This window comes from Acidisoma sp. C75 (assembly GCF_054665095.1).
In genome coordinates this window covers 456304-501276 of record NZ_BAAFHD010000001.1, presented here as the reverse complement: position 1 = coordinate 501276, position 44973 = coordinate 456304, and the positions used below count along the sequence as shown (strand labels likewise).

General features: G+C 69.2%; 46 protein-coding genes (1 of these 46 only partly in view). 14 read left to right on the top strand and 32 right to left on the bottom strand.

Features of this window, described 5'->3' with window-relative positions:
• Positions 1-276 precede the first annotated feature (276 nt).
• The 3 genes from ACYQ7X_RS02270 to ACYQ7X_RS02260 all read right to left on the bottom strand — a co-directional run bounded on the left by ACYQ7X_RS02270 (position 277) and on the right by ACYQ7X_RS02260 (position 2279).
• A complete protein-coding gene (locus ACYQ7X_RS02270; protein WP_459695195.1) occupies positions 277-1248 on the bottom strand; it encodes an NAD-dependent epimerase/dehydratase family protein in 972 nt (323 codons plus the stop codon).
• Positions 1249-1365: 117 nt separating this feature from the next.
• A complete protein-coding gene (locus tag ACYQ7X_RS02265; RefSeq protein WP_459695194.1) occupies positions 1366-2151 on the bottom strand; it encodes a 3-hydroxybutyrate dehydrogenase in 786 nt (261 codons plus the stop codon).
• Complete coding sequence (locus ACYQ7X_RS02260) at positions 2148-2279, bottom strand: hypothetical protein (RefSeq protein WP_459695193.1); 132 nt, start codon at positions 2277-2279, stop codon at positions 2148-2150. Before ACYQ7X_RS02260 ends, ACYQ7X_RS02265 begins: the two co-directional genes overlap by 4 nt.
• A 102-nt stretch (positions 2280-2381) precedes the next feature.
• Here ACYQ7X_RS02260 and parE point away from each other — a divergent pair, with 102 nt between their 5' ends.
• The gene (parE, locus tag ACYQ7X_RS02255) at positions 2382-4352 is read left to right on the top strand and encodes a DNA topoisomerase IV subunit B (protein WP_459695192.1); all 1971 of its coding nucleotides are present in this window, start codon (positions 2382-2384) and stop codon (positions 4350-4352) included.
• A 49-nt stretch (positions 4353-4401) separates the two neighbouring features.
• Here parE and ACYQ7X_RS02250 read toward each other — a convergent pair whose 3' ends face one another.
• The 4 genes from ACYQ7X_RS02250 to ACYQ7X_RS02235 all read right to left on the bottom strand — a co-directional run bounded on the left by ACYQ7X_RS02250 (position 4402) and on the right by ACYQ7X_RS02235 (position 7536).
• Positions 4402-4839, bottom strand: a complete 438-nt coding sequence (locus ACYQ7X_RS02250) for a hypothetical protein (RefSeq protein ID WP_459695191.1) — start codon at positions 4837-4839, stop codon at positions 4402-4404.
• Positions 4836-5420: a HutD/Ves family protein gene (locus tag ACYQ7X_RS02245; RefSeq protein ID WP_459695190.1), complete on the bottom strand. Its 585-nt coding sequence runs from the start codon at positions 5418-5420 to the stop codon at positions 4836-4838. Before ACYQ7X_RS02245 ends, ACYQ7X_RS02250 begins: the two co-directional genes overlap by 4 nt.
• Positions 5417-6790, bottom strand: a complete 1374-nt coding sequence (locus ACYQ7X_RS02240) for a formimidoylglutamate deiminase (protein ID WP_459695189.1) — start codon at positions 6788-6790, stop codon at positions 5417-5419. The genes ACYQ7X_RS02245 and ACYQ7X_RS02240 overlap by 4 nt, the downstream gene beginning before the upstream one ends.
• 191 nt (positions 6791-6981) lie before the next feature.
• On the bottom strand, positions 6982-7536 hold the full coding sequence (locus ACYQ7X_RS02235) for a TetR/AcrR family transcriptional regulator (RefSeq protein ID WP_459695188.1): 555 nt from the start codon (positions 7534-7536) through the stop codon (positions 6982-6984).
• Positions 7537-7596: 60 nt separating this feature from the next.
• On the opposite strand from ACYQ7X_RS02235, the gene ACYQ7X_RS02230 reads away from it, so the two are divergent.
• The gene (locus tag ACYQ7X_RS02230; RefSeq protein ID WP_459695187.1) at positions 7597-8085 is read left to right on the top strand and encodes a monooxygenase family protein; all 489 of its coding nucleotides are present in this window, start codon (positions 7597-7599) and stop codon (positions 8083-8085) included.
• A 7-nt stretch (positions 8086-8092) separates the two neighbouring features.
• Here ACYQ7X_RS02230 and ACYQ7X_RS02225 read toward each other — a convergent pair whose 3' ends face one another.
• Positions 8093-8305, bottom strand: a complete 213-nt coding sequence (locus tag ACYQ7X_RS02225) for a hypothetical protein (protein WP_459695186.1) — start codon at positions 8303-8305, stop codon at positions 8093-8095.
• A gap of 572 nt (positions 8306-8877) precedes the next feature.
• On the opposite strand from ACYQ7X_RS02225, the gene ACYQ7X_RS02220 reads away from it, so the two are divergent.
• Positions 8878-9141: a DksA/TraR family C4-type zinc finger protein gene (locus ACYQ7X_RS02220; protein WP_459695185.1), complete on the top strand. Its 264-nt coding sequence runs from the start codon at positions 8878-8880 to the stop codon at positions 9139-9141.
• 3 nt (positions 9142-9144) lie between these two features.
• Here the strand turns inward: ACYQ7X_RS02220 and ACYQ7X_RS02215 are convergent, their stop codons facing one another.
• The gene (locus ACYQ7X_RS02215; RefSeq protein ID WP_459695184.1) at positions 9145-10125 is read right to left on the bottom strand and encodes a phosphotransferase enzyme family protein; all 981 of its coding nucleotides are present in this window, start codon (positions 10123-10125) and stop codon (positions 9145-9147) included.
• Between the two features lie 181 nt (positions 10126-10306).
• Positions 10307-10939: a histidine kinase dimerization/phosphoacceptor domain -containing protein gene (locus tag ACYQ7X_RS02210; protein WP_459695183.1), complete on the bottom strand. Its 633-nt coding sequence runs from the start codon at positions 10937-10939 to the stop codon at positions 10307-10309.
• Between the two features lie 298 nt (positions 10940-11237).
• Here ACYQ7X_RS02210 and ACYQ7X_RS02205 point away from each other — a divergent pair, with 298 nt between their 5' ends.
• Positions 11238-12068, top strand: coding sequence for a response regulator (locus ACYQ7X_RS02205; protein WP_459695182.1), 831 nt, complete (start codon positions 11238-11240; stop codon positions 12066-12068).
• Between the two features lie 34 nt (positions 12069-12102).
• On the opposite strand, the gene ACYQ7X_RS02200 is transcribed toward ACYQ7X_RS02205, so the two are convergent.
• A complete protein-coding gene (locus ACYQ7X_RS02200; protein WP_459695181.1) occupies positions 12103-13059 on the bottom strand; it encodes a LysR family transcriptional regulator in 957 nt (318 codons plus the stop codon).
• A gap of 78 nt (positions 13060-13137) precedes the next feature.
• On the opposite strand from ACYQ7X_RS02200, the gene ACYQ7X_RS02195 reads away from it, so the two are divergent.
• Together ACYQ7X_RS02195 and ACYQ7X_RS02190 are read left to right on the top strand one after the other, a co-directional pair.
• The gene (locus tag ACYQ7X_RS02195) at positions 13138-14076 is read left to right on the top strand and encodes an MBL fold metallo-hydrolase (RefSeq protein WP_459695180.1); all 939 of its coding nucleotides are present in this window, start codon (positions 13138-13140) and stop codon (positions 14074-14076) included.
• A 13-nt stretch (positions 14077-14089) separates the two neighbouring features.
• A complete protein-coding gene (locus ACYQ7X_RS02190; protein ID WP_459695179.1) occupies positions 14090-15064 on the top strand; it encodes an alpha/beta hydrolase in 975 nt (324 codons plus the stop codon).
• An 89-nt stretch (positions 15065-15153) separates the two neighbouring features.
• On the opposite strand, the gene eno is transcribed toward ACYQ7X_RS02190, so the two are convergent.
• From eno to ACYQ7X_RS02175, 3 genes are all read right to left on the bottom strand, one after another.
• A complete protein-coding gene (gene eno / locus ACYQ7X_RS02185) occupies positions 15154-16431 on the bottom strand; it encodes a phosphopyruvate hydratase (protein WP_459695178.1) in 1278 nt (425 codons plus the stop codon).
• 119 nt (positions 16432-16550) lie between these two features.
• Positions 16551-17189: a uracil phosphoribosyltransferase gene (gene upp / locus ACYQ7X_RS02180; protein WP_459695177.1), complete on the bottom strand. Its 639-nt coding sequence runs from the start codon at positions 17187-17189 to the stop codon at positions 16551-16553.
• Positions 17190-17260: 71 nt separating this feature from the next.
• Positions 17261-20686: a hypothetical protein gene (locus tag ACYQ7X_RS02175; RefSeq protein WP_459695176.1), complete on the bottom strand. Its 3426-nt coding sequence runs from the start codon at positions 20684-20686 to the stop codon at positions 17261-17263.
• A 17-nt stretch (positions 20687-20703) separates the two neighbouring features.
• Here ACYQ7X_RS02175 and ACYQ7X_RS02170 point away from each other — a divergent pair, with 17 nt between their 5' ends.
• Complete coding sequence (locus ACYQ7X_RS02170; RefSeq protein WP_459695175.1) at positions 20704-23655, top strand: bifunctional [glutamine synthetase] adenylyltransferase/[glutamine synthetase]-adenylyl-L-tyrosine phosphorylase; 2952 nt, start codon at positions 20704-20706, stop codon at positions 23653-23655.
• 19 nt (positions 23656-23674) lie between these two features.
• The gene (locus tag ACYQ7X_RS02165; protein WP_459695174.1) at positions 23675-24148 is read left to right on the top strand and encodes a peroxiredoxin; all 474 of its coding nucleotides are present in this window, start codon (positions 23675-23677) and stop codon (positions 24146-24148) included.
• 45 nt (positions 24149-24193) lie between these two features.
• Here ACYQ7X_RS02165 and ACYQ7X_RS02160 read toward each other — a convergent pair whose 3' ends face one another.
• From ACYQ7X_RS02160 to ACYQ7X_RS02110, 11 genes are all read right to left on the bottom strand, one after another.
• Positions 24194-25183, bottom strand: a complete 990-nt coding sequence (locus tag ACYQ7X_RS02160; protein WP_459695173.1) for an NAD(P)/FAD-dependent oxidoreductase — start codon at positions 25181-25183, stop codon at positions 24194-24196.
• Entirely contained in the window at positions 25180-25557 is a 378-nt protein-coding gene (locus ACYQ7X_RS02155; RefSeq protein ID WP_459695172.1) for a thiol-disulfide oxidoreductase DCC family protein, read from the bottom strand. Before ACYQ7X_RS02155 ends, ACYQ7X_RS02160 begins: the two co-directional genes overlap by 4 nt.
• A gap of 2 nt (positions 25558-25559) precedes the next feature.
• On the bottom strand, positions 25560-26189 hold the full coding sequence (locus ACYQ7X_RS02150) for a demethoxyubiquinone hydroxylase family protein (RefSeq protein WP_459695171.1): 630 nt from the start codon (positions 26187-26189) through the stop codon (positions 25560-25562).
• Positions 26182-27387: an FAD-binding domain-containing protein gene (locus ACYQ7X_RS02145; RefSeq protein WP_459695170.1), complete on the bottom strand. Its 1206-nt coding sequence runs from the start codon at positions 27385-27387 to the stop codon at positions 26182-26184. The genes ACYQ7X_RS02150 and ACYQ7X_RS02145 overlap by 8 nt, the downstream gene beginning before the upstream one ends.
• Positions 27388-27559: 172 nt before the next feature.
• Positions 27560-29176, bottom strand: coding sequence for an inorganic phosphate transporter (locus tag ACYQ7X_RS02140; RefSeq protein WP_459695169.1), 1617 nt, complete (start codon positions 29174-29176; stop codon positions 27560-27562).
• 300 nt (positions 29177-29476) lie between these two features.
• Entirely contained in the window at positions 29477-30076 is a 600-nt protein-coding gene (locus tag ACYQ7X_RS02135) for a MerR family transcriptional regulator (protein WP_459695168.1), read from the bottom strand.
• Positions 30073-30387: an integration host factor subunit alpha gene (locus tag ACYQ7X_RS02130; protein ID WP_459695167.1), complete on the bottom strand. Its 315-nt coding sequence runs from the start codon at positions 30385-30387 to the stop codon at positions 30073-30075. The genes ACYQ7X_RS02135 and ACYQ7X_RS02130 overlap by 4 nt, the downstream gene beginning before the upstream one ends.
• A 103-nt stretch (positions 30388-30490) precedes the next feature.
• Positions 30491-31528, bottom strand: coding sequence for a beta-ketoacyl-ACP synthase III (locus ACYQ7X_RS02125; RefSeq protein WP_459695166.1), 1038 nt, complete (start codon positions 31526-31528; stop codon positions 30491-30493).
• Between the two features lie 6 nt (positions 31529-31534).
• Entirely contained in the window at positions 31535-32653 is a 1119-nt protein-coding gene (gene plsX, locus ACYQ7X_RS02120; RefSeq protein ID WP_459695165.1) for a phosphate acyltransferase PlsX, read from the bottom strand.
• A gap of 18 nt (positions 32654-32671) precedes the next feature.
• The gene (gene rpmF / locus ACYQ7X_RS02115; protein ID WP_459695164.1) at positions 32672-32875 is read right to left on the bottom strand and encodes a 50S ribosomal protein L32; all 204 of its coding nucleotides are present in this window, start codon (positions 32873-32875) and stop codon (positions 32672-32674) included.
• A 208-nt stretch (positions 32876-33083) separates the two neighbouring features.
• A complete protein-coding gene (locus ACYQ7X_RS02110) occupies positions 33084-33593 on the bottom strand; it encodes a YceD family protein (protein WP_459695163.1) in 510 nt (169 codons plus the stop codon).
• A 242-nt stretch (positions 33594-33835) separates the two neighbouring features.
• Between ACYQ7X_RS02110 and ACYQ7X_RS02105 the strand changes: the two genes are divergently transcribed.
• The gene (locus ACYQ7X_RS02105) at positions 33836-34354 is read left to right on the top strand and encodes an outer membrane protein assembly factor BamE (RefSeq protein ID WP_459695162.1); all 519 of its coding nucleotides are present in this window, start codon (positions 33836-33838) and stop codon (positions 34352-34354) included.
• 69 nt (positions 34355-34423) lie between these two features.
• Here ACYQ7X_RS02105 and thiL read toward each other — a convergent pair whose 3' ends face one another.
• The 7 genes from thiL to glyA are packed head-to-tail and all read right to left on the bottom strand — an operon-like array spanning position 34424 to position 40073.
• Positions 34424-35419 (bottom strand): thiamine-phosphate kinase, encoded by a 996-nt coding sequence (gene thiL, locus ACYQ7X_RS02100; protein ID WP_459695161.1) that lies wholly within the window; start codon positions 35417-35419, stop codon positions 34424-34426.
• 6 nt (positions 35420-35425) lie between these two features.
• On the bottom strand, positions 35426-35971 hold the full coding sequence (gene nusB, locus ACYQ7X_RS02095; RefSeq protein WP_459695160.1) for a transcription antitermination factor NusB: 546 nt from the start codon (positions 35969-35971) through the stop codon (positions 35426-35428).
• On the bottom strand, positions 35971-36450 hold the full coding sequence (gene ribH / locus ACYQ7X_RS02090) for a 6,7-dimethyl-8-ribityllumazine synthase (protein WP_459695159.1): 480 nt from the start codon (positions 36448-36450) through the stop codon (positions 35971-35973). The genes nusB and ribH overlap by 1 nt, the downstream gene beginning before the upstream one ends.
• Entirely contained in the window at positions 36447-37598 is a 1152-nt protein-coding gene (ribB, locus tag ACYQ7X_RS02085; RefSeq protein ID WP_459695210.1) for a 3,4-dihydroxy-2-butanone-4-phosphate synthase, read from the bottom strand. The genes ribH and ribB overlap by 4 nt, the downstream gene beginning before the upstream one ends.
• Positions 37599-37600: 2 nt before the next feature.
• Positions 37601-38218, bottom strand: coding sequence for a riboflavin synthase (locus ACYQ7X_RS02080; protein WP_459695158.1), 618 nt, complete (start codon positions 38216-38218; stop codon positions 37601-37603).
• 28 nt (positions 38219-38246) lie between these two features.
• Positions 38247-38756: a transcriptional regulator NrdR gene (gene nrdR, locus ACYQ7X_RS02075; RefSeq protein WP_459695157.1), complete on the bottom strand. Its 510-nt coding sequence runs from the start codon at positions 38754-38756 to the stop codon at positions 38247-38249.
• A 12-nt stretch (positions 38757-38768) separates the two neighbouring features.
• Positions 38769-40073 carry a serine hydroxymethyltransferase gene (gene glyA / locus ACYQ7X_RS02070; RefSeq protein WP_459695156.1) on the bottom strand — a complete coding sequence of 435 codons (1305 nt, stop codon included), beginning with the start codon at positions 40071-40073 and terminating at the stop codon, positions 38769-38771.
• Between the two features lie 183 nt (positions 40074-40256).
• On the opposite strand from glyA, the gene hemB reads away from it, so the two are divergent.
• From hemB to ACYQ7X_RS02045, 5 genes are all read left to right on the top strand, one after another.
• Entirely contained in the window at positions 40257-41249 is a 993-nt protein-coding gene (hemB, locus tag ACYQ7X_RS02065) for a porphobilinogen synthase (RefSeq protein WP_459695155.1), read from the top strand.
• Positions 41250-41309: 60 nt separating this feature from the next.
• Positions 41310-42164, top strand: coding sequence for a RadC family protein (gene radC, locus ACYQ7X_RS02060; RefSeq protein WP_459695154.1), 855 nt, complete (start codon positions 41310-41312; stop codon positions 42162-42164).
• Between the two features lie 164 nt (positions 42165-42328).
• Positions 42329-43432, top strand: coding sequence for a BMP family ABC transporter substrate-binding protein (locus tag ACYQ7X_RS02055; protein WP_459695153.1), 1104 nt, complete (start codon positions 42329-42331; stop codon positions 43430-43432).
• Positions 43433-43480: 48 nt separating this feature from the next.
• The gene (locus ACYQ7X_RS02050; protein WP_459695152.1) at positions 43481-44425 is read left to right on the top strand and encodes a nucleoside hydrolase; all 945 of its coding nucleotides are present in this window, start codon (positions 43481-43483) and stop codon (positions 44423-44425) included.
• Between the two features lie 40 nt (positions 44426-44465).
• Positions 44466-44973, top strand: the 5' portion of a protein-coding gene (locus ACYQ7X_RS02045) for a class I SAM-dependent methyltransferase (RefSeq protein ID WP_459695151.1). 251 nt of this gene lie beyond the right edge of the window; only the first 508 of its 759 coding nucleotides appear in the window; its start codon is at positions 44466-44468; its stop codon lies beyond the right edge, outside the window.

The following is a 44973-nucleotide window of genomic DNA, read 5'->3' as shown; positions in this document are numbered from 1 at the left end:
GAGAGCCGAAGCTTCTAGCAGATCAACCCGCTAACCTCAACCCCAGCCATCCGCCGGTGACCCGCCTTCTAAGCGCACCAGGCGCCCCTGTCAACGCGGCAATGACAGCCCGATGACAGGCCACGGATTTCACCAGTTCGTTTTTTATCAAAGCGTTAGTCACGCCCACCCCGGCTTTGCCGGCGTTTCGCCGCGCCCCTCGCCCCGCATGCGCTCCATGCAAAATTATACGTTGTCAGCGAGAGCCATGCATTTCTGCGCGGAACAGCACCGCTCTCAGCCGGCGGGCGCCCAGGTTTTGAACCAGGATACGAAGCGCGGAATGCCAATATCGAGCGGCGTCTCGGGCACGAAACCCGTCAGCGCGCGGATCGCCGCGATATCGGCGAAAGTATCCGGCACATCTGCTGGCGGCCGCGGCTGATCCTCGATGATGGCACGCCGGCCGAGCCCTTCTTCCAGCAAGGCGACGAGCCGGCTGACCGCCTCGCTTCGGTTGTTGCCGATATTGAGCAGCCGGGGGGCATCGCCCGGCGGCGGCCGGTCCAGCACGCCGATGATGCCGGAGACGATATCGTCGATATAGGTGAAATCCCGGCGCAGCCGCCCGCCATCATAGAGCGTGATCGGCCGCCCGGCGCGGATTGCCTCGGCAAAGGAGAAATAGGCCATGTCCGGCCGCCCCCAGGGCCCATAGACGGTGAAGAAGCGCAAGCCCGTCTGCGGCACACCGTAGAGATGGCTATAGGAATGGCTCATCAGCTCATCGGCCCGCTTGGTCGCGCCATAGAGCGAGACCGGCAGATCCACCCGATCGCCCTCGGCGAAGGGCATCGCGGTATTGCCGCCATAGACCGAGGAGGAGCTGGCATAAACAAAGTGCTTCAGCCCCTTGCGATGCCGCGCCACCTCCAGCATCACCACATGGCCCATGAGATTGGCGGTGACATAAGCGTAAGGGTCGATCATCGAGAACCGCACCCCCGCCTGGGCGGCGAGATGGACGATCCGGTCGATCTCCGGGTGGTCGGCCATCAGCGCGGCGACGCTGTCGCGATCGGCAACCGAAAGCCGGGCGAAGCTGAAGCCCGGCTGCGCCGTCAGCTGAGCGAGGCGCGCCTGCTTCAGCGCCGGATCGTAATAGGCGTTCAACTCATCGACGCCGAGCACCGTCTCGCCCCGCGCGAGCAAGGCCTGGCAGAGGTGGAAGCCGATGAAGCCCGCGGCGCCGGTGATAAGAACGGTCATAATCAAAGCCCAACTGCAAACTGGAGGAGACGGGCGCCGCCCCTGCCGGCGGCAGAGGCCTGGCGCCCAGCGCCGATCATCCCCCTCTTTGCGGCCTTTCTATGAAACCCGCAGGGCTTATTCGGCGAGCCAGCCACCGTCGATCGAGAGCGGCGCGCCGGTGATCGTCGCCGCGCCATCCGAGCAGAGGAAGACCGCCAGCCCGCCGATCTGCTCGGGTGTCGAGAAACGCTTCATCGGCTGCTTTTCACTCACCAGCGCCACCTTCTCCTGCTCGACCGTCGTGCCATTCTTGGCCGCCCGATCCTCAAGCTGCTTTTCGACCAGCGGGGTCAGCACCCAGCCCGGGCAGATCGCGTTGCAGGTGATCCCGTCATTGGCGAGTTCGATGCCAGCGACCTTGGTAAGCCCGACCAGCCCGTGCTTGGCCGCGACATAGGCCGACTTTTGCGCGCTGCCGACGAGGCCATGGGCCGAGGCGATATTGATGATCCGTCCCCAGCCGCGCGCCTTCATCCCCGGCGCCACCGCCTTGATGCCATGGAAGGCCGAGGAGAGGTTGATCGCAATGATGGCATCCCACTTCTCTTCGGGGAAATCGACGACGTCGGCGACGAACTGGATGCCGGCGTTATTGACGAGGATATCGACGCGGCCAAAGGCGGCCTCGGCCTCCGTCACCATCTGGCGCACGCCCGCGCCCGTGCTCAGATCCGCAGCGGCATAATGCGCGCGGACGCCGAAATCACCTTCGATCGCCGCCCGCTCCCGCTCGATCTCCTCAGGCTTGCCGAAGCCGTTGATGATGATATCGGCGCCCTCGGCGGCAAGCGCGTGGGCGATGCCAAGCCCGATCCCGCTCGTCGAGCCGGTGACCAGGGCAACCTTGTCCTTCAAGCTCATCGCTCGCTCTCCTTTGCTTTCTCGATTGCTGACGCCCGACAGTCATGCAGCACGCGGCCGAAGGGCAGCGCCATGTCAGCCTTGATATGCCGAGCATAGAGGATTTTGCGCACCGGCAAATCGGCCACGCACTGCTCAGCCGCATGCCGTATGTCGCCTGCCGCCTGAGCAAGATCTTGCCCTCATCCGGCGGCCGCGCTTAACCTGCCCGCCAGGAACAGGAACAAGACATGAACGATCTCTTCGGCAAGGCTGGCGCCGAGGCGGCTTATTCCGCTGAACATATCGAGGTTCTCGAAGGCCTGGAGCCGGTGCGCCGGCGCCCGGGCATGTATATCGGCGGCACCGACGAGACGGCGCTGCACCATCTCGCCGCCGAAATCCTCGACAATGCGATGGATGAGGCGGTGGCCGGCCATGCGAGCTTCATCGAGATGACGCTGGAGCCTGGCAACCTGCTGACGATTCGGGATAACGGGCGCGGCATCCCGGTGGACCCGCATCCCAAATTCCCCAAGAAGAGCGCGCTCGAGGTCATTCTCACCACGCTTCATTCGGGCGGCAAATTCTCGGGCAAAGCCTATGCGACCTCGGGCGGGCTGCACGGGGTCGGCAGTTCCGTCGTCAATGCGCTGTCGGATCTCTTCGAGGTGGAAGTCGCGCGGGAGCGGCGGCTCTGGAAGCAATCCTTCGCGCAAGGGGCGCCGCAGACCAAGCTCATCGATGCGGGCGCGGTGCAGAACCGGCGCGGCACCAGCGTTCGCTTCCGGCCGGACCCCGCGATCTTCGGCCCTCTGCTGCAGTTCAGCCCTGCCCGGCTCTACAAGCTCTGCCGCTCCAAGGCCTATCTGTTCCGCGGCGTCGAGATCCGCTGGAGCTGCGCGCCGAGCCTCATCGCCGCAGGGTCCGAGGTGCCGGCCGAGGCGGTGCTGCACTTCCCCGGCGGGCTTCGGGACAGTCTGGAGGAGGATATCGGCAGCGCCACCCGCGTGCTGCCGACCCCCTGGTCGGGCGAAGCCGCATTTCCGCAAGCCGCCGGGCGCATGGAATGGGCCGCCCTCTGGGTGGAAGGCGGCGGCGGCTTCCTGCACAGCTACTGCAATACCGTGCCAACGCCGCTCGGCGGCACGCATGAGGCCGGGTTGCGCTCCGCCCTGCTCAAGGGCCTCCGCGCCTGGGGGGAGCATCGCAGCAACAAGCGCGCCGCCCAGCTCACCGCCGAGGATGTGCTGAGCCCGATCGCCGCCAAGCTCTCGGTTTTCATCCGCGAGCCGCAATTCCAGGGCCAGACCAAGGAGAAGCTCACCAATCCGGACGCGACGCGCCTGGTGGAGGCGGCGCTGCGCGACCGGTTCGACCATTTCCTGGCGGGAGACCCGGCATCGGCGGACAATCTCCTCGCCTTCGCGATCGAGCGGGCGGAGGAGCGTATCCGCAGGCGCGAGGAGAAGGACACGCCGCGCAAATCGGCGACCAAGCGCCTCCGCCTTCCCGGCAAGCTCACCGATTGCACGCGGGAGAATGCGGCCGAGACCGAGATCTTCCTTGTCGAGGGCGATAGCGCCGGCGGCTCGGCCAAGCAGGCGCGCAACCGGGAAACCCAGGCCGTGCTGCCGTTGCGCGGCAAGATCCTCAACGTCGCCTCCGCCTCCGCCGACAAGCTGCGGCAGAACCAGGAACTGCGCGATCTGATCGAGGCGCTGGGCTGCGGTGTCGGCGACAAGTTCGACATCAAGCGCCTGCGCTACGGCCGCATCATCATCATGACCGATGCCGATGTGGACGGCGCGCATATCGCGAGCCTGCTGATGACCTTCTTCTACCGCGAACTGCCGGAGTTGGTGCGCCAGGGGCATATCTACCTCGCCCAGCCGCCGCTCTACCGCCTCACCCAGGGGGCGAAATCGGTCTATGCGATGAACGATGCCGAGATGGCGAAGCTCGGCAAAACCGCGTTCAAGGGCTCGGGAAAGATCGAGGTCAGCCGCTTCAAGGGCCTGGGCGAGATGCCGCCGCAGACGCTCAAGGAAACGACGATGGACCCGGCGAAGCGGACCCTCATCAAGGTTGTCGCCGCGCCCGAGACGCGGGCCGAGACCAATACCATGGTGGAAAGCCTGATGGGCCGCCGCCCGGAACTCCGCTTCCAGTTCATCCAGGATCATGCGAGCCGGGTGACGGAGGCGGAGCTGGACGTTTAGAGAGCGTCAGACGTCGCTTGAATCGCCACGCGCCCGGCGCGGCAGGCGCCTATTGGCAGGGCGGCGGCTTGCCGCCGGTGCAGACGCTCTCCATCCCGCCCGGCAGGACGTAGCGCCCGTCGGACCGGATGCCGGGCTTCGGCGGCGGCGGCACGTAGCGATGTGGCGCGACGTAGTGATGCGGCGCCACATAGTGGTGCGGCGGCACGTAGTGGTGCGGCGCGACGTAGTGGTGCGGCGCGACATAGTGGTGCGGCGCTACATAGTGGTGCGGCGCTACATAGTGGTGCGGCGCTACATAGTGGTGCGGCGCTACATAGTGGTGCGGCGCTACATAGTGGTGCGGCGGCACGTAGTGGTGCGGCGCCACATAGTGGTGCGGCGGCACGTAATGGTGTGGCGTCGCGTGATAGGTGGCGGCATCCGCCTCGTGTACGAGCATCGTCACACCGCAAAGCGCGGCGATCGCCCAGGCAAGCATCTTCATCCGCGTGGCCGCTCGTCCGCATGCGGTTCCACCCGGGCCCAGATGGCCCGGCCGCTCAGCCATTCCGCGCGCAGCGGCCCATCGGCCCGCGCGGCATCCCCCGCCGCGATCCGCACCTGCCCCGTCTCAGCCTGCAAGCAAACCTCCTCGAACGCGTAAACCAGCGCCACTCCGCCAGCCGGCGCCTCCAGGGCGCGCGCTCCCCGCCCCGGCACCAGCCGCGCCACCCGCCGGTCCACCATGAGGTTGAGATCCCTGGTCGGCCCGGCAACGAGGCTGCACGCAACGGCGACCTCACCCGGAAACTCGATATCCTCTCCAGGGCCGAGGCGTCGAGGGGGCGCATCCGCAAGCGCGAGATCAATTCCCGCGCCGTCCACCACCGTCAGCAGCCGGTCGATATCGGGAAAGACCGAGAACGGCCCGTCGGAGGCGATCTCGGCGAGGCTGAAACGCCAATGCCAGGCGGCAGGCGGGCCGCCGGGCAGCTGACCGGAGGCGATCTCATGGGTGATGCCGCCGCCATTGCGCCAGGGCGCGGCGCGAAAACCCGCGCGCGGCAAAATCTGCCAGCCGCTCACAAAACCAGCCGCCGCACCGCCGCATCGAAACCGGCGCGGGCCTGTTCCTCGGCCGGATGATGGCCGTTCCGCACCCGCCAGATGCCGGCCACCATCACATCGCGCACCGGCAGGCTCGCCCCGGTGAAGATCGCGCTATCGAGGATATCATCCTCCTCCGCCGTCGGCTGGGTGAGCCGGACAGGATCAAGCACCATGAGATCGGCGCGGAAGCCTTCGGCGATCGCCCCCACCGGCTGGCCGAGGGCCGCGGCCCCGCCGCTCACCGCCGCGCGGAACAAGCTGCCACCGACCGAGCCCACGCCATCCTCCGGCAGGGAGAGGCAGCGCCGGCCATGCGTCAGCCGCTGGCCATATTCCAAGAGCCGCAGCTCTTCCCAAGGGTCGAGCGTGACGTTGCTGTCCGACCCGATGCCGAAGCGCCCGCCGGCTGTCATGAAGGCGGGCAGCGGGAAGATGCCGTCGCCCAGATTGGCTTCGGTGATCGGGCAAAGCCCCGCCACCGCCCCGCTCGCCGCGATATCGGCGATCTCATCCGGCAGCACATGCGTCGCATGGATCAGGCACCAGGAAGGGCCGACCGGCGCCTCCGCCATCAGCAGTTCCACCGGCCGCGCGCCTGAAGCGGCCAGGCAATCCTCCACCTCACGTTCCTGCTCGGCCACATGGATATGGATCGTGGTCTCTTCCGGCAGGGCGGAGGCGATCTGCCGCACCACCTCGACGGGGACCGCCCGCAGCGAATGCGGCGCGATGCCGACGCGTAGCGAAGGCGAAATCCGCTCATGCGCGCGCAGGCTTTCGAGAATGCGGATGAGCCGCTCCTCATCGGCGGCGAAGCGCCGCTGCGCGGGCTCCAGCGGCGCATCGTCGAAGCCCGCGCGCATGTAGAGCACGGGCAGGATGGTCAGCGCGAGGCCCGTCTCATCGGCTGCGTGAACCAGGCGGAGCGCCATCTCCGCAGGGTCCGCATAGGCGACGCCCTTAGGATCGTTGTGCAGATAGTGGAATTCGCCGAGGCTCGTATAGCCCGCCTTGAGCATCTCGATGAAGAGATGCCGCGCGATGGCGGAAAGCTCCTCCGGCCCCACGGAATGGGCCGCGCGATACATCGTCTCGCGCCAGGTCCAGAAACTATCCGCAGGGTCCCGCCGCTTCTCGGCAAGGCCTGCCATGGCACGCTGGAAGGTGTGGGAATGGACGTTGCCCATGCCCGGCAGCAGCGGGCCGCCGAGCCGCTCCACCCGGTCCCCGAGCGGGCTGGCGCCCGGCTCCACGGCCGTGATCGTGCCGTCTTCGGCGATGTCGATCCGCACATCCCTGGCCCAGCCGGATGGCAGAAGGGCAGTGCTGGCAAAAAGGCTCGGCATGGTCAGGCAGTCTCCCAGAGCAGATCCGGGCGGGATGGGGCGCATCCGGCCGGACGAGGATGCTCGCACGTTCAGCAAGCCGAAGGCGGCTCCGGAAAAGCGCGTCTCCCGGGCCGGGCCTTGCGGCACGAAACCCTTCCTAGAAGATTCGGGGCGTCGGCGCACCGGCCTGGATGGAGGTTTAAGGCGAGTTAATGCGCGGCGGCCACCCGCAGGCCCGAGACGAAGAGGCGAAGCATCGCGCGCGCCTCCCCCTCATCTTCCGGCAATCGGTGGTCGAGCCGCAGCAGCGCGAGCCCATGCACCAGGCTCCAGGCGGCGGTGGTCGCGGCCGCCGCTACTTGCGGCGCGAAGCCCGCGACGCGCCGGGCAAGCACGCTATAGGCGGTCTCGCCGGCCAGCTGGGCGGGATCGAAGCGGCGTTCGAGCGGGCTCGTGAACATCAGGCGGAACAGGGCCGGATGGCGGCGGGCGAAAGCGAGATAGGCGAGGCCCTGGGCGATGATGGCCTCCGTATCGTCGGGCGCGGCGGCATCCGCCTCGGTCACGGCCGCGCGGAGCAGGGCGAAGCCTTCCTTCGTCACCGCGTCGAGCAGCGCGGCCTTATCCGCAAAATGGCGATAGGGCGCCATGGCAGAAACGCCGGCCCCGCGAGCCACCGCGCGCAGGGTCAGATCCTGGGGATTTTCGGCCAGCAGGCGCATCGCCTCGGCGATCAGCCGCGCCGGCAGATCCATCTTCGTCATGCGTGTTTACACCGTAAGCAATAGCCGCTATGTTTACGATGTAAACGGAGGATAAGCGCCATGCAACCAGCCCGCGAAACCGTCGATCTCTCCGCCTATCCCGATTTCGTCATGATCCTGCTCGGCTTCCGGCTCCGCCGCCCCAGCGCGCTCGGCGCCTTCTTTCAGCTCGGCCGAGGCTTCGCCCAGATCGCGCGCCAACCGCCCGATGGGCTGCTCGCCTCGGAGAACTTCCTCTTCGGCTGGAATCACCTCGGCATCCGGCAATATTGGCGGGACATGGCCTCGCTCGAAACCTTCACCCGCGCCGAGCCGCATGCCGAGTGGTGGCGCCGCTTCGCCCGGCCGCAGGCGGCGACGGGCTTCTGGCACGAGGTCTATTCCGCCCGCGGCGGGGTGGAAGCGCTCTATCTCGGCATGCCGGAAACGGGCTTCGGCCTCGGCCGCTTCGCCCCGCGCCTCGCCCCCGCCGGGCGGCTGAAATCCGGGCGCGGCCGGCTCGAAGCCGATCGGGAAGCGCGGGCGGCAGCGGGGGCCGGGGCCGGCTGAGCGCCTGCTACAGCCGTTCGTCCTGGAACTTGAAGAAGTACCAGATGCGCTTGGGTTTGCCGGTGGCGGCGTCGAGCTTGTAGAGGAGCAGCGCGCCGTCCTCGCCCTCCCGGCCAGAGTTGAAGTGGATGTCGTGGACGCCCTTCCCCTGCGGGCCGCCATCGTCGAACATCATGCCGAAGGCCATCACGAACCGGGTGCCGTCGAGGTCCGCGGCCAACTGATTTTCGATGCGGATATAGGAGCGGCGTGAAATCCGCCTCTGTCAGACCGAGGGCGCGGTAGCTCAGCCGCGCATCGCTCTCCGCGCCGAAGCTCGGCGTGCCGAAGGGCGCTTCGGCCGTCGCGTCCGCGGCCGGGTCCAGCGGCTGCTCGGCGATGAAGACGCCGATATCGGACCCGCCGCGCGAGCGCGTATTCACATCGACCTGATAGGAGCCGCCGGCGCCGGTATCGAGATCAAATTGCAGATGGTCACCGTTGCGGCCCTGGATCGCACGGTCCGAACCGCGCGCGACCGTGCCCGTCACCGCGCCATAGGTCAGCGGGGAATTGCCATCCCGCACGAGATCCCGGTTCCACCCCGGTTGCCGGTCGCGATAGTAGGACATGGCCTGGCCTCTCCAGCTGTTGCGGTCGCACACAAGACGGCGCCCAGCGCCGCAGGCGCACCTCCAGCATGCGCGCTCATGCGGCCTGCGGCCCGCGCCGGATGGTGACAGTTCTGGATCGGCGGCCCGCCACCCCCTATCTTGTCATCTGGGTGATATGACACGAAGCGGAAGGTGCGCCATGGCGACCGGCTGGGCCCCGGACGGGGCAGTGCAGGATCAGATCGACGATACGGTGACGGATGCGGTCGCCCGCGCCCGGGCGCGCATGCCCAAGGGCGAGAGCGAAGCCTTCTGCGTGGAATGTGGCGAGCCGATCCCCGAAGCGCGCCGCCAGGCCGTGCCGGGCGTGCGCCATTGCGTCGCCTGCCAGGCGGAGCTTGATCGCCGCCCGGTGCCGGGCGGAATGAACCGCCGCGCGAGCAAGGACAGCCTGCTCAAATAAGGCTCAGCCGGCGGCGCTGAGGAAGCGCTCGGCGAGGTCGAGCGCCCCGTCCGTATAGGCCACGCCCATCTCCTGCGCGGTCGGCGCCTCGCCATGCGTCTTGACCCAGGCGAGCAGCAGCATCCGCCGCAGCAGTACGAGCGCGGGGAGGATCGCGGCATCCTCGGGGCTGAGCGGGGCGACCCGCCGGTAGCCGGCAACCCACGCCTCGGCAAGCTCCGCCACCACGGGCGCATGCTCGAAGAAGCTCACGGCGGCGGCGAAATCGTACATGAACCAGGAGAAGCCGCAGTCATCGAAATCGATCACCTGCAGGCGGTCCGCTTCCACCAGGAGATTGGCGAGCCGCAGATCCCCGTGGATGAGGCCGAAGCGCGCGGGCCCCTGGCCATAGGCGCCGAGCATCGCCGCGATCCGCGCTTCGGCCCGGCTCAGCAGCGCCCGGCCGCCGGGCGTGAGGCCGAGCGCCGCGCGCCAATCTCCCCAATGGCCCGGCGCGCCGAGGGCGGTCGCGACTGTCCAGCTTTTGCGGGTGAAGCCGGGCGGCCGGGCCCAGGCGCGGGCATGGGCGTGCAGCCGCGCGCTGATCGCGCCGAGATCCGCGAAGCGCGGCCTGAGATCCTCGCCCGGCTCGGGGGAGCGGCCGGGCAGGAAAGTGAAGGCGGAGACGAATCCCGCCGCAGCGAGCGGCAGATGCAGCAGCAAAGAGCCGTCCGCACCCGGCACCGGCGCGGCCGTTGCCACCAGCCGCTCCTGCCGCAGGGCGGCGATCCAGGCCAGCTCGCTGAGGATCTCGGCCTCGCTGTGATAGCCCGGCCGATGCGCACGGAGCATGATCCGCCGCTCCCCTTCTTCGGCGAGGAAGGTCGCGTTTTCCGAGATCGTCAGCAGGCGGAGGCGCGCGGCGGGGCCGAACCCCCAATGGCCGAGATGGTCGGCGAGCAGATGCTGCAAGCGGTCCAGAAAAGGCGCGTCGTGGATCATGCGGGGAAGGCACTCGCCGAGCAGGAGGGCTGGTGGGGCGGGGGAATCGCCCGCGGCCGGGGACGCGCAAGCCAGCCCAAAACGCCCGCGGGCGCAAGGCCCCGCCGCCTCCCCTCGCGCCCCGCAGGGCGGCGCACCGCAAGCGGGCTTGAGGTGGGCGCCTAGGGCCGGGTGCCGATCTTCAGACGAGTTCCTGCTTGGGCAGGCTGATATGCAGCTCCTCCGCCGGCACATCGGGCAGGCGGCGCGCATTCAGCTGCTTGAGGTGCCCTTCCAGCAACCGCTCCCTCAGCGAATCGAACAGCGGCGCCACCGGCACCGGCCCCCGGATGACGAGGCAGACATGGTCCGGCTCCTGCCGGGTCTGGATCCCGACCAGCGCCTGCCCATCCCTTCGAGCATCGAGCACCGGCGGCAGGGCGACGGCAAGGTAGAGGCTGAGGGTGATCGCCTGATCGAGGTTGATCATCAGCCGCGCTTCGCATTCGGCGGTTTCCACCTCATGCCCCGGCGTCGCCGATACCTCGACGAGCCCCGCCACCACCTCGCGGATCAGATCGTCGATCGAGACGCGGATCAACTCGCCCGAGCCATAGACCACCCGATAGGCGGCGGCCATCGCCTGCACATGCTCTTCCAAGAAGCGGATATCGCCGCGGCGGTCCGCCGGCAGCATGCGCTTCTGCACATTCATCAGGCTCACGATAATTTGCAGATTGTTCTTCACGCGATGGTGAAGCTCGCGCACCAGCCGGTCACGCTCGGCGATCGCCTGCTTGGAACTTCCATCGCCCGACGCTGCGTCTCCCGGCATCGTCGTCATCCACCGGCCATATCGTGCAAGGAGCTTCTCCAGTCGCGCCGCCAGGCCGCCTTTCCAAGACGGCGATGTTATCCATATCGCTATGAAGCGCCATCCTGCCAGGGGTGCCAGCTTCACCTGATCTTGACCGGAGAGCGGAACGTGCCATTGCCCGAGAGGGAGACCTCCTTGATGGATCGCGCTCATGGCGTTAGTCGGAAGGCCCGGCAGCGGCTGGCCGGGCTTCGCCACCTTACCGGGCGAGGCTCATCCGCCGCCGCCGCGATGCAGATTGTGACGGATCACGCCGATGCATAAAGCGCAAGAAATCGCCGCCCACCTCCCCTATCTGCGCCGCTTCGCGCGGGCCTTGACGGGCAGCCAGGCGGCGGGGGATGCCTATGCCGCCGCGGCACTCGAGGCGGTCTCGCTGGAACCCGACGCCCTGCCGGCGGATCTCGATCTCAATGCCGCGCTCTACAAGGTGCTGCTGACCATCTGGGGCTCGGTCCCCGCCAACCGGCGCCATCTCTCCCCGGCCTCCGAGGAGCGCGGGCCCGGCCTGCCGCGCGATATCGACGAGATAACGCCGCTCCCCCGCGTCTGCTTCCTCCTGCACACGATGGAGGGCTTCTCCTCCGATATCGTCGCCCGGCTGGTCGATCGTCCGGTCGCCGAGGCGCGCCGCCTGATCGACGAGGCCGAGCGCGAGATCGCGGCGCAGATCCATGCCGATGTGCTGATCATCGAGGACGAGACCATCATCTCGATGGATCTGGAGGCGCTGGTCGAGGATCTCGGCCATCACGTCGTCGGCATCGCGCGCACCCGCAACGAGGCGATGGCGCTGGCCCGCGCCAGCCGGCCGGGCCTCATCATGGCCGACATCCAATTGGCGGACGGCAGCTCCGGCCTCGATGCGGTGACCGATATCCTGGCCGGTGCCGAAGTGCCGGTGGTCTTCATCACCGCCTATCCGCAGCGACTGCTGACGGGGGAGCGGCCGGAACCCTCCTTCCTCATCACCAAACCCTTCCAGCATGAGGTGGTCAAAGCGGTGATCAGCCAGGCGCTTTATTTCGACCAGCGGGCGCGGCTTGGCCGCAAGCCCGGGCCGGTTCTGGGCTCCCTTCCCGCCTGACGGCGCCCGGCAGAGTGCGGAGAGGCCGCGCGCCTCAAGCCGCCACCTGCCGCGCCCTCTCCTCCTCCTCGTCCCGCAGCAAGGCCACGACCTGCCCGCGCAGCCAGGCGGAGGCGGGATCCTGGTCGAGCCGCGCCGACCACACCATCATCGCCGCCGGTAGCCGCAGCGTGATCGGCACCGGGCTCACCACGAGGCCGAAGGCCGGGCCGAAGCTGCGCGCCAGGCGCGTCGGCAAGGTCGCGATCACCGGCGCGCTGGCCGCGGTCGCCAGCACGCTCATGAATTCCGACGCGGCGGAGACGACGTTCAGCCGCGCCCCGATCTCCTCCAACGCGGCTTCCAGGCAGCCGCTGAGGCTATCCGTCAACGTCACCACCGCATGCGGCAGGGTGAGGTAATCCGCCCGCCCGACCGGCGGGGCGAGCGGCAGCAGCGCCGGGTTGAAAACGCAACTCACCGATGGCTCGAACAGCACCTCGGAGCGGTAGCGCTGCGCCATCACGGGCTCGAAGCAGCCGACTGCGAGATCGAGCACGCCATCGTCGAGCAGACGCTGCACATCCTCGCGCAGCGCCCGCTGGCTGAGCAGCCGCACCCCCGGCGCCGCACTGCGCAGTGCGGCGATCAGCCGTGGCACGAGCAGCAGTTCGATCTCCCCGGAATAGCCGAGGCGGAGGGTCCGCTCCTCTGTCGCGGGGTCGAACTGCGCGGAACTATGCAAGGCCGCCTGCATCTGCCGCAGCGCCGCCCGGATCGGCTCGGCGAGCGCCGCCGCCCGCGCCGTCGGCCGCAAGCTCTGGCCCACGCGGACGAAAAGCTCGTCCTGCAGCAGCACCCGCAGCGTCGAGAGGCTGTGGCTCATCGCCGGCTGGCCGACCTTGAGGCGCGCAGCCGCGCGCGTCACGCTGCCTTCCTGCATCAGCGCATCGAAAGCCACCAGCAGGTTGAGATCGAAGGAGCGTAGATCGAAGTGATTGATGGATGACATGAGTTGGATCGATTTGAACGATGCCCAATCTCGGCGCATCTCAGGCGGGAAAGCAACTCATTCTTCGTTGAGGACCGCATGCCCGAAGAGAGCTTCCCGACCTACCGCCTCGGCGCGGCGACGATCACCAAGATCCCCGAAATCGCCTTCGAACACCCGGATGCCACCACGCTGCTGCCGGAGAGCACGCCGGCCGAGGTGGAAGCGGCGGCGGCCGGCATCGGCCCCGGCTCGCGCGATCCGGCGAGCGGGCACCTGCGGATGAGCATTCATAGCTGGCTGGTTCGCCTGCCCGGCCGGGTCATCCTCGTCGATACCGGCACCGGCAATGCCAAGGAACGCCCGACCGTGCCGCTCTTCCATCACCGCAGCGAGCCCTTCCTCGAACGCCTGGCCGCCGCCGGGGTGCGGCCGGAGGAGGTGGATCTCGTCCTCCTCACCCATCTCCATGCCGATCATGTCGGCTGGAATACGCGCCTTGCAGCGGGGCGCTGGGTGCCGACCTTCCCACGCGCCCGCTATCTCTTCTCGGCTCGCGAACGCGCCTATAACGAGGCGCTGATCGCCGGGGATGGCTCGGATGCGGCGATGCGCGCGGCCGCAGGGCTTGGCGCCATGCACCACGCGCCGCTGCCCGGCGTCTATGAGGATAGTGTGCTGCCGGTGCTGCAAGCCGGGCGCGCCGAGGAAATCACGGTCGATGGCCAGGATGTCGCGGAAGGCTTCAGCTTCCTGCCGAGCCCGGGCCATAGCATCGACCATGCGGCGATCCGCCTCCGCTCGGAGGGCGCGGAAGCGCTCTTCTGGGGCGATGTGCTGCATCATCCGCTGCAGGTCGCCCGGCCGGACTGGAACTCCGTCTATTGCGAATTCCCCGAAGCCGCCCGCCGCTCCCGCGGCTCGGCGCTCGCCTACGCGGCGGAGAGCGGCGCGCTCGTCCTCACCACGCATTTCGGCGAAAGCTCCGCCGGGCGGGTCACCCGCGCGGGCGATCGCTTCACCTGGCACTTCGCGTAAAGGAGCCCGAAGGATGGACCGCTCAAGCCTCGATCCTGCCGCCCTCATCGCTGAACGCCGCATGATCCCGAGCGATACGCCCGGCATCATGCTGCAGCTCATCGGCCGCCGCCGGCGAGACCTGCAGACCTTCACGCCGGAGCGGACGCTGCTCCTCATGCATGGCGCGACCTTCCCTTCAGCGAGCCTGTTCGACGTACCGGCCGGCGGCTTCTCCTTCATGGATGCGCTCGCCCATGCCGGCTACGATGTCTGGGCGGTCGATGCCCGCGGCTATGGCGGCTCCACCCGCCCCGCCGAGATGACGGCTCCGCCGGAGGCGCATGCCCCGCTCGTCCCCGCCCGCCTCGCCATGCGGGATCTCGCGGCGGCGATGGATTTCCTGCGTCGGCATCGCGGCGTCGCGCGCCTCAACCTGCTCGGCATGTCCTGGGGGGCCTCGGTCGCCGGCGCCCATGCCGCGGCGGAAAGCGCGGGGATCGAGAAGCTCGTGCTCGTCACCCCGCTGTGGCTCGCGGAGGGGCCGCGCCGCATCGATCCGGGCGGGCCGCTCGGCGCCTATCGGGTCGTCAACCCTGCCGCTTTTGAGACCGCCTGGCGCGCCGCGGCGCCCGAGGAACGGCGGGCGTCGCTGATCCCTGCCGGCTGGTTCGATCTCTGGCTAGAGGCAACGCTCGCGACCGATGGGGGCGCGCCCACCCCGGGCACCATCCGCGCGCCGGCCGGCGCCGTGCAGGATACCCGCACGCATTGGACGGCGAGTAATCCGCTCTACGATCCAGCCGCCATCCGCTGCCCGGTGCTCGTCCTCACCGCCGAATGGGATATCGATACCCCCTTCGCCATGACGCATGATCTCTTCACCCGGCTCACCGGCACGCCCGCGAAACGCTTCGTCGAAATCGGCGAAGGGACGCATATGCTCCTGATGGAGAAGAACCGGGAGCAAGCCTTCGATACGGTCATCGGCTTTCTGGGCGAGGCTTAAACCGCCCGGCAGGCCTCGCGCGCCCACGGCCACCCTCCGCCGGGCGCCGATGCCAGAGAGCATCCACGCCCGGCGGGAGGCGAAGCCGCTCAGCCCTTGAGGATGGTGCGGCCGGCGTAGCGCGCCGTCTGGCCGAGCATGCTCTCGATGCGGATGAGCTGGTTGTATTTCGCCACACGATCGGTCCGCGCGAGGCTGCCGGTCTTGATCTGCCCGGCATTGGTCGCGACCGCGAGATCGGCGATGGTCGCGTCCTCGGTCTCGCCCGAGCGGTGGCTGATGATGCTGGTGAAGCCCGCGCGATGGGCGATCTCCACCGCCTCCAGCGTCTCCGTCAGCGTGCCGATCTGGTTGACCTTGACGAGGATGGAGTTGCCGGTCTTTTCCGCGATGCCGCGGCGCAGCCGATCCGGGTTCGTCACGAACAGATCGTCGCCGACGAGCTGCACGCTTTTGCCCAGCCGCTCGGTCAGCAGCTTCCAGCCCGCCCAGTCATCCTCGGCGCAGCCATCCTCGATCGAGAAGATCGGGTAGCGCGCGGCGAGATCAGCGAGGTAATCCACCATGCCGGCGGCATCGAGGGTGCGGCCCTCGCCTTCCAGCTTGTACTGGCCATCGGCGAAAAATTCGGTGGAGGCGCAATCGAGCGCGAACATGATGTCCTCGCCGGGGCGGTAGCCCGCCTTCTCGCAAGCCTTGGCGATGAAATCGAGCGCTTCGGTGGCCGAGCCGATATTGGGCGCGAAGCCGCCCTCGTCTCCCACGTTGGTATTGTGCCCGGCATCGTGCAGGGCCTTCTTCAGCGTGTGGAAGATTTCCGAGCCGATGCGCACCGCCTCCGCGATGCTCGCCGCGCCCACGGGCGCGATCATGAATTCCTGGATGTCGATCGGGTTATCGGCATGCTTGCCGCCGTTGATGATGTTCATCATCGGCACCGGCAGCGTGCGGGCATCGACGCCGCCGAGATAGCGGTAGAGCGGCAGGTCGAAATCGACCGCCGCCGCCTTGGCGACCGCGAGGGAAACCGCCAGCATGGCGTTGGCGCCGAGGCGGCCCTTGTTGGGCGTGCCGTCAAGGTCGATCAGCAGATTGTCGATCGCAACCTGCTCGGAAGCGTCGAGCCCGCCGAGCGCCTCGAAGATCTCGCCCTCGACATTGGCGACCGCCTGGGAGACGCCCTTGCCCTGGAAGCGCGCCTTGTCGCCATCGCGCAGTTCCACCGCTTCATGCGCGCCGGTGGAGGCGCCGGAGGGGACCGCGGCCCGGCCCATGGCACCCGTTTCGAGGATCACATCGACCTCGACGGTCGGGTTGCCGCGGCTGTCGAGGATCTGGCGGGCGACGATGTCGGCGATGGCGGACATGGCTCTTCCTTCCGGGGTGGCGTTTCGCGTTTCGCGTCTCGCCTAAGCCGGCGGCGGGCGGAAGGCAAGGGCCAGCCTTCCGCACAAACCGCTATCGGCGAAACTTTTGCGCAACAGCCTTATTTGGTGCCGAACAGCCGATCCCCGGCATCGCCGAGGCCGGGGCGGATATAGGCATGCTCGTCGAGTTCCCGATCGAGCCCGGCGGTGAAGACCGGCACGTCCGGGTGCTTTTCCAGCATCACGGCGACACCTTCCGGGGCGGCGAGGAGGGAGACGAAGCGGATTTGGCTGGCGCCTGCGCGCTTGATGACCTCGACGGCGGCCGCCGCCGAATGCCCCGTCGCGAGCATGGGATCGACCGCGATCACCAGCCGCTCGTCGATATCCTCGGGCAGTTTGGTGAAATATTCCACCGGCCGCTTGCTCACCGGATCACGGAAGAGACCGATATGGCCGACGCGGGCAGAGGGGACGAGATCCAAAAGCCCTTCCAGGAGCCCGTCGCCCGCGCGCAGCACGGAGACAAAGCAGAGCTTCTTGCCGGCGAGCAGCGGCGCCATCATCGGCTCCAGCGGCGTCTCGATCGGCACCATCTGAAGCGGCAGATCCCGCATCACCTCATAGCCGAGCAGCAGGCTCGTCTCCCGCAACAACTGGCGAAAGGCGTTGGTGGACTTCTCCCGCCGCCGCAACAGGGTGAGCTTGTGCTGCACCAGGGGATGCTCGACGATGGTCAGGTTCGGAAAGGCGGTCATCGCGCCGGGGCCTCGCTGCTTCACACTTCAGTCCTGCGCATGATGCCGGGCGGGGCGGCATGGGGCAACGCTCATCGGGCGGGGGCTGCCGCCGGCGGCTTGGCCGCCCCCGGCTTCTGGAACAGGTTGCGCAGAATGCCCGGCGCCACCATCGACAGCGCATTGACGTGGACGGAGGGATTGTCGATCGGCCCGAGCACGCGGAAATCCGCCGCGAACAGCCCGCCGCCCTTCTCCGGGCTGAAGAGCCGGCCGATCACCGGAATATGGCCGAGCAGCGCATTGAAGAAATAGGCCGGCACCACCGTGCCCTTGAGGTCGAAGCTATTGGCCGGCAGGTCCACGGTGCCATCCGCGGTCAGCCCGAGGGAGGCGCTATAGGCCCGCGCCTCGGTCAGCGTCAGGGTGCGGCTTTCCAGGCGGAAGGGCATGATGAGCTTGCTGAAAAACAGGCCCGAGCCGTGCAGCAGATCGACCAGGCCATAGAGCGTCATCGCCTGCAGGATCTTGCCGATGGTCGGCGCGTCGCCCAGCGTGAACTTGTCCATCTCCGCAATGCCGGTGAGCGGATGGGTGGCGAGCTGATCATTATAGGCGGCGTCGATGCGCAGCACCCCGCCATCCACGAGATCGTAGATATTGGTTGCCTTGAGAAAGCCGCCGAGATCGCCGCTCGTCAGCGTCACCTGCCGGCCGCCACGGCCGTTCTGCACCACGAGCAAGCGCGTCGGCGCGCCGGAGGGGGCGACGGTCAGCGCGAGATCCGCACTCTGCACGATACGCCCGTTGTTGACCGCCTGGCCGCGCACCGCATCAAGCTCGCGCGGGCGGCCGCCGGCCATGGTGCCGAAGAGGATGCGGCCGAGGGATACCGAGATCCGCCAAGGCGGATGGGGCGCGAATTCGGACCGCGCGGAGATCTGCGAGAGCGCCTGGTTGGTTGGAGCGACGGAGGGTTGCGCCTTGCGCCCGAAGAGCCCGGCGAGATCGAGCGTGCGGCCGCCCAGCCGGATATCGTATGGCGCACCGGGGCCAGCGGGCAGGCCGATCCGGCCGTTGATATCGGTGCGGCCGAGGATGAACCGCGGAATGTCGAGCGCGCTCAGCCGCCCGGCAGTGAAAGCCGGCTGCACCTGCACGTCGATCCCCGGCCCCTTGAGCGCCACCGGATCGAAGCCGGCGATCCGGCTCCCTTGCAGGACGATATGCGCCGTCGCCGTCGCCTGACCGGCGCCGCCCGCCCAGCCGATCTGGCTGATCCGCAGATGCGACGCCGGCAGGTTCACCGTCGCGTCGATATCCGTCCGCCCATTCTGCGCAGCGGCGAGGTCAAGCCGCGCCGCGAGGCTGCCGTGCAACAGCCCGCCCGTCGGCACGCCGGCCGCGGCCAGCTGCGCGGGCGTCGCGGTCGCCTCCGCATGCACCATCGCTACTGCCTGGTCGGCCGTTTTGGGGGCGAAGAGAGCATCGAGCGAAAGGCGCAGCGGGATCGTCGCCAGCCGGCACGGCCCGGAGAGGTGCAGCATCGCCATGGAGGCGCTGATCGCGAATTGCCCATCCGTCAGATCCCGGCCGAGCAGGAGCCCTCCAAGGGCGAGGCCCGTGACATCGGCCTTGGCATCGAGGGTGATCTGCCCTGTCGTCACCTTGGCGAGCAGCGGCAGGCTGAGCTTGACCGCGGCCTTGACGGTTCCGGCCGTCACCTTCAGCGGCAGCGGCACGCTCTTGAGCAGGCCGAGCCGGGGCTGATTGAGGAGAGCTACGACAGCCGCCACCGGCCCGGCGAAATTGACCGCGATGGTGCCGGTCTGGACCTGCCCCGTGAGGCCCGAGATCACCATGCTGCTCGGGCTGAGGGCGAGCGCCCCCTGCCGCGCCTTATCGACCTTGATCAAGACCTTATCCATGCCCTGCAGGATAACCGCCCCCTGCCCCACGGTGAGCGGCGGCAGGCCCGGCAACCAGGTGACGGCGAGCCCCTCGGCCGGAATGCCCCCGGCTACCGAGACGAGGGCGAGATCGCCGGGCCCGGCATCGCTTTTGAAGCCGAAGGCGAAGGTGCCGTTGTCGAGCGAGCCACCCCGCACCTGCGCCTTGATCCAGGCGCGCGCCCCATCGGCGAAGCCGGGCGGCCAATAGGCGGGCACATCGTCGCTCGCCACGTGATCGAGGCCGAGGCCGAGGGTTGCGGTAAAGCCACCGGCGGCGAGCGGCTGGGCCGAGCCGCTGAAGCTCAGCGTGGGCGCTGGCGCCTCGCTCACCGCGCCGAAGACGATGCGGGAGGCAGGGTCGATCCGGATCGCGCTCTCATCCCCCGTCAGGTGGAGGTTGAGGGAAGCAACCGGGATATGCGCGCCATTGATGCGCATCTCGCCGGCGCCGGCGGAAAGCGCGGCGGTGAGCGCGGTGATGCGCGCGGCGGGCGAGAGGGTGAGGCTCGCGTTGGCCTGGAGCGGCATCGCCGGCACCGGCAGGCTGGCCGGCATGCCGAGCGCGGCGAACATTCCGGCCGGATCATCGAGCATGGCGGAGGCGCTGAGGCTCAGCACCCCCTGCCGCGTCACCAGGCCGCGGAGCGCGAGGCTCGGCCGCTCGCCCGCGGTCGCGGCAGGCAGCGCGCCGCCGCGGGAGGCGAGGACGCCCGCGAGCTGCAGGGCGATGCCGCCCTGGTCGGCCCGCGCGGCGGTGAGCGAGAATTCACCGAGTTGCAGCACCCGGCGCGTGAGGTCCGGCTCGCCGGCAGCCGGTGATGCCGGCGGAGGCGCGGCCGGCGGAGGCGCGGCCGGCGGAGGCGCGGCCGGCGGAGGCGCGGCCGGTCGAGGCGCCGGTTCCAGCACCAGGCTGCTTCCCGTGACCGTCACGCGCTGCAATTCGGAAAGGCCGGCGAAGCGGACGGGCACGAGATGCCGATCGGTCTGCGGCGGCTGGCGCAGCACGGCGATCGCATCGCGCAGGCGCGCCCGCAGATCAGGCACCGGGTGCCGGCGGGCAGGCCGCGGCCCAGCCGCTGCCGCCGCCGGCCGGCGCAGCGTGACATGCAGGCCATCGAGCGTGATCACCCGGGGGGCGAACACCCCGCGCACCGCCCAGGCAGCTGAAAGATCGAGCGCCAGATGGTCGAGCGTGAGGCTTTGGTGCCGTGCCGGATTGGCGACCGCGATGCCATCGGCGGCGATCTGCACCGGCTGGTCCGGCCCGCGGGAAAAGCCGCGCCAGTTGAAGGCGAGATGGGCGACCGAGATGCGATACTGCGGCTCCGCCATCGCCGCCACGCGGCCGAGGCGCGGCAAGAGCCAGGAAACGTCCACCGGCCCCTGTGCCGCCCGCCAGGCGAGCATGCTGCCGCCGAGGATCAGGATGAGCAGGATGCTTTCGATCAGCAGCACCAGTGCCGAGAGCGGCCAGCGCCACCAGCGGCCGGGGCGATGCCGGGGCTTACCGGCCCCGGTCTCCAAGACGGGGCCGCCCGGCGGCTCTTGACCGTCCACGCCGCTCATGCCCAGCCTCGCGCGCCATGCCCGAGACCCCGCCCGCCCCGACCTACCGCCCACCGACCCGCCCCACACCGGCCTGGCCCGCGCCCGCCGATCCGGCCGCCGCTCGCGATTTCGTGGAGCGCTTTCGCGCCGAGGCGGCCGCCCGCGGCCTCGCGACGCCGATCCCGCCAGCGCTGCTTGCAGCGATCGGCGGCAACAGCCCCTATCTCGCCGGCCTCGCCCTGCGCGAGGTGCGAACGGTCGGCCGGCTGGTCGCGGAAGGCGCCGCGGCGGCCGTCGCCGATGCCATGCGAAGCCTCGCCGCCATCAGCCCCGCCGCGCCACGCCCGGCCGTTTCGGCGGCGCTCCGCCAGGCCAAGCGGCAGGTGGCGCTGGCGGTGGCGCTTGCCGATATCGGCGGTCTCTGGCAGCTCGATCAGGTCACCGGCGCGCTGTCCGACCTCGCCGAGGCGACGCTCGGCCTCGCCCTCCGCCACCTGCTCCTGGCCGAGCATGGCGCCGGCCGCATCCGCCTTGCCGCGCCGGCCGAAGATCCCACCCGTGGCAGCGGGCTCTTCATCCTGGCGCTCGGCAAGCTCGGTGGCCACGAACTGAACTATTCGAGCGATATCGACCTCATCGTCCTCTATGAGCCTGCGGCGATGGACCCGCCGCCTGAGAGTATAGGCGGCATTTATACCCGCCTAGCCCGTGATCTCGTGAAACTGATGGAAGCGCGGGAGGCGGAGGGCTACGTCTTCCGCGTCGATCTGCGGTTGCGGCCCGATCCCTCGGCCATGCCGCTCGCCATCTCCGTCCCTTCGGCGATTACCTATTACGAAACCATGGGCCGCAACTGGGAGCGCACCGCCTTCATCAAGGCGCGGCCGGTGGCGGGCGAGATTGCCCTCGGCGAGGCCTTCCTCGATAGCCTCCGCCCCTTCGTCTGGCGGCGGCATCTCGATTTCGCGGCGATCGCCGATATCCATGCCATGAAGCGGCTGATGGACGCGCATCGCGGCGGCCCCATCCCGCCGGGGGAAGACCCGGTGGCCCGCCTGCTCGGGCATGATCTCAAGGTCGGGCGGGGTGGCATTCGCGAAATCGAATTCCTCGCCCAGTCCCAGCAGCTAGTCTGGGGCGGCCGGGCGCCGGTGCTTCGCGTCGGCGCCACCGTCACCGCGCTCGGCCTCCTCACCCGCCTCGGCCATATGCGGGCGGAAACCGCGGAGGCGCTCATCGCCGCCTACCGCTTCCTGCGCCAGGTGGAGCATCGCCTGCAGATGATCGCGGATCGGCAGACCCACGCCCTGCCCGAGAAGCGGGAGGGCTTCGCCCATCTCGCCACCTTCATGGGCTGCGAGACGGCGGAGGATTTCGCCGCACACCTGCTCGGCCATCTGCTGACCGTCCAGGGCTTCTACGATTCCTTCTTCGAGAGCGAGGAGATGGAGGAGACGATCAGCCTCGGCCCGGGGGACAGCCCGCCGCCCGAGGCGGCGCTCGCGCGGCTCCGCCAGCTGGGCTTTGCCGATCCACCGCGGATCGTCGAGGCGGTGCGGCGCTGGCTCTCCGGCCGGCCGCGCGCGCTCCGCTCCGAACGCGCCCGCGCCCTCCTCGATCCGCTGCTGCCGCATATTCTGCGGTCGCTCGCTGCCCAACCGCAGCCCGATCAGGCCTTCGCCCATTTCGATGCTTTCGTAACCGGCCTGCCCGCGGGCGTGCAGCTGCTCTCCCTCTTCAGCCGCAACCCGGCGCTGATCGATCGGATCGCCCTGCTCTTCGGCGCCGCACCCGGGCTCGCCCATCACCTCGCCAACCACCCCGGCTCGCTCGAAGGGCTGCTCGGCTCGGAAGAGGCGCGGGCCGATCCGATGCGGGCGTTGGCGGCGGAACTCGTCGATGCCCGCAGCCTCGAGGATGTCATCGCCGTCACCCGCCATGTGGTGAACGAGGAGAGCTTCCGCATCAACCTCGCCTCCCTTGAAGGGCGGATGGATGTGGACCATGCCGGCCTTGCCCGCACCGCGCTCGCCGATGCAGCGATCACCGTCATTCTGGAAGCGGTGGTGGCGCAGCACCGCGCGCGCTACGGCTGGTTGGAACAGGCAGCCTTCGCGGTGCTGCTGCTCGGCAAGGGCGGCAGCCAGGAGATGATGCCGGGCTCGGATCTCGATCTCATGGTGATCTACGACCGGCCGGAGGAGGCCGAGGCGAGCGACGGGCCGAAGCCGCTCGCCGCCAGCCAGTGGTTCGCCCGGCTCGTCACCGCCTTCACCACGGCGCTGACCGCGCGCGGCGCGGAAGGGGCGCTCTACACGGTCGATATGCGGCTGCGCCCCTCGGGCAATCAGGGCCCGGTGGCGGTCAGCCTCGCCGCCTTCCGCAAATACCATGCCGAACAGGCCTGGACCTGGGAGCAGATGGCGCTGACGCGCGCCCGCATCGTCACCGCCTCGGCGGGCTTCGGCCCGATTGTGGAAGAGGCGCTCGCCGCCGCCCTCCGCCCCCGGCATGACGCGGCGCGCATCCGCGCCGATGCGCTCGACATGCGCCGCCGCCTGCTGCGCGATCTGCCGGCCCAGGGCCCCTGGGATGTCAAGCTCATCCCCGGCGGCACCATGGAGGTGGAGTTCATCGCCCAGGTGCTGCAACTCATCCACGGCGCCCATCGCCGCGAGCGGCACGACACGACGACCGCGACCGCCCTTGCCCAGCTTGCCGCCGCCGGCTGCCTCGCAGATAGCGCGGCGGCGCTGCTGATCGAGGCGGACCGCCTGTGGCGGACGATCCAGAGCGCGCTCCGCCTCACCCTCGGCCATTCGCGCGGGCCGGATCTGCCGGAGGCGCCGGCGCGTATCCTCTGCGGCCTGACGGGGGAGCCGAGCCTTGCGGCGCTGCGGGCAAGGATGGGCAGGACCGCCGAGCTGGTCCGCGCCGCGTTCATCCACCATATCGGCGATCCGGCGATCCCCGCTGGCAAGCCCTGAGGACGAGAAGGAGAGTTCCATGAGCCTGACCGAAGGCGATGCCGCCCCGGATTTCACCCTGCCCGCAACCGGCGGCCGCACGCTGCGCCGCGCCGATTACGCCGGGCGGCCCTTCGTGCTGTATTTCTACCCGAAGGCCGATACCTCGGGCTGCACCAAGGAAGCCTGCGCCTTCCAGGAAGCCCTGCCACAGCTCGGCGGCCTCGGCCTCGATGTCATCGGCGTTTCGCGCGATCCGATGAAGGCGCTCGAGAAATTCGCCGCCAAATACAGCCTCACCTTCCCCCTCGCCTCCGACGAAGAGGGCAGCGTGACGGAAGCCTACGGCGTCTGGGTGGAGAAAAGCATGTACGGCAAGAAGTATATGGGCATCGAACGCGCGACCTTCCTGATCGGCGCCGATGGGCGCATCGCCCGCGCCTGGCGCAAGGTCTCCGTGCCCGGCCATGCGGCGGAGGTGCTGAAGGCCGCGCAGGCCCTCGGCAAGGCCTGATCCCGGCTCTCCAGGCTCGGCTGCCCGGGCGATGGCGCGCGGCGCTCACGCGGCGGCGGCGATCGCCTCGGCGGTTTCAAGCCCGGAGAGAAAGGCCGCCTCCACCCGGCCGTGGCGCGTCCAATCCCCGCAGAGGGCGAGGCCGCGCGGCGCATCGATCAGCAGCGCAGGCTCGGCCTGGGATGGGCAATTGGCATAGCGCCAGCGGTGCAGATCCTGGTGGACCGGCCGCGGCAGCCGGCCCAGGATCGCCGTCAGCGCCTGCATCATCGCCGCCTGCACCATCTCTGGCGCATCCTCCATATGCGCATCCGCCCAATCGTTGCGGGTGAGCGCCAGCAGGCCAGGCCCGCCCTCATGGCCGGGGCGGGCCTTGCTCATGGAAAGCCAGCTCAAGACCCCGCCCTTGATCAGCGCCGCATCGAAACCGGCATCGGGCAGCGCCTCGAAGCCGAGCATGAGGGCGAAGCAGCCCTGCATCTGTGCCGCGGCCGCCCGCGCCTGAAGCGGGCTCTCGGGCGGCAGCAGGGCCGCTGCCTGCGGCGCCGGCAGGGCGAGGAGCACCCGGTCGAAGGGGCCGAAGGCAGCGCCATCCTCCGCCATCAGGCGCCAACTGCCATCAGCCTCCCGGCGGAGTGCGGTGATGCGGGTGGCGCGGTGGAGCGTGAGCCCCTCGGCCCAGGCGGCGGCCAGGGCCGTCATGCGCCCGATGCCGACGAAATGCGCCGGGCTCTCCCCCCATTCCCGCCAGTGGGAGACGGTGCCGCGCTCGATCTCGGCGAAGCGGCAATGCCAGGGCCGGATCGCCCCGGCCGCCGTCAGCCGCGCCGTTTCGGCGAGGAAGCGCGGATCGCGCGCGGTGAAGAACTGGGCGCCGAAATCGAAGGCGAAGCCGGCCCGGCGACGGTTGGCGAGCCGCCCGCCCGGGCTGCGCCCCTTGTCGAACAGGGTGACGCGATGGGCGCCAGCGAGGTGGCGGGCGGCAGCGAGGCCAGAGACGCCGGCGCCGATGATCGCGATGCGGAGGCCGCTCATGAGCACGCATCCCGCGCGCATGCGCGCGGTTTCCGCCAAAGCGGGCGGAGGCGCAGGAAGACCCGGTAGCCGCCTTCGGCCAGCCAGAGCAGCGGCGGCTGGCCGATGAGCCGCCCGGCGAGGGCAAAACCCGGCAGGGCGCGCCAGATCGCCGCGAAGCCAGCGGCACCGCTCACCATCCGGCCATCGGCACGGCGCACGTGCAGGCGGGCGAGCGCGGCTTCCCGCGTCAGCCCCGCGGGCAGTCCGCTCCCCGCGCTTGCCGCAACATCGGTCCAGACGATGCGCGCCCCCGCATCCCGCCGCTGGTAGAAGGCGATCTCCCGCCGGCAGAGCGGGCAGCCGCCGTCATAAAACACTTCGACGCGCGCCACGCTCAAACCCTCCGCGCCGCGGCAACCGCGAGCGCGCTGCCGCGCCCGACGGCGCGGGCCCAGGCGCCGAGCATCAGCCGCGCGAGCGCCGGGCCGGCCGGCCCGCTGCCGAAAGGCCCCGAGCCCGGAGGCGCGAGGCCGGCGGCACGCGCCTCGTCTCGATGCTCGACCTCGTCAGCCTGGCATTCCCGCAGCAGATCGAGCAGCGGCCGCGCCTCAGCCTCCGGCGCCAGCCGGCGGATCTGCGCCTCGTAATGGTGATCGACGAAGGTTTCGACGGCATCGATCGTCGCATAGACGGCGCGGCGGCCAGCGAGGGCGGGCAGCGCCCCGGTGAGGAAGCCGGCGATCCGCCACAGCGGCAGCAGGCGGCTGTACGCCCGCCGCGGCAGGAGCGCGCCGAGTTCGGCCAGATGGCGGGCCTCCGTCGTCAGATGGGCCGCGGCGAAGCGGCGCAGCGCAGGATCCCGGCTCATCGCCAGGATACCGCGATAGATCATCACCGCACCGGTCTCCCCGGCATGGTCGGACCGCAGATCCCCGACCAGCCCCGGCAGACGGGGGGCGAGCCGCGCGAAGGCCTCGGCGCGGGCAGCGCGATCGGCGGCGAGCGTGGCAGTGGCGTTACCCATGGCTCTGGCAGAACTCCCCGATGAGGTCTGGAATACGATCGCGAAACTGGAAGAAGCCGCGCTGCGCGGCGGGCCAGGTCGTGCTGTCCCAGGCGCGGCGGAGGCGGATGAGCGGGATGCCCTGGGCCGCGAGCGCCTGCTCGATCGGCACGAGCTGGTCGGCCACCCAGCCGACCGGCGCCCAGGGCGTGACGAGGGCGGACAGCCTCGCCTTGGCGGCCCAGGCCGCGATGGCGGCGGGCGCAAGCAGCTCGGCCGGGCGGCCATGCCGCGCGGCGGCACGCGCCAGCCCGTCGGCCACCGCCGCGCGGGTCCAGCACCGCACCCGTTCATCGACCCCGAAAGGAGAGCGCGCCTCGGGCACCGCGAAGCCCGCGATAGCGCGCGGGGTGCGGCCGCCGAGATCGAGGCTTTCGATCGCGAGGTCATGCTCGTGCAGCAGCAGGCCAAAGGCGCGCCCCGCCCAAGGCTCCGCGCCGTGGCCGGCCGCCTCGGGCAGCAGGCCAGGCGGCGGGTTCGGCTCCAGGATCGGTGGATGCGTCTCGTGCAGCAGGCCGCGTGGATCGAAGCGGCCGCCGGTATAGCGGGCGATATTCTCGGCCCGGGCGAGGTAGTGCTTGCCCGGCGTCTGGCTGCCGACCACCCAGCGCCAGGAGAGTGTGTTGGAGGCGGCATCGCCATCCAGCAGGTGGCGGAGAAAAAGATCGGCCCCCAGCACCCAGGGCAGGCCGAGCGTGAAGCACCAGATGCTGGCGAACCACATCCGCGCATGGTTGTGCAGCCAGCCGGTTTCGCAGAGGGCACGCATCCAGGCGTCGAAACACGCGATACCGGTGCGGGCTTCGAGCGCCGGGCGGAGCCGCCCGGTTACTTCCGCATCCCGCTGCGCCGCGGCAAGCCGGGCGCGATAGGCGGGCCAGAGCCCCGGGCGCAGCTCCAGCCAGCCCTTCCAATAGCTCCGCCAGCAGACTTCCTGGATGAATTTCTCCGCTTCCGCCGCGCGATGGCGGGTCAGCACAGCAGCGATCACCTCTGGCTCGGTCAGCAGCCGGTGGCTGAGATAGGGCGACAGCGCGGAAACGGCAGGGGCGCCGCCCGGCCCGGGATCGAAATTCCGCCATTCGGCATAGGCGCGCCCGGCCCGCGGCAGAAAGACCGCAAGCTGGGCAAGGCCCGCCGCGCGGCTCGGCTCCGGCATCGCGGCGGCCGCTGCTGGCGAAGGGGGTGAACTCGGCTGCATGCGGCTTTTACGGCCGAGCGGCCACGGAGGATCCGCCCCCACCCATGCAATTTACGCGGACCGCGCAGAACGGCGGGAGGAGGTGCCGCGTCCTGCCCCCTTCAGCCGCCTCTTCGGCCGCGCGGCAGGATCAGAACAGGGTGCGGAAGAGGTAGAAGAGGCCAGCCGAGAGGCTGATCGCCACCGGCAGGGTCAAAACCCAGGCGGAGGCGAGCTTGATCACCGTGCTGCGCTGCAAGCCCGACCCGTTGGCGACCATGGTGCCCGCCACGCCGCTCGACAGGATATGCGTGGTCGAGACCGGCAGGCCCCAGTGCTCGGCCATCATGATCGCGCCGGCCGCCACAACCTCCGAGGCGGCACCCTGGGCATAGGTCAGATGCGTCTTGCCGATCTTCTCGCCCACCGTTCTGACGATGCGCTGCCACCCCACCATGGTGCCGAGGCCGAGCGCGAGCGCGACCGAGACCTTCACCCAGGTCGGGATGAAGCGCGTGCCGCTCTGCAACTGCTTCTGATAGGCCTTGAGCGTCCTCACATCCCCGGGCGCAAGGCCGGCCGGTGCCTTGACAAGCCCGGAGACGGCGGCATCCACGAGATACATATCGTTGCGGATATTGGCCGATTTGGCGGCCGGCACGCGCGAGAGGGCGCCGTTGACTTCGACTTCGCGGGTGATCGCGCCGCTCAGGCTCAGCAATGCCGCGAAGCTTTGCGGGCTCTGCAGCGCCTTACGGTTGATCGCCTCGGCGAGGGTGGAGCGCGCCGCCGCGCCGCCCATCGCCGAGGCGCCGGCCCCGGCGGCCGCGGCAAAAACCGCGCTCGCCCGCTGGCTCACGGCGATGAAGACCGGCGCCTCACTATCGGGCACCGTGCGGTTGAGGGCATAGGCGGTGGGCACCACGCCGATCAGGATCAGCATGATGAGCCCCATGCCCTTCTGGCCATCATTCCCGCCATGCGCGAAGGAGACGCCGGTGCAGGTGAGGATGAGGATCGCGCGGATCCAGAGCGGCGGCGGGCGGCGGCCCTCCGGCGCGGTGTAGAGCGCCTTGCTGCGGATCACGCGCTTCATGAGCAGGAGCAGGAGGGCGGCGGCCGCGAAGCCGGCCAGCGGGCTGAACAGCAGCCCTTTGAGCACGCCGATCGCTGCCCCCCATTGCACCCCCGCGGTCGGGTGCCCGGCCGGCGCCATGAGCTGATTGGCCAGCCCCACGCCGATCACCGAGCCGATCAGCGCATGCGAGGAGGAATTCGGGATGCCGAACCACCAGGTGGCGAGGTTCCAGCCGATCGCCGACAGCAGCAGCGCGAAGATCATCGCGAAGCCCGCCGAACTGCCGACATTGAGGACGAGATCGTTCGGCAGCAGCGCGAGGATGCTGTAGGCGACGGCCCCGGAAGAGGCCATGACGCCGAGGAAGTTCCACAGGCCGGACCAGATCACCGCCGTCATCGGCGGCAGGCTGTTGGTGTAGATCACCGTCGCCACCGCATTGGCGGTATCATGAAAGCCGTTCACGAACTCGAAGCCCAGCGCGATGAGCAGCGCGATGCCGAGCAGCAGGAAGGCGCCGATCGCCAGCGGCGATTGCCCGGTGGTGCTGATGTCGCGGAGCAGGCTGACAGCAGCATAGCCGAGGCCGGCGAGCAGCAGCAGGGCGAAGAGAGCCGCCGGCAGGAAGCGGCGCCCCGCTTTCGCTGCGATGCCGCCGAGCGGCGAAGGGGACGCCTCGTAGCCGGACATGACGGAACCTATGATTTTTCCGGTCGCATAGCCCGCGCCCTCGCCGGCGTCGAGGTCGATTTGATGAAAAAACAATCCGGCGCAGGGCTTTCTGGCAGCCCCGCGCGAGAGGGAGTCACCCGAACAGAAGGCCCTCACGCCCGCGCGGGAACGAGCCGATCTCGTTGCATTTTCGAAAACTGCCAACCGATCCGCAGATGAGACATCCGCCGGCAGCCGAACTGGCGGCGGGCGAGCGGGCGGCAAAACCCGAATGGCAGGAAGCCGCTTCCGACAGACTCCAGGCGAAGCTGCGGCTTTTTAGGAGATGCTGTGGCGCAGGGCTTCCAACTCGTCGAGCAGATCACGCATCACCCGCTTGATCCGCGCGAGTTCCTGTTCCGCCGCGGTCTCCGAGGCAGGCGCGGCAAGGCCCGCGGCAGCGGCGGCCACGGCGCCGGGGCGGGGAATGAAGCGGAGCGGCAGGCGCTGCTCCGGCAGGTCCGGCATCGGCGCGGGTGGCGCGTGCGCTGCCAGCAGTTCCGCTGCCTCCTGCTCGCCCTCTCCATCCTGATCATCCTGCCGGGGGGGCGGAATATCGTCGGCCAGCCTGCCGCCGCCCTCGCGCAACAGGCGCTGCACGCCCTTGATGGTATAGCCCTGGGTGTAGAGGAGATGGGCGATGCGGCGCAGCAGCGCCACGTCATCGGGCCGATAGTAACGGCGCCCACCGCCGCGCTTGAGCGGCCGCACCTGGGTGAATTTTGTTTCCCAGAAGCGCAGAACATGCTGCGGGATGTGAAGATCATCCGCCACTTCGCTGATCGTGCGGAAGGCGGTGGGCGCTTTCTTGAGGCGGGCGCGGACGGACTCTTCCTCCTCCGCGCCAGGCGCCGGCTGCGCGAGGGGAACGGCGGTCATGCCTCTTCACCCTCTTCATCCACCAATTCGCCATTAACCGCACCCTTCAGCACCTGGCTCGGGCGGAAGACCAGCACGCGGCGCGGCATAATCGGCACCTCGACCCCGGTTTTCGGATTGCGCCCGATGCGGCGGCCCTTCTGGCGCACCGAAAAAGTGCCGAAGCCACTGATCTTGACGGATTCGCCCGCTTCCAGCGCGGCGGAAATGCGCTCCAGAACCGCTTCCAGAAGATCAGCGGATTCGTTCCGCGACAGGCCTACCTGTGCGTAGATCGTCTCCGCCAGTTGCGCGCGCGTCACTGTGCTCATGGCCAGACGGTAGCATCGTCAGCCATCCTGTCAACAAATCCTTCACCTTCAAGGCTTTGGCCCCGAGGTTTGTGCGGCCAGGCGAGGCCGCCTCAGGGGGTGGTCAGACGCGCAGCAGCGCCGATCCCCAGACCAGCCCGCCGCCCAGCGCTTCCATCAGCACCAGATCCCCCCGCCGGATGCGGCCGGCCGCCATCGCCTCAGCGAGCGCGAGGGGGATGGAGGCGGCCGAGGTATTGGCATGGCGATCGACGGTGATCACCACCCGCTCAGGCGCCAATCCCAGCTTGCGGCCCATGCCTTCGATGATCCGGATATTGGCCTGGTGCGGCACCAGCCAATCCACCGCTTCGCGGCTCAGCCCATTGGCGGCGAGCGCTTCGTCCACGCTTTCGGCGAGGCGTTGGACGGCATGGCGAAACACCTCCCGCCCGTTCATCCGGAGCTTGCCCGGCAGGGGCAGCCCGGCGCTATCGGTGACGCCGACCGCGCCATCGACGAAGAGGATATCGCCGAGCGAGCCTTGGGCGTGCAGATGGGTGGAGAGCAGGCCGCGCGTGGCCCCAGGCCCTGCCGCCGACCCGACACTTCCATCCGCATCCCGATCCGCGGGCGCCTGCGGCTCGGCGCGGAGGAAAACCGCACCCGCGCCATCGCCGAAGAGCACGCAGGTGCCGCGGTCCTGGTAATCGAGGATGCGGGAAAACACCTCCGAGCCGATGACGAGCGCGCCGCGTGCGCGCCCGGCGCGGATCATCTCATCGGCGATCGACAGGGCATAGACGAAACCGGCGCAGGCCGCCGAGACATCGAAGCCGAAGCCGCCTTCGATGCCGAGCAGCGCCTGCACCCGAACGGCGACCGAGGGGAAGGCCTGATCGGGCGTGCTGGTGCCGACGATGATGAGATCCACATCCCGCGCGCTCGCCCCGGCCATGGCGAGCGCCTGGCGGGCGGCGGCGGCGGCCATCACCGTCGTCGTCTCCTCCGGGCCCGCGCGGTGGCGCTGATGGATGCCGGTGCGCTCCCGGATCCAGGCATCGGAGGTGTCGATGCTCGCGGCCATCTCGTCATTGCTGACGACGCGGCCGGGCAGATACCCCCCCGCCCCTTCGAGAACCGCGCGAAACTTGCCAGACATGCTGCCCTATCCCGCTTCCGCGAGCGGCGCGGCCAGGCCCTGGTCGGCGCTCTCCTCCGGCTCCTCGGCCAACTGCTTGGCCTTTTCCAGCTTCGCGAGACCGTCCGCGATGCCGGCGAGGAAGCCCTGCTCCACCATGTTCATCGCGACATCCACGGCATGGGCGAAGCCCAGCGCATCAGAGCCGCCATGGGATTTGACGACGACGCCGTTGAGCCCGACGAGCACGGCGCCGTTATAGCGCCGCGGATCGAGCCATTCGCGCAGGCGATCGAGCCCCGGGCGGGCGAGCAGATAGGCGATCTTGCTGAGCAGGCTGCTGGTAAAGACCTGGCGCAGCAACCCGCCCATGAGCCTCAGCGCGCCTTCGCCGGTCTTCAGCGCGACATTGCCGGTAAAGCCATCAGTCGCGATCACGTCCACGGTGCCGGCGGCGATGTCATGCCCCTCGACGAAGCCCGCGAACCGCTCCGCGATATGGCTCGCGCGCAGCATGTCGGCCGCACGGCGGAGCCGCTCGTCCCCCTTGAGTTCCTCGGAGCCGACATTGAGCAGCCCGATCGTCGGCTCCGGGATGCCGAGCACGGTGCGGGCGAACATCTCCCCCATCACCGCGAATTCGACGAGGTTGCGCGCATCGCAGGAGACATTGGCGCCGAGATCGAGCATCACCACGTCGCTGCGCGCGGATGGCACGACAGCCGCCATCGCCGGCCGGTCGATCCCCGGCAGGGTCTTGATGACGATCTTGGCGAGTGCAAGCAGCGCCCCGGAATTGCCGGCCGAGACGACACCGCTCGCCTCGCCCCGCGCCACCGCGTCGATCGCGAGGCGCATCGAGGATTTCTGCAGGCGGAGCGCGACCGTCGGCTTCATATCGCCAGTGATCGCATCGGCGGCATGGAGGATCTTGCAGGCGGCGCGGGCCTTGGGATGCGCATCGAGCAGGGGCGCGAGGCGCGCCTCGTCACCCACCAGCAGGAAGCGCCCCGCAGGGTGCCGCTCAGCCGCGAGCGCGAGGCCCTTGACCACCATGTCCGGGGCATCATCCCCGCCCATGGCGTCGATCGCTAGATCGAAGGTCTCGCGTTCAGCGGCAAGGCTCTGCTCTGCGGCACCGGACATGAAACGGGCCGGAGCCGATCAGGCGCGGACGGCGACCTTAAGCGCCTTGCCAGCGCCCACGACCTCACGGCCGTCATAATGGCCGCAATGGCTGCACACATGGTGCGGGCGCTTCAGCTCGCCGCAATTGCCGCATTCGGCGAAGCTCGGCGCGCTCAGCGCATGATGGGCGCGGCGCATCCCACGGCGGGACGGCGAAGTCTTCTTCTTGGGAACGGCCATGGCCGGAACCCCTTTCGTGCTGCGTTAGAGGGCCTGCGGGCAGCATGCCCCGGCCACTGAATTGTTGGCGTGGCGGCGGGCAATACCAGAGCGGTTTCCGAACGGCAAGCGCAGCGGGCGCAGGGCCGTGCCCGGGCAGGGGCGGCGCTCGTCATGCAGGCGCCGCGCGGCGCCGCCCCCTTTCGGGAGCGCCGCGGCGCTCGGCCGCTCAGCGCGCCTGCCGCCGGGCTTGCAGGGCGGCGAAAGGATTGCCGGCATCTTCCACCGAATCGTTGAATTCGACGCCGGGCTTGCGCGGATAGGGCGCAAGGGAGAGCGCATATTCCTCGACCGCCGCCTCCCCCAGATCAAGCGCGCCCTGGGCATACTCCACGGTATCCGGCCCCTCGTCATAGTCGATTGGCGCATCGAGCATATCTGCCTCACCCTCGGCTTGCGGCACGAAGCGAATCGTGAAGGGGAGATCGGTCGGCTCGTCGAACTCCTCGAGCGAGACGACGCAGCTGCGTACGGCGACGGCACGGATGCGCCCCTCGGCAAGAAAGGCATCGCCGCGCTGGCGGGTGAGCCGGAAGGTGGCGGCGAAGCTGTGCAGCGCCGGCAGGCCGAGCCGCGCGGCGATCGCGGCACATTCCTCCGCGCTCGCCTCGATGCTGCGGCTGATCTCGTTGGCGCCGATCTGGGCGGCGAGCAGGGTGCGGGAGAATTCGGGCGTCATCGCGGCCTTCCTCGAAACCTGGCGGCACCCGCGCAGAGGGTGGGCAGGCTGCCGCTTGGGGAAAACACCATAGGTCTTGTGCCGGCGAGTTGACAGCGGGCGATGAGCATGAGACCCACCGCGCTTGCGCCGGGCTTGCGAGAGGCTGCGCCCATCGGGGCCCGGCCGCGAATGCCGGGCGGCCCCGGCTTCCGGCGACCGAGGCTTTTGGGGGCGAAAGCGAGACGAAGGGAATGCGCTGCTTGTCCGAACCATCATCGCCGAAGGCTCCGCGCGGGTTCCGCCACAAGGCGGCGGTCGCCTGTCTCGCGCTCAGCCTTCCGCTCGGCGCGTGCAGCTTCTTCCAGGCCCAATCCACGACGCGGGGCGATCCGGTCGATAGCTACGCGCTGAAGCAGCTGGTGCCGGGCACGACGACGGAAGCCGATGCCGCCGCCCTGCTCGGCTCGCCCACCGCGCGCGAAACCTTCGACGACAATGCCTGGGTCTATATCAGCCAGATCACCCGCCCGCAGGTGGGCCGCCTGCCGGCGGTGCTGCAGCAGCGCGTCGTCGTGCTCGATTTCAACCAGGGCGGCGTGCTGCAGCGGATCAAAGTCTATAACAAGGGCGATGCGAAGCCGGTGGCGATGGCGCCAGGCGCCACCAAATCCCCGGGCTCTTCGGCCTCCGTCCTGCAGCAGCTGTTCGGCAATATCGGGCGCTTCACCGGGGGCGCCACTAACAGCCAGTCGCTCGGCGGCGGCGCGCCCGGCGGCTAAGCCCGGCTTCATGCCGGGCATGGGCATGACGAATGGGGCGAACGGGTTCGGTACGAGCCCGACAGGGCCCTAGAAATGGCTCCAGCCGTGCCGGCCGATCGGCAGCGGCCGGCCTTCTCCATCGAGCACCCGCACCCCCTCCTGCCCTGGCACGAAGCGGCCGATCTGCGTCAGCGCCACGCCCCGCGCGGCGCTGAGCGCGGCAAGCCCGCGGCCCTGGCCGGGCGGCACCGCCAGGAGCAGCTCGTAATCATCGCCGCCGCCGAGCCGCTCGGGCAGCCAGGCGGGGCCGGCGGCACGCGCCGCGGGCGAGGCCGGCACCGCTTCCGCCCATACCTCGGCCCCGCAGCCAGCCAGCCGGCAGAGATGGCCGAGATCCTGCAAAAGCCCGTCCGACACGTCGATCGCCGCCGAAACCCTGCCTGCGAGCGGCAGGCCGAGACGCGGGCTCGGCACGCAATAGCGCGCCCGCAGATAGCCGCTCGGATCGGCGAGCTTGCCGAGCGAGACGGCGAGGCCGAGCGCGCCATCGCCGATCGTGCCCGTGACCCAGACCTCATCCCCCGCCCGGGCGCCGCGCCGCCGCACCGCCTGGCCGGGGGCGACATGGCCGATGATGGTGAGCGAAAGCGTCACCGGGCCCGGCGTGCTGGTGGTATCGCCGCCGAGCAGCGAGAGGCCGAACTCCGCCTGATCGGCGGCGAGGCCGGCGGCGAAGCGGGCGAACCAGGCATCGGGCGTGGCGGACGGCGCCGAGACGGTGAGCAGATAGCCGAGCGGATCGGCCCCCATGGCCGCGAGATCGGAGAGATTGACGCGCAGGAGCTTCCGCCCCACCCCATCCGGCGGATCATCCGGCAGGTAGTGGACGCCTTCCACCATGGTATCGGCCGCCATCACCAGCGCCCGGCCCGGCGGCGGCATCATCACCGCCGCATCATCCTCGAGGGCAAGGGCGTCCGCGCCCGCCAGCGGCCGGAAGTGGCGGCCGATGAGATCGAATTCGGACGGCAAGCTGGCCCCACCCGCAGTGCCGGCAGGCGTGCCGGGCGGCGCGCTCGGCATCGCCGCTCAGCCCGCCAGGGCTGCCGCCCCGCCCGAGAAATCCCCGGGCTTCACGCGCCGCCCGAGCACATCCAAAAGCCCGTTGACGAGGCGCGGCTCATCCCCGCTGAAAAACCCGTGCGCGACATCGAGATATTCGTTGATGATGACGCGCCCGGGCGCGCCATCCGGCATGGAAAGCTCGGCCACCGCCGCGCGCAACAGGGCGCGCAGCACCGGGTCCAGCCGCTCGAAGGGCCAATCCGCCGGCAGGCTTTCCGCGATCAGCGGATCGAGGCGCTCCTGCTCGCGCACCGCCTGGCGGACGATGCTCGCGAAGAGCGGCGCATTCACCTCCGGCACCCGGCCCTCGTCGAAGCCTTCCGCCTCGGCGCCATCGCCCGGCCCTAGCCGGTGGCGGGTGAACTGCTCGATGATCGTCTCCGCCCCCTCCTCCGCCTGCTCGCTCTGGAACAGCGCCTGGACGGCGGCGACACGCGCGCCGGTGCGCGGCCGGCCCTGCGGCCTCGCGGGGGATTTGGCCGGGCTTGCCGGGCTCTGCTCGTTCGTCATCAGATGCGCCTCAGATGGCGTTGCAGGGCGACTTGCTTGAGCATGGCGATCGCCGCCTCCGCGCCCTTGTTATGCTCCGCGCCGGAGCGGGCGACCGCCTGCTCCAACGTATCGACGGTAAGAAGCGCGGTGCCGAGGCAGAGCCGGTGATCGAGCGCCACCCTCATGATACCGTCCATCGCCGCGCGGCAGATGAAGTCGTAATGATCCGTCTCCCCCTTCACCACGCAGCCGATGACGATAAAGCCATCGAAGGGCGTCTCGGTCGCGGCGGCGATGCAGAGCGCCTGGGGCAATTCGTACGCCCCGGCGACCGTTACCGTCTCATGCTCGGCACCGATCGCATCCAGCACGGCGCGCGCGCCCGCCTCCATCCCCTCGACCACCGCACGGTAATAGGGCGCGGTGATGATCAGCACGGACGGCGGCTCGCCTTCCAGGACAGGAATATCGCCGAGTTCGGCGTCCGCGGTGCTCATAGGCCGGTCTCCGCGCCGGGCGCGCCGCCCGCCGCGGCCTGCTGGTCCTGAAACGGGCGCTGATCGACGATATTGAGGCCGAAGCCTTCCAGCGCCACCAGGCTGCGGGGATGGTTGGTCAGGAGGATCATGTCCCGCACCCCGAGATCGATGAGGATCTGCGCCCCAATGCCGTAATGGCGCAGCTCGTGCTCGGCAGAGCCCGCGGCCTCCCGCGCGCCGAGCTTGCCGGCGATGCTGCCGGGCTGGGTATCGCGCAGCAGCACGATCACCCCGCGCCCCTCGGCGGCGATGGTGCGGCTGGAGGCGGCGAGCGCCTGGCGGCCGGCGCCCAGCAGATCCGTCACCGGATCGACGCTATGGACGCGCACCAGCACCGGCCCCGGGCTGGTCAGGTCGCCCTTGACGAGCGCGACATGCTCGGTCTGGGTCAGCCGGTCCTCGAAGATCTTCACCGCCCAGGCCCCGCCTTCGAGATCGTCGAGCCGGCTCTCGGCAGTGCGGGCGACCAGCTTCTCCGTCCGCCTCCGATACTGGATGAGATCGGCGATGGTGCCGAGCTTGAGGTTATGGCGCTGGGCGAAGGCCACGAGTTCCGGCAGCCGCGCCATGGTGCCGTCCTCGTTCATCACCTCGCAGATGACGCCCGAGGGGTTGAGGCCGGCGAGGCGCGCGATATCGACCGCGGCTTCGGTATGCCCGGCGCGGACCAGGGAGCCGCCATCCCGCGCGGCGAGCGGAAAGATATGGCCGGGGGTCGCGATCTCGTCCCGCGGGTTCTCCGAATTGATGGCGACCGCGACCGTGCGCGCCCGGTCGGCCGCCGAAATGCCGGTGCTGATGCCGTGCCGCGCCTCGATCGAGACGGTGAAGGCCGAGGCATGGCGGGAGCGGTTATGCGCGCTCATCAGCGAGACGCCGAGCTGCTGCACGCGCGCCGTCGTCATCGCGAGGCAGATCAGCCCGCGCGCATGGCGAGCCATGAAGTTGATGGCATCCGCGGTCGCGAACTGGGCTGGGATCACGAGGTCGCCCTCGTTCTCGCGGTCCTCGTCATCGACCAGGATGAACATGCGCCCCGCCCGCGCCTCCTCGATGATCTCGGCAGTGGGCGAAATGTAATCCGCCATGGATTGGCTCTTGATCATCGTCACCGGTCACGCTCCGCAAGCCGGGCGACATAGCGCGCCAGCATGTCGATTTCCAGGTTAACCTTATCCCCCACGGCGAGGCTGCCGAAGGTGGTCTCTTCCGCCGTATGGGGGATGATATTGACGCCGAAGACCCGGCCCGCGACCTCGTTGACGGTCAGCGACACGCCATTGACCGCGATGCTGCCCTTGGGCGCGATGAGATAGGCAAGCTCGGCCGGGGCTTCGAAGGTCCAGCGCGTCGAGCCGTTCTCCGCCGTCTTGGAGAGCACCGTGCCGAGCCCATCGACATGGCCGGAGACGATATGGCCGCCAAGCTCATCGCCCATCTTCAGCGCGCGTTCGAGGTTGAGGCGCGTGCCGGGCCGCCAGAGCCCGAGCGTCGTCTTGGAGAGGGTCTCGGCCGAAACCTCGACCAGGAAGGAGGCCGCATCCTTCTCGATCACGGTCAGGCAGCAGCCCGAGCAGCAGATGGAGGCGCCGAGCACGACGCCCGGCAGCCCCGCCCACTCCGCCTTCCCGGCAGGGACGACGATGCGCAGCCGCATGTCGTGGCCGTCGCCGATCGGCTGCACCTCGGCCACCGTGCCGATCCCGGAAATGATCCCTGTGAACATCGCGATCCTCCTCCGCCCGCGGGCGGGGCTAGCTCCTGCCCTCGGTATCGGCCGCCGCGGCGGCCACTACCAGAGGCTCGGCCTCGGGCCGCTCGGAAAGCTGGCCGAGGAATTGCTCGAAATCCCGCGCCTCGCGAAAATCGCGATAGACGCTGGCGAAGCGGACGTAGGCCACGTCGTCCACCTCCTTCAAGGTCTCCATCACCAGCTCACCGATCTGCTTGCTCGGGATATCGCTATCGCCGCTCGATTCGAGCTTGCGGACGATGCTGTTGACGATGCGCTCGATCCGCTCCTCCTGCACCGGCCGCTTGCGAAGCGCGATGCGGATGGAGCGGGAGAGCTTGTCCCGATCGAAGGGCACCCGCCGCTGATCGGATTTGATGACGGTCAATTCCCGCAGCTGTACCCGTTCGATGGTCGTGAAACGCTGGCTGCAGGCGCCGCAGAAGCGCCGCCTGCGGATCGCCGTCCCGTCATCCGAGGGGCGGCTATCCTTCACCTGCGCATCGTCATGGCCACAGAAGGGGCAGCGCATGCGCGGGGCGGCTCAGCTCTGGTAGATCGGGAAGCGGGCGCAGAGCGCCTGCACGCGCCGGCCCACCTCCTGCTCGACCAGCGCATTGCCGCCGTCCTCGTTGCTGCCGGAAAGGCCGGTCAGCACCTCGTCGATCATCTCGCCGATCTGGCGGAACTCCGCCGTGCCGAAGCCGCGCGTGGTGCCGGCCGGCGTGCCGAGGCGGATGCCGGAGGTGATCGCCGGCTTCTCCGGGTCGAAGGGGATGGCGTTCTTGTTCGCCGTCATATGCGCGCGTTCGAGGCTCGCTTCCGCAACCTTGCCCGTGACCCGCTTCGGCCGCAGATCGACCAGCAGAAGATGCGTATCCGTCCCACCCGTCACGATGTCGAAGCCACGCTCCACCAGAGTCGCGGCCAGCACGCGGGCGTTCTCGGCGACAGCCCGGGCATAGGTCTTGAACTCCGGCCGCAGCGCCTCCCCGAAGGCGACCGCCTTGGCGGCGATGACGTGCATAAGCGGGCCGCCCTGCAGGCCAGGGAACATCGCCGAGTTGATCTTCTTGGCGAGATCGCCGTCGTTCGTGAGGATCATGCCGCCGCGGGGGCCGCGCAGCGTCTTATGCGTCGTCGTCGTCGCGATATGGGCATGCGGGAAGGGGCTTGGATGCACGCCGGCCGCGACCAGCCCCGCGAAATGCGCCATATCGACCATGAAGATGGCGCCCACCTCGTCTGCGATCCGGCGGAAGCGGGCGAAGTCGATCACCCGCGGATAGGCGGAGCCGCCGGCGATGATAAGCTTCGGCTTATGCGCCCGCGCCTTCTCCTCCAGCTCCTCGTAATCGAGCAGCCCATCCTCCCGCCGCACGCCGTATTGCACAGCGTTGAACCACTTGCCGGACATATTGGGCGCCGCGCCATGGCTAAGATGGCCGCCGGCGGCGAGGCTCATGCCCATGAAGGTATCGCCCGGCTGCAGCAGGGCGAGCATGACGCCGCCATTCGCCTGGGCGCCGGAATGCGGCTGGACATTGGCGAATTCGCAGCCGAACAGTTCGCGGGCGCGGGAAATCGCCAGTTCCTCGGCGATATCGACCGCGTAGCAGCCGCCATAGTAGCGGCGCCCGGGATAGCCTTCGGCATATTTATTGGTGAGCACCGAGCCCTGCGCTTCAAGCACCGCGCGGGAGACGATATTCTCGCTCGCGATCAGCTCGATCCCGTCCTGCTGGCGGCCGAGCTCCTTGCGGATGGCGCCGAAGAGGGCAGGGTCGGTCTCCTCCACGGAGGCCGAGAAGAAGCGGGAAAGGCTCGCGGCAGGCATCTGCTCGTTCATGGGCTCGCTGTTCCTGGTTGGGACAGATCCGGCTTTCGGAAGGGCGGGCAATCACAGCCGGGCCGGCCTTGTAACACGGCCGCATCCCGAGCGTGAACCGCCGCCTCACCCAGAGCTGGGTTGCCTGTCATGATCACAATGGCGCCATTAGAAAGAGGCTGTGACCGCCGGAGGTTCTTGCTCATGCCCGACACGCGCTTCCCCCAAACACGTCTCCGCCGCAACCGCCACGATGCCTGGACGCGCCGGCTGGTGGCCGAGCATCGGCTTTCCGTGGATGACCTCATCTGGCCGGTCTTTCTGCGGGAAGGCAGCGGCGAGGCGAGCCCCGTCGCCTCCATGCCCGGCGTCTCGCGTGCGACGCTCGATGGCCTCGCCCGCCATGTCGAGCCCGCGGTGAAGCTCGGCATCCCGGCCATCGCCTTCTTCCCGGCAACCGACCCGGCAAAGAAGGATGCGGAAGGGACGGAGGCGACCAATCCTGGAAACCTCGTCTGCTCGGCCGCCCGCCTCCTCAAGCGCGAATTCCCCGATCTCGGCCTCATCGGCGATGTGGCGCTCGACCCCTATACCAGCCACGGGCATGACGGCGTGCTCCGCGACGGCTATGTCGCGAATGACGAGAGCCTCGCGCTCCTCGCCCGCCAGGCGGTGGTGCAGGCGGAGGCAGGGATCGACATCATCGCGCCCTCCGACATGATGGATGGGCGCGTCGCCGCGATCCGTGCCGCGCTCGACGAGGCGGGCCTCATCCATACCCGCATCATGAGCTACGCCGCCAAATATGCGAGCGCCTTCTACGGGCCCTTCCGGGATGCGCTCGGCAATCTCGGCACGCTGAAGGGTGACAAGAAGACCTATCAGATGGACCCGGCGAATTCCGACGAAGCTTTGCGCGAGGTCGCGCTGGATATCGCGGAGGGGGCGGACATGATCATGGTCAAGCCCGGCATGCCGTATCTGGACATCATCCGCCGCGTGCGCGAGCGGTTCGGGGTGCCGACCTTCGCCTATCAGGTGTCGGGCGAATACGCGATGATCATGGCAGCCGCCCAAAACGGCTGGATCGACGAGGAGCGCGCAATGATGGAAAGCCTGATGGCCTTCAAGCGCGCCGGCTGTCACGGTATTTTGACCTATTTCGCGCCGCGGGCCGCCCGGCTTTTGCGCGACTGAAAACGAACCGCTTTCGAAACATATTGGCCAAGCCTGCAGGCCGTGGCAGAGTGGCCGGCGATGAGCAAGCCCCCTGCCCTAGCCGAGGCGATGCGCCTGCTGTTCGAGGCCGAGCAGGCGCTGCTGCCTGCAACACCGCCGCCGGGCGGGGTCGTGCCACCGAGCGAGGCTCCGGGCCCGGGGCCGGGATCGGGATCGGGATCGGCGCGCCCTCGGGGGCAAAGCCCCGCCCAGCCTGCCGTTCCCGGCGCCGAGGGGCATCGCGCGCGCATGCGCGAGCGGCTGCTCAATGCCGGGGCGGAGGCGCTGGCCGACCATGAACTGCTGGAGATGGTCCTCTTCCTCGCTTTGCCGCGGCGGGATACCAAGCCGATCGCCCGCGCCCTGCTCGGCCGCTTCCGCAGCTTCGCCGCGACGATCGCCGCCAGCCCGCAGGAGCTGCGCGGGGTGGAGGGCCTGGGCGAGGCCGGCATCGCCGCCCTCAAGACCGTCCAGGCCGCCTCCCTCCGGCTGATCCGCGCGGAGGTGATGAACCAGCCGGTGCTCTCCAGCTGGCAGAGGTTGATCGACTATCTCACCGCGGCCCTCGCGCGTGAAAAGATCGAGCATTTCCGCGTGCTGTATCTCGATAGCCGCAACCGGCTGATCGCCGATGAAAGCCAGGCGCGCGGCACCGTCAACCTTGCCCCGGTCTATCCGCGCGAGGTTGTCCGCCGCGCGCTGGAACTGAGCGCAACCGCCCTCATCCTGGTGCATAACCACCCGAGCGGTGACCCGACCCCGTCCCGCGCCGATATCGAGATGACGAAGGCGGTGCGCGCGGCGGCCCAGCCGCTGGCGGTCTCGCTGCATGACCATGTCATCATCGGCAATGGCCGCTGGCTGAGCCTCGCCAAGGAAGGGCTGCTCGCCTAGCGGCCGGCCCGCACCGGCTGGCAGGAGCGACCGCGCGCGGTGAACCGAGGGCGGGAGCCGCCGGCCGCGCGGCGCGGCAGAGCGGTTGATCACGAGGCCGCGAACGGCGTATGCACGGCAGGCCGAGGCCGGCCGCAAAGGATGGGGGAGACTGGTTCGAGCCGATGCTGATCCCCCGCCTCCCGCACCCGCTATGCCGGTCGTTTTCCCGCCGGGCCCTGCTGCGCCGCGCCGTCGTCCCAGGCCTGCTCGCCGCCGGAGGGCTGCCGCGCGCGGGCGCCGCGGCCTCGCCGCACGACCACGCCGCGGCCCTCGCAGCAGGCGACGGCGGCGAGCGCCCCTTCGTCGCGCTCGTGCATACCCAGGCCGCCGGGGACGACGGCCCGATCGACGATATGATCGCGCATCTCAACCAATTGAGCCGCGAGATGCAGGTGCCCGTCAGCATCATCTATGCCGACGAGCCGCGCGCCTATGTCGAGGATCTCACCGCCGCCGCGGCCGCGGGTGCGGCCGTCATCGTCGCGACCTTTCCCGCCATCCTGCCGGCGGTGCGGCTGGTCGCGCGCCGCTATCCCAAAACCAAGTTCATCCTGCTCTATGGGCCGCCCCTCAGGCCCGAACTGCCGAACCTGCGAACGATCGGCTACGATACCTATTACGGCATGTTCCTCGCCGGCTTCTTCGCCGCCCGGGTGAGCCAGAACCAGAAGCTCGGCTATATCGGCGGCGTGCGGGCGCCGGGCCTCATCGCCGATCTCAACGCCTTCAAGGCGGGCGCCGCCTTCACCTCCCGCCGGGCGACGGTGCAGAGCGCCTTCGTCGGCTCTTTCGAGAACCCCAAGCGCGGCCAACAGATCGCCCAGGGCTTCTATGCGGGCGGCATCGACTTCATCCAGACGGATAGCGCCGAGACCGATCGCGGCGTCATCGCAGCGGCCAACCAGGCGTCGGGCCGGCTGGTCAGCGGTGACTTCGTCAGCCAGTTCCGCCTCGGCCCGCGCAGCATGACGAGCGCCGTGCTGATCTATTACGGCCAATCGCTCGCGACCCAGGTCTCGGCCGCGCTCATCGGCCAATTTCTCCCCGGCCACTATACGAGCGACCTGTCGGACGGCATCATCGACTTCGTGCCCTCCTTCCTCTTCCTCCAATCCGGGCCCGAACCCTTCGCCGCCCGCGCCCGCCAGGCCTGGACCGAGATACCGGCGGTGAAGGTTGCAATCATCGCCGGGAAGATCAAAGTGCCGTTCCGCCCCTGGCTGTGACCGGCCTGCGAGCGCGCGCCCAAAGGCAGACGAGAGAGTGAGAGACGCATGACCCGCCGCGTGATTTTCGACACCGATCCTGGCCAGGATGATGCGATCGCGATTCTCCTCGCCCTCGCCTCCCCGGAGGAGATCGCGGTCGAGGCGATCGTGACGGTCGCCGGCAACGTGCCGCTGTCGCTGACCGCGACCAATGCCCGCAAGATCTGCGAACTCGCCGGCCGCCCGGATATCCCGGTCTATGCCGGCTGCGCCCGGCCGATGTGCGCCCGCCCGCTGGTGACGGCCGAGCACGTGCATGGCGAGACCGGCCTCAACGGCCCGCAACTGCCCGCCCCGGAGATGCCGCTGCAGGTGCAGCACGGCGTTGACTTCCTCATCGAGCGGCTGCGCAGCGCGCCGAGCGGCAGCTTCACCCTCTGCGCGCTCGGCCCGCTGACCAATATCGGCATGGCGCTCGTCAAGGCGCCGGACATCGCGACCCGCATCCGCGAGATCGTGCTGATGGGCGGCGCTTATTTCGAGGTCGGCAACATCACGCCGACGGCGGAATTCAACTTCTACGTCGATCCGGAAGCCGCGGCCGTCGTCTTCGCGAGCGGCGTGCCGATCACCATGTTGCCGCTGGACGCGACGCATCAGGTCTTGACGACGCCTGACCGGCTGGACCGCATCCGCAGGCTGCCCGGCCGTGCCGCCCAGGCGGCGGCGGCCATGCTCGGCTTCTCCGAGCGCTTCGATCTCGAGAAATACGGCTCGGACGGCGCCCCGCTGCACGATCCCTGCGTGACGGCCTTTCTGCTGCGGCCCGATCTCTTCCACGGGCGGGCGATCAATGTCGAGATCGAGACGGCAAGCCCCCTCACCCTCGGCATGTCGGTCGCGGATTACTGGCGCGTCACCGATCGCAAGGCGAATGCCTTCTTCATTCGCGCGGTCAATGCCGAGGGATTTTACGATCTGCTGACGGAACGGCTCGCGCGCCTCGGCTGAGGCTCTCGGCGGCACGGGCAGAGAACAGGAGCAGAGACGGATGGATTTCACGAGCGTCGCCGTGCTGGAGGCAGGCTATCGCGCCGCCTTGCTGGACAAGACGATCTCCCCCAAGGACCATATGTACAGTACCGGGCCGGACTGGTATTTCGTGGTCGGGGAGGATGCCATCCGCTGCGTCCTCCGCGCGCTTGGCGCGAGCTTCATCAGCAAGGTCAACCGCATCCTCGATCTGCCGAGCGGCCATGGGCGGGTGGCGCGGCATCTGCGCGCCTGCTTCCCGAGCGCCGAGATCACCTTCGCCGATATCGACACCGATGGCGCGGATTTCTGCGCGCAGCAGTTCCGCGGCCGCTCGGTCCATTCGCAGCCCGATCTCGCGGCCGTCGATCTCGGCGGCGGCTATGACGTGATCTGGATCGGCTCGCTCTTTACCCATGTCGATCAAGCCCGCGCCGAAGCCTGGACGCGGCATCTCTGCGGCTGCCTCGCCCCGCATGGGGTGCTGATCGCGACGGTGCATGGCGCCTGGAGCCGGCAGGTGCATC

What these genes read in the sequence shown, in the direction of transcription:
- ACYQ7X_RS02270 (WP_459695195.1), bottom strand. Translation starts at nt 1,248, where the DNA reads ATGACCGTTCTTATCACCGGCGCCGCGGGCTTCATCGGCTTCCACCTC.
- ACYQ7X_RS02265 (WP_459695194.1), bottom strand. Translation starts at nt 2,151, where the DNA reads ATGAGCTTGAAGGACAAGGTTGCCCTGGTCACCGGCTCGACGAGCGGG.
- parE (WP_459695192.1), top strand. Translation starts at nt 2,382, where the DNA reads ATGAACGATCTCTTCGGCAAGGCTGGCGCCGAGGCGGCTTATTCCGCT.
- ACYQ7X_RS02250 (WP_459695191.1), bottom strand. Translation starts at nt 4,839, where the DNA reads ATGAAGATGCTTGCCTGGGCGATCGCCGCGCTTTGCGGTGTGACGATG.
- ACYQ7X_RS02240 (WP_459695189.1), bottom strand. Translation starts at nt 6,790, where the DNA reads ATGCCGAGCCTTTTTGCCAGCACTGCCCTTCTGCCATCCGGCTGGGCC.
- ACYQ7X_RS02235 (WP_459695188.1), bottom strand. Translation starts at nt 7,536, where the DNA reads ATGACGAAGATGGATCTGCCGGCGCGGCTGATCGCCGAGGCGATGCGC.
- ACYQ7X_RS02230 (WP_459695187.1), top strand. Translation starts at nt 7,597, where the DNA reads ATGCAACCAGCCCGCGAAACCGTCGATCTCTCCGCCTATCCCGATTTC.
- ACYQ7X_RS02220 (WP_459695185.1), top strand. Translation starts at nt 8,878, where the DNA reads ATGGCGACCGGCTGGGCCCCGGACGGGGCAGTGCAGGATCAGATCGAC.
- ACYQ7X_RS02215 (WP_459695184.1), bottom strand. Translation starts at nt 10,125, where the DNA reads ATGATCCACGACGCGCCTTTTCTGGACCGCTTGCAGCATCTGCTCGCC.
- ACYQ7X_RS02210 (WP_459695183.1), bottom strand. Translation starts at nt 10,939, where the DNA reads ATGCCGGGAGACGCAGCGTCGGGCGATGGAAGTTCCAAGCAGGCGATC.
- ACYQ7X_RS02205 (WP_459695182.1), top strand. Translation starts at nt 11,238, where the DNA reads ATGCATAAAGCGCAAGAAATCGCCGCCCACCTCCCCTATCTGCGCCGC.
- ACYQ7X_RS02200 (WP_459695181.1), bottom strand. Translation starts at nt 13,059, where the DNA reads ATGTCATCCATCAATCACTTCGATCTACGCTCCTTCGATCTCAACCTG.
- ACYQ7X_RS02195 (WP_459695180.1), top strand. Translation starts at nt 13,138, where the DNA reads ATGCCCGAAGAGAGCTTCCCGACCTACCGCCTCGGCGCGGCGACGATC.
- ACYQ7X_RS02190 (WP_459695179.1), top strand. Translation starts at nt 14,090, where the DNA reads ATGGACCGCTCAAGCCTCGATCCTGCCGCCCTCATCGCTGAACGCCGC.
- eno (WP_459695178.1), bottom strand. Translation starts at nt 16,431, where the DNA reads ATGTCCGCCATCGCCGACATCGTCGCCCGCCAGATCCTCGACAGCCGC.
- upp (WP_459695177.1), bottom strand. Translation starts at nt 17,189, where the DNA reads ATGACCGCCTTTCCGAACCTGACCATCGTCGAGCATCCCCTGGTGCAG.
- ACYQ7X_RS02175 (WP_459695176.1), bottom strand. Translation starts at nt 20,686, where the DNA reads ATGAGCGGCGTGGACGGTCAAGAGCCGCCGGGCGGCCCCGTCTTGGAG.
- ACYQ7X_RS02170 (WP_459695175.1), top strand. Translation starts at nt 20,704, where the DNA reads ATGCCCGAGACCCCGCCCGCCCCGACCTACCGCCCACCGACCCGCCCC.
- ACYQ7X_RS02165 (WP_459695174.1), top strand. Translation starts at nt 23,675, where the DNA reads ATGAGCCTGACCGAAGGCGATGCCGCCCCGGATTTCACCCTGCCCGCA.
- ACYQ7X_RS02160 (WP_459695173.1), bottom strand. Translation starts at nt 25,183, where the DNA reads ATGAGCGGCCTCCGCATCGCGATCATCGGCGCCGGCGTCTCTGGCCTC.
- ACYQ7X_RS02150 (WP_459695171.1), bottom strand. Translation starts at nt 26,189, where the DNA reads ATGGGTAACGCCACTGCCACGCTCGCCGCCGATCGCGCTGCCCGCGCC.
- ACYQ7X_RS02145 (WP_459695170.1), bottom strand. Translation starts at nt 27,387, where the DNA reads ATGCCGGAGCCGAGCCGCGCGGCGGGCCTTGCCCAGCTTGCGGTCTTT.
- ACYQ7X_RS02140 (WP_459695169.1), bottom strand. Translation starts at nt 29,176, where the DNA reads ATGTCCGGCTACGAGGCGTCCCCTTCGCCGCTCGGCGGCATCGCAGCG.
- ACYQ7X_RS02135 (WP_459695168.1), bottom strand. Translation starts at nt 30,076, where the DNA reads ATGACCGCCGTTCCCCTCGCGCAGCCGGCGCCTGGCGCGGAGGAGGAA.
- ACYQ7X_RS02130 (WP_459695167.1), bottom strand. Translation starts at nt 30,387, where the DNA reads ATGAGCACAGTGACGCGCGCGCAACTGGCGGAGACGATCTACGCACAG.
- ACYQ7X_RS02125 (WP_459695166.1), bottom strand. Translation starts at nt 31,528, where the DNA reads ATGTCTGGCAAGTTTCGCGCGGTTCTCGAAGGGGCGGGGGGGTATCTG.
- plsX (WP_459695165.1), bottom strand. Translation starts at nt 32,653, where the DNA reads ATGTCCGGTGCCGCAGAGCAGAGCCTTGCCGCTGAACGCGAGACCTTC.
- rpmF (WP_459695164.1), bottom strand. Translation starts at nt 32,875, where the DNA reads ATGGCCGTTCCCAAGAAGAAGACTTCGCCGTCCCGCCGTGGGATGCGC.
- ACYQ7X_RS02110 (WP_459695163.1), bottom strand. Translation starts at nt 33,593, where the DNA reads ATGACGCCCGAATTCTCCCGCACCCTGCTCGCCGCCCAGATCGGCGCC.
- thiL (WP_459695161.1), bottom strand. Translation starts at nt 35,419, where the DNA reads ATGCCGAGCGCGCCGCCCGGCACGCCTGCCGGCACTGCGGGTGGGGCC.
- nusB (WP_459695160.1), bottom strand. Translation starts at nt 35,971, where the DNA reads ATGACGAACGAGCAGAGCCCGGCAAGCCCGGCCAAATCCCCCGCGAGG.
- ribH (WP_459695159.1), bottom strand. Translation starts at nt 36,450, where the DNA reads ATGAGCACCGCGGACGCCGAACTCGGCGATATTCCTGTCCTGGAAGGC.
- ribB (WP_459695210.1), bottom strand. Translation starts at nt 37,598, where the DNA reads ATGATCAAGAGCCAATCCATGGCGGATTACATTTCGCCCACTGCCGAG.
- ACYQ7X_RS02080 (WP_459695158.1), bottom strand. Translation starts at nt 38,218, where the DNA reads ATGTTCACAGGGATCATTTCCGGGATCGGCACGGTGGCCGAGGTGCAG.
- nrdR (WP_459695157.1), bottom strand. Translation starts at nt 38,756, where the DNA reads ATGCGCTGCCCCTTCTGTGGCCATGACGATGCGCAGGTGAAGGATAGC.
- glyA (WP_459695156.1), bottom strand. Translation starts at nt 40,073, where the DNA reads ATGAACGAGCAGATGCCTGCCGCGAGCCTTTCCCGCTTCTTCTCGGCC.
- hemB (WP_459695155.1), top strand. Translation starts at nt 40,257, where the DNA reads ATGCCCGACACGCGCTTCCCCCAAACACGTCTCCGCCGCAACCGCCAC.
- radC (WP_459695154.1), top strand. Translation starts at nt 41,310, where the DNA reads ATGAGCAAGCCCCCTGCCCTAGCCGAGGCGATGCGCCTGCTGTTCGAG.
- ACYQ7X_RS02055 (WP_459695153.1), top strand. Translation starts at nt 42,329, where the DNA reads ATGCTGATCCCCCGCCTCCCGCACCCGCTATGCCGGTCGTTTTCCCGC.
- ACYQ7X_RS02050 (WP_459695152.1), top strand. Translation starts at nt 43,481, where the DNA reads ATGACCCGCCGCGTGATTTTCGACACCGATCCTGGCCAGGATGATGCG.